This window comes from Sorangium sp. So ce131 (assembly GCF_051519095.1).
Classification (GTDB): domain Bacteria; phylum Myxococcota_A; class Polyangia; order Polyangiales; family Polyangiaceae; genus Sorangium.
Map to the genome: position 1 here is coordinate 13,972,377 of NZ_CP150455.1, position 42,774 is coordinate 14,015,150.

Below are 42,774 nucleotides of genomic sequence, written 5' to 3' on the forward strand. Positions count from 1 at the left end.
CTACCGCTCCTCGTCGCCCTGCTGATCGCCCTGGGCCTCGGCGGCCTCGTGACGCTCCGGCCGATCACCTCGCCCAGCACGGCGATGACGGGCATGCACGTCGCGTTCGGCGACCTCCCGAAGGCGCCCTCGGCCGACAGCGCGGCGCCCCCGACGACAGGCGACCCCCCGAAGGCGCCCCCGGTCGAGAGCGCGGCGCCCGCGCCGCCGACCAGCGCGGAGCGCCCCGCCCTCGTGCGCCGGGTCGAGCTGAAGATCGTCCCCAGGGACGCCTCGGTGCAGATCGACGGCTCCCCCGCGCCCGTGAAGGACGGCAAGGTCGCGCTCACCGGCCCCCTCGGGACCTCCCACGACGTGCGTGTCGCCAGCGGCAAGGCCGAGCTCACGGCGCAGGTCGTCATCACCGAGGCGGGGGCGCGCCCCCCGCAGCTGGTGCTGGCACCGCCTCGGGGGGCCAGCCCAGTGAAGAGGACTCGGTCCGCAGCAGCGGCGCCGGTGCCCGGGGCGATGCGAGGGCCCGAACCGGGGCCGGCGCCGGCGCCCGCAGGGACACCCGAGCCCGCAGCGGCGCCGTCCGCGAGCTCGGCTCCTTCCGGCGAGGTGCCCGGGACGAGCGCGAGCAACCCGCTCATGCCGCCCGGCTTCGATTAGGCGTGCCCGCGGCTCCCCCCGACGGCCAGCCCACTCGCGATCTCCGGGGTCGTCCTCGTGATCCCGGCGCCGGGCGGCCCGGCGAGGCCGGCGCGTGTTTCCCGCCCGGAGGGGCGTCTTCCGGATATCCTCGATGACCTCACGGCTGCGGCGGCGTTTTGCTCGGGCACGGGGCGACAGAACAAATGCGACGCCGGCCCGTCTGAGCGGAACACCCGTGAACGGCGGGTAGGGAGCAAGCCAATGAGCGAACGCGGAAGGATGTGGGGGAAGACGGCACTCCTCGGCAGCGCGCTGGCGCTGGGCCTCTCGGCGGGAGGGCTCGCTTGCATGGATCAGCGCGCGCCGGCGGCCATGGACTCGGCGCCGGCGTCGGCGACCGGGGCGAAGAGGGTCGAGGCGACAGCGGGCCTGGAGGCGCCGCGCGCCGGCGCAGCCGCGCCCTCGCCGGCGGCCGCGGACAACGCCCTCCGCGGCGGGATCGCGATGCCGTACGCCGCTCCCGGCTTGGCGGCGGTGGGCGAGGGCGCGGCCAAGGGCGCACCCCCCTCGGCCACGGTCGCGGCCCCGGCCGAGGCGGCCATCGACCCGAACGGCCGCTTCGCCACCACGTACCGGCCCGGGGGCGGCCACCTCGCGGCGTTCGAGTCCGCGGTCGCGCGCGGCATCATCCCGCCCGCCGAGCGGGAGCTCGTCAGCGACGTCGGCGCCCGGTACGCGCCCGCGATCGACGCCCCCAAGGGCGCGGCGCTCGCCCTGCGCACCGACCTCGAGCGCGCGAAGGTGCCGCCCGCCGGCGGCCCGGTGCACGTGCGCGTCGCGCTGCGCTCGACGGCGCAGGCGCCCGCGGCGCGGCCGCACCTGTCGGTGCACCTCGTGCTCGACGTGAGCGGCTCGATGCAGGGCGAGCCGATGGCGCGAGCGCGCGACGCGGCGCGGGCCCTCGTGGACAAGCTCGACGCGAACGACGACTTCTCGCTCGTCACCTTCTCGAGCGACGCCCAGGTCCGGATCCCCGACGGGCCCGTCGGCCCGCGGCGCGCGATGATCAAGACCACCATCGACGGGATCACCGAGGGCGGCGGCACCAACATCGGCCGCGGCCTCGAGCTCGGCTACGTGCAGGCCACCCAGCCGGGCATCCCGGAGGACGCCGTGAAGGTGGTGCTGCTGCTCTCCGACGGGCGCGCGAACGCCGGGATCACGAGCTCGGATCGGCTCTCGAGGCTCGCGCTGGACGCCTTCCAGGCCGGCATCCAGACGAGCACCTTCGGGCTCGGCGCCGACTACGACGGCGCGCTCATGAGCTCCGTCGCGAGCGACGGGGCGGGCGGGTACTACTACCTGCGCGACCCCGACCAGATCGCCCCGGCGCTCGCGACGGAGCTCGACAAGCGCCTCGATCCGGTCGCGACCGCGGTCGAGCTCCGGGTGCGGCTGAAGCCCGACGTGAAGCTGCTCCAGGTCTACGGGTCGCGGCGGCTGAGCGACGCGGAGGCGGCGCGCGTGCGGGCGATCGAGGTCGCGGCGGACGCGCACGCGCAGAAGCGCGATCGCATCGAGAAGGACCGCCAGGACGACGCCGAGGGTGGGATGCGGTTCTTCATCCCGGCGTTCGCGCGCGACGACAGCCACGCGCTGCTCTTGAAGCTCGGCCTGCCCGCCGGCGCGGACGCGCGGAGCATCGCGTCGATCGAGCTCAAGTACAAGGATCGCGTCGCCAAGAAGAACGTCGTCGACGAGGCGCCGCTCAAGGTCGCGTACGCGACCGGCGACGCCGACAGCGCCGCGACCGTGGACCCGTCGGTGGCCCGCACGATCCAGGGCTTCGCGGCCGGCGAGACGCTGGCCGAGTCGGCCCGGCAGATCGCGCTCGGCGATCGCACGCGCGCCGCGGCGCTGCTCTCCGAGCGGGAGGGCATCCTGCGCGCGGCGGCCGAGTCGCTCAACGAGCCGCTCTTCCTCAAGGACGCCGAGCGCCTCGCGCGCCTGCGCAGCCACACGGGCGCGGCGTCGGGCGTGGGGGACCCGCTCGTGCTGGCCATGCTGCTCGAGACCGCCTCGCGGGCGCACCTCCACTGACGGCGGACGGCATGGCGGGAGGCCGCTTTCGAGGGGGATCCACCGGAGGAGCCGAGGCGCGCACATGACCCAGACATTCCCCCTCCGGCGCGATCAGGCCGCCCAGCACGTCGACGTCGCGCCGGGCGGCGAGATCGTCCTCCGCGGCAAGCTCGTCTGCTCCACCGACGCCTCTGTCGTCGACGCGGCGACGACGACCTGGCCGGCCGGCGCGCCCGGGGGCGCGTCGGTGGACAGCGGCGGGCTCGTCGACCTCGATCAGGGTGGCTTTCACATGACGAGCCGCGACCCGGGGACCCACGAGGTCCACGCCATCGCGACCGGCGGGCCGGCGCCCGCGTGTGAGCTCGCGGGGGTCGCGGCGCCCTGCCTCCCGCTCCGGCTCGTGCCGCTCGCGCGGGCGCGGCTCCAGACGGTGAAGGAGCTGAACAGCTGCCTGCAGGGGGGAATCACGGTTGAGGTGCCGGACGCCGTCGTGCCTCCGGTGCCGCCGAGCGCCGCCCCGTACGTGCAGGGCGCCGCCGTCCTGCTCGGCCTCGGCGTGCTCGCCTCGGTCGGGTGGGCGGTGCAGCGCCGGCGCGCCCGCTCGCCGCTCGGCCAGCTGATGGGGATCGCGCACCGCACCCGGGCCAAGCTGAAGGCCGCCGACCCCGTCGTCGCCGCGCCGCTCCTGCCCGCCGTGGAGGCCGCGCTGGGCGCCCTGAAGCAGCGGCGCGTGGACGCCGCGTCGGCCGAGGGCAAGCGGGTCGCGGAGGTGCTCCGGCGCGTGGAGGCGCGCCTCGACGCCTCGGTCCTGGAGGCGCGCAAAGACCAGGAGCAGCAGGCCGCGGACGAGCTCGTGCGCGAGGTCGAGAGCGCGCTCGAGGCGGTCGACGAGGTGGCCGTCGCGCGCCGCGAGCGCGCGTGATCGAGCGTGGCCGCCGCCCTCGCGGCTCGGCTGAAGCGGCGCGCTGTTCTCGGGGGCGCCGCCGAACCCGTCAGCGGCGCGCTCCCTTGATCGCCGCGACGATGCCTCCGAGCTTCTCGGGGGTCCTCTCGATGACCGTCCCGGTGACCACGGCGTCGGCGCCCGCCACCACCGCCTGCGCCGCGGCGGCGTCGTCCCGTATCCCGCCCGCCACGATGAGCGGGATGTCGAGCGCGTCCCGCACCGCCCTCACCATGTCCACCGGGACAGGCCGATCTGCGCCGCTGCCGGCGTCCAGGAAGACGCACTTCATCCCGAAGTACTGCGCTGTCAGCGCGTAGCGGACCGCCGCGTCGATGCCGTCTGGCAGGATGGGATCGACCGCGCCGACCCGCTCGACGGTCGTCGGCGTCGCGCTGGTGCTGATGACGATGTACCCCGTGCCGATCGGGTTCAGGCCGAGCGCGCGGACATGAGGGGCCGCCTCGACCTGCTCTCCGATCAGGAACCGGCGGCTCTTCGAGTTCATCAGCATCATCCAGAAGACGTGGTCTGCGTGCCGCGTCAGGCACGCCGCTCCGTTCACGAAGAGGATCGTCGGCGCGGAGCAGGCCGCTTTGACCGCGGCCGCCGTCCGCTCCGTCGCTCCACCGCCGGCTGTGCTCCCGCCGATCAGGATCACATCCGAGCCCATCGCCCGCGCCATCGAGGCCATTGCCCCCGCCGCCTCCGGAGATTGTCGGTCCGGGTCGAGCAGCGTGAAATGCCGCGCTGGTCCGCTCCGGGAGATCTCGGCAGGTACCGTTCCATTCATCGTGTGCACCGCGTTCGCAGGGGGTTGACGGAACCGCCGGCGCCCGGATCCCCGCACGCCGCACCCAGCCCGCGCGGGAGGAGGCCGCCCCGCGTCGGCCGCTCGGCCGGGGAGCGGCGCCCAGGCGGTCGCAGCGGCGACCCTTCAACCATTCTGCGCACCACGCCGGCGCAGGCGCCGCAGCACCGGACCATAATACGTATCATAGATGAGGATGGGGACGAAGAAGGTGAGGACGACGGCGCGCCCGAGAGGAGGAGCCACGTAGGGCATGAAGAGCGCCATCACGCTCAGCAGGCTCGCGATGATGTGGAACATCACCGGTCCGAACATCCGGCTCGGGTTCGTGGTCCGAAGCATGATCACGTCGGCCGCGATGGCGGCCACCTGCAAGAGGGCCACGGCGGCCGAGGTGGACCAGCGGGTGGCGTCGTCGTAGGCGAGCTCGTTGACCGCGAGCGGCCAGAAGAGCAGCCCTGTGCACAGCGCCTGCAGGCCGAAGGTGTACGCCGCGAGCCGGCGAGGCAGGTGGAGGCCCCCCTCCTCGTCCGGGCGCGCTCCGAGGAGGACGGCGGTGGTCTTCATGCCAGCAGCACAGTCGCTGACCAGATCGCGCAAGCTGCCGTGGATCCCGTTCACGAGGATGATGAACACGACGATGTGCGCCGCGAGCACCCAGGTGAGGAGCGTCGGCGCGGCCTCGGCCATGGCCGCGCCATAGAAGACGAGCGCGGCCCACGCCACGCCCTGGATGGCGTCCGTCAGCGGAGGAAACGGGTTGGTTTTGCCCCACAGGTTGTACATGGCCCCGGCGACGATCGCGACCGCCAGCGCGAGGTGCGCCGCCCACGACCCCTCCATGACCAGGGTCAGCAAGAAAGCGATGGGGAGCTGGCCGAGGGCGAACCAGAGCGCGTGCCTCGGCTGGATGCTGCCCTTGACCAGAGGATACTTCGCTCTTCGAGGATGCCCGCGATCGACGGCCAGATCGACGACATCGTTGTGCACATAGATGTAGTGGTGGAACGCGAGGGCCACCGCCACGAGCCCCCATGTCCTCCCCTCCGTCAGGCGAGCCGACACGCTTCCTGCCCCCAGGAGCGGCATCATCGCCGTCAAGCCGAAGACGGACAGCCGTACGAAGCGCTGATAGGCCAGGAAGGCGTTCCAGGCCCGGGCGAAGGGGCCGTCTTGAGCCGGCGTGGCGGATGTCTCCATGGGCGATCTCCCGGTCTGCCCCGTCGCGTCAGGCATGGGCCCTGCCGTCGTCCTTGCGCCTGGTGGACGAGCCGCGAAGCACGGCATAGGGCATCGTGTAAAAGAACAAGCCGGCGAGGGCAAGGACGGCGCCGAGCCACCACAGGCCCCCGGAGGCGCGATGGGCCCCGGTCAGGAAATACCAGGACAGGAAGTAACCGTAGAAGAAGATCGGCACCGAGAGCACCGTCCAGTCCAGCCGTGGCGCGCGCTCAAGGCGAGGACGGTAGAGGAGCACGGTGGCCGCGCCCACGCCGATCAAGAGGAACAATCCGACGATCTCCGCCGGTCGCCGCCAGACATACCGGATGTAGGTGAGCAGCTCGATCGTGTCCACCACGACGCTCGCCAGCACCACCCCGACCGGCACGAGGACGACCTGCCACGCCCCCCTCCGCTCTGTGGGAAACAGCTTGTGTCCGAGGGTGGTGAACAACGAGAGGTTGAGCAGGACCACGAACCACCCGAAGTAGTTGGTGACTGGCACGCCCATCCACCAATAGGCGTCCGCCGCGGGGTTCCAGCGCCACATGGCGAGCCCCATCGGGCCCGACGCGATGGGGTCGATCACCAGATCGATCCCGATGCCCAGGAGGGCCGCCGCGAACGGCGCGAGGTACCACGGCGCCCGCTCGAGGTGTCGTGCGGCCTGCATGCCAGCGTGGATGATACACCCCCACCCGAGCGCGATGCACAGGGGCAAGGCCTGAGGGGCCCCGCGAGCGAGCACCAGGTAGAAGTCGCCATAGGTGTAATCGGGCGGGGATCGGTAGTTGAGCCCCACGTACTCGATGAGCAGGCCGTAGGCGAAGAACGTGAGGAACTGGAGGAGGGCGTGCTTGCCCCGGCGAAAGGCATGGACCGCGCAGCCAAGCCACAAGAGAGAGACGAGCACCTCGTAGAGGACGTGGGACAGGGGAGGCGGGCTCATGAGAAGTCTACCTTGAGGGAGAGGAAAAGAGAAAAGCAAATCCAAACGTCTCGGGGACGTCAAGCTCCGATCTAGCCCCGATCTGGCCCCGATCTAGCCCCGATTGCGGACCCGCTCCGGGTCGACAGAACATTCTTCTATGCGATCGGACGATGCGATCGGATACCCCCTGAGGTCCTGACCGCACTCATCGCAATGGAACCTGAGAAAGCTCCGTGCCGGCGCACGGAACTGGACACGAGAGCGGGTCAGCGGACCGGGCCGGCGAGCTCCGGGGTCGAGACGGGCGCGGCCTGCGCGGCGTCTTCGAGCGGCGCGCACCCGTCGGCCGCGAACGGGCCGATCGCCGGCTCGGACTCGACGAACGCCGCGAGGTGGCGCATCCGCTCGAGGAAGGCCGCCTCGGTCTCGGCGCGCCGCGGGTCGGCCGCGAGCGGGACGGTCCCGAGGCCCTCGCTGCGCACGGGGCAGATCTCCGCGAGCGGCGGCGCGCCCCGCCGCAGGCGCAGGCGCGCCAGCATGCCGAGCTCGACCGCGGGGCCGGTCCTCTTCACCTTCATGATGAAGTTGCCGAGGCTGTAGAAGATGGGCCGGCCGCGCCGCAGCTCGATGCCCTGGAGCACGTGCGGGTGGTGGCCGAGGACGGCGTCGGCGCCGGCGTCGATGGCGGCGCGGGCGACCGCGCGCGCCTGCGGCAGGGGCGTGTCCAGGTACTCGGTGCCGCCGTGGTAGCTCACGACGACCGCGTCCACGCCCGGCTGCTTGCGCGCGGCGCGCACCGCGGCCGCGAGCCCGTCCCGCTCCGCCGCCGCGACGAACTCGCGCGCCGGGTGCTGCCAGAGCGAGCCCTGGTTCCAGATGCCGGTGACGGCCAGCACCGCCACGCGGAACCCGCGCCGCTCGACGACGACCGGCGCGTACGCCCGGAGCCGCGTCCGGCCGGCGCCCGCGTACGCGACGCCCGCGCGCTCCAGGTGATCGAGCGTCTCGAGGAACGCGCGCTTGCCGTAGTCCCACATGTGGTTGTTCGCGAGGGACACCACGTCGACGCCGGCGCGCGCGAGCGCGGCCGCGCCGGCGGGCGGGCCCGTGAAGACCAGCGGCTGCCGCGGGTGCTGCGTCTCTCCGCCCTGATCGCTGAGCTGGTTCTCGAGGTTGACGAAGCGCACGTCCGCCGCGGCGAACAGCGCCGCGACCGGGGCGAACGGGTCGTGCGCCGGGTCGCGGAGCAGCTCCTGGCCGAGCGCCTTGCCGAGGCAGACGTCGCCGCCCGCGAGGAGGGTGATCGCGTCGGCCGGCGACGCCGGAGCGTAGGCCGGCGCGCGGGAGGCCGGCGCGCGGGAGGCCGGCGCGGCCGGGGAGGCGTCGCGCGGGGCGGCAGCGTCGCGGGGCGGGGGAGGGGAGGCGTCGCGGGGCGCGTTCGGCGCGACGGCAGGCGGCGGGGCGAGGCCGGCGCCCACGTTGGCGGGCCGCTCGCAGCCGAGCAGCGCGGCCGCGGCGCACATCGCGAAGAAGAGGTGGACGCGGCGCATCGGGAGCGGCTTCTCGGCGCGCATTATCCACGGGGGCGCGGAGGGGCCCAAGAATCCGGGCGAGGAGCCGCCCGCGCCGGGTTACCGTTTGCAACCGCGCGCAGTGAGAGATCGCAGCCCCTCCCGGACCTGGCCGCCGTGAGCCGCAGAAACCGTGCGCTCTCGCTCGCGCTTGCCTCGCTCGCGCTCGCTCCGATGGCGGAGGCCCGCGCCGGAGAGGGCGCGCCGGGCGTCGACCTCGACTGGATCGCCCCCGGCGGATGCTCGGATCGAGGGCGCGTGCTGGCCGAGATCGAGCAGCGCCTCGGGCGGTCGGTCGCAGAGGGAGGCGGCGCGCCCAGGCTGAGGGCGCGCGCGGAGGTGTCCCGGAACGAGCGCGGGTCGTGGGACCTCCACCTCACGACGACGCTCGGCGAGACGACGCGGTCGCGCGAGCTCCACGGCGAGAGCTGCGCCGAGCTCGCCGATGCGGCGGCGCTGATCATCGCGTTCGCCCTCGATCCGGACGCGGCCGCCCGCGACCCCGCGGCGCTGGATCCGGCCCTGACGGTAGGCGCGGAGCCGGGCGCCGGCTCGGGCGCGGAGCCGGGCGCCGGTTCGGGCGCGGAGCCGGGCGCCGGTTTGGGCGCGGAGCCGGGCGCCGGTTCGGGCGCGGAGCCGGGCGCCGGCTCGGGCGGGGCGCCGGACACGGCGGCCGAACCGGACGCGCGCACCGCCGCGGACCAGCCCGTGGTCGCGCCCCCGCCGGAGGGCGGCGAGCCCCCGGCCGCCTCACAGATCGAGGCGCGCCCCTCGCCGCACCTCGAGCTACGCGGCGCGCTCAGGGCCTCCGGCGTACTCGACGCCTCCTCGCTCCCCGCCGTCGCCCCGGGCGTCGGCATCTCCGCCAGCGCGCTGATCGGGTCCGTCCGCGCCGAGGTGTCCGGCCTCTACCTCGGCGCCCAGCAGGCGCTCATCGCGCCGACCCTGGGTGGCGACGTCTGGCTGCTCGCCGGCGGGCTCCGTCTCTGTTCCGCATTGCATCGCAAGGCGTTCGAGCTCGGGCCCTGCGCCGGTCTCGAAGCGGGGGCCATGGGCGCGACAGGGTTCGGCGTGGCGTCGCCCGGCTCGAACCGGGCGCTCTGGATCGCGCCGCAGCTCGGGGCGCTCGCGACCTACGCGCTCTCGGATCAGATCCGGGCGCATCTATCGGTCGACGCCCTCTTCCCGGTGACGCGAGGTCGCTTCGTGCTCGTCGGCATCGGCCCGGTCCACCGGATCCCCGCGGCCACGGCCCGCGCCTCGCTGGGGGTCGAGGTGCAGTTTCCGTGACGGATCCGGAGGGCGCCGGCCATGTCCTGCGCGTGACGAGGACGCCCCCCGCGCCGGCGCTCCCCTTCGCGGGGTCCGTCCTCGAGCCGCGCCCCGGTGTCCACGGGGCGCGCGAGCCCCTCGACTTCGACGCGGTGTACGACGAGCACGCCGATTTCGTGTGGCGAAACCTCCGCCGGCTCGGCGTGCGCGACGCGAGCCTGGACGACGCCCTCCAGGACGTCTTCCTGGTGGTCCACCGGCGCCTCGGCGAGTTCGAGCCGCGCTCGAGCGTGAAGGCGTGGCTGTTCGCGATCGTCTGCCGGGTGGCGCGTGATCACCGGCGCCTCGCCCGGCGCAAGGGAGGGGGCGAGGAGCTGCCCGCGGGCGTGGCCGACCGCGCGCCGGGTCCCGCCGAGCAGCTCGAGCAGGTCGAGGCGCTGAAGCTCGTCGACGCGCTCTTGGCGGAGCTCGACGACGACAAGCGCGCGGTGCTCGTGATGGCGGAGATCGAGGAGCTGAGCGCGCCGGAGATCGCCGCGGCGCTCGACGTGAAGCTGAACACGGTCTACTCGCGGCTGCGCGCCGCGCGCCGTGAGTTCGAGCTCGCCCTGGCGAGGCGCGGGGGCGGGCGGCCATGAGCGACCCGACCGACAGGGCGCGCGCGCTCCTGAGGGCCGCCCGCGAGGACGGGCTCGCGCCGTGCGACAAGGCGCGGCTGCGCGCGGCGCTCGCGGCGAAGCTTTCGGCCGCCGCGCCGCCCGCGTCCCCTGGGGAGGCGCCCCCCTCGCCGGCCCCGCCGCCGGCCGGCGGCGTCGGGGCGGGCGGCGGCGCGCTGTCGGGAAAGGTGGCCGGCGGCTTGCTGTCGGGGAAGGCGATCGCGGCGGGCGCGCTGATCGGCGCCGTCGCCTTCGCCGGCGGCTTCTTCACCGGCCGGGCGAGCGTCGACGCGCCGCCGTCGGTCGGCGCAGCGCCGCCGGCGGGCGCGACCGTGGCGCCGCCGCCTGCGAGCGTCGCGCCGGCGCCCGCCGCCGCCGAAGCGGCCGCCGTCGAAGCAGACCCCAAGCTCGCCTCCGCGCCCCCGGAGCCCGCGAGCGCCGCTGCGCCGGCGGCCGCGCCGGGGTCGCCGCGGCCGCCATCACCGATCGCGGAGGCCGAGCCGCGAGCGCCCGCGTCCGGCGGCACGCCTGCGTCTGGCGGCGCCGCGCGCGGGCCGGGCGCCCCGCCGGCACACGCGCGCGGCGGGCCGCCGACAGGGGCGAGCACGCTCGCCGCGGAGATGGCCTTGCTGCGGGAGGCGCAAGACGCCGTGCGGGCCGGCGACCCTTCGGCCGCGCTTGCCCGCCTCGACGACCTTGGCGTGCGATTCCCGGACGGCCAGCTCCGCGAGGAGCGCATGGCCGCGCGCGTGCTCGCCCTCTGCGCCGCCGGACGGGCGCGGGAGGCGCGCGCGGAGGCCGAGCGGCTCCTCGGCGATGCGCCGGGCTCGGTTCATGTCGAGCGCATCCGCGCCTCGTGCGCGTTCCGAGAAAAGCTCGACTGAAGAGACGGATATCCGGCGCGCCGGCCATGTACGAGTCGACCTCATGAAACGGGAGGAACAATGACTCTCTTGAATCGCGCCGCGCTCGCGTTGATCTCCATCGGAACCCTGCTCGGGAACACCGGCTGCCAGTCGCAGGTCCTGCCCATCGGCGGCGGCGAGCCGAGCCCCGGGAACGACGGCTCCAGCGCGGCCGCGCTGCTCGTCGCGCGGTGGGATGGATACGTCGAGAACTTCCAGTTCCGCTCGGGATCCGACAAGGTACGGATCGACATCGACGCGGTGGAGGGCTCGACGATCCAGGGGACGGTGCGCTTCGGGGCGGAGCCCGACGTCGCCCCGCCCACGGATCCCGACGTGGGTTATCCCCCGGACCCCTGGAAGGGGCCTTACGACGGGCCCGGTTACGACTTCGAGCTGCCCTACGAGGGGTTCGATTTCACGCTCTTCGACGCGCAGCTCACCGATCGCCGGCTGCGCTTCTACGTTGCCCCCCTGGAGCTCTGGAAGGGCTGGTGCGAGCTCCAGACGCCGCGCCCCCTGGAGCGCCCTTACTTCGTCGATCAATACTTCTGCCAGGCAAACCAGAGCACCTCGATAGGCAGCGACGGCTGCTTCCTCGGCGGGGAGCCGCTTGAGTGCGGTTACTTCTCTCTCTGCACCGCGATGATTTGCGAGTGTGACGAGTCCGCGTGCACGGTGCATGCGGAGCTCTGGCCGCAACGGGTCGACTTCGATGTCGCGTTCGACCAGCAGGACGCGGACGGCAGCATGGCGATCAAGGACGCCCTCTTCAACGTCCGGCTGACGCGCGACCCCTGAGGGGGCCGGGCGCCTCGCCCTGCCCCGCTCCTCGAAGCGAGCCGCCGCGGTGGCCGGCGCCGCGGCGCGCGCGCATGCTCCGGGCCGGGGCAACCATGAAGCAGGAGCAGGTCCGGACGGAGGTCGATCGCCAGCAGGAGGGCGGCGGGGTGGGCCGCGCGGCCGGGCTCGCGGGCGTGGTGCTGTGCGGCGGGCGGAGCTGCCGGATGGGGCGCCCCAAGGCGTGGCTGCCGTTCGGGGGCGAGGCGCTGCTCCAGCGGGTGGTGCGGCGCCTCGGCGAGGCCGCCTGGCCGATCGTGGTGGTCGCGGCGCCGGAGCAGGAGCTGCCGCCGCTGCCGGAGGGGGTGCTGATCGCGCGCGACCCGGTGGAGGGCCGCGGACCGCTGCAGGGCATCGCCGTGGGGCTCGAGGCGGTCGCGCCGCACGCCGAGCGGGCCTATGTCACCTCGACCGACGCGCCCTTCCTGGAGCCCGCCTTCGTGCGGCGCGTCGCGGACCTGCAGGCGGGCGGCTACGCCATCGCCGTGCCGCGGGCCGAGGGGCACCACCACCCGCTCGGCGCCGTCTACGCCTGCGCGGTGCGCGGCGAGGCGGCGGCGCTGCTCGCGGCGGACCGGCTGCGGCTGTCCTTGCTGTTCGAGCGGGCGCGCACGCTCGTCGCCGAGCCGGAGCTCCTGCTCGCGGATCCGCGGCTCCGCGAGGCGGATCCGGGCCTGCGCTCGCTGCGCAACCTCAACACACCCGAGGCGTACGCGGCGGCGCTGCGCGAGCTCGAGGGCGACGCGGGGGCCCGCGGGGCAGGCGCCGCGGGGTGACGCCGGGCGCGGCGTGAGGCCGTCACCGCCCCGCCGAGATCCCCGGCGCGCGCGCCTCGCGCTGGCCGGCCGCCGCGGCGCCGCGCGGAGCTCCTCTGTCGATAAGGACCCGCTGCCCACCGTGCCTCAGCAAGATCACCCGATCCGGGCCGAGGCCGCGCGCCGCCATGACGCGCCGGAGCTCGCGCGGGGCCTCTCCGAACTGATCCGTGCTGTTGATGAAGGTGTCGAAATGAATCGCCAGCATCCGTCGCGCCCCGAGATCGAGGAACGCCTGGACCGCCTCCGCCGGATCGACGTGCTTGGTCGTCATGAAGTCGCGCGGCGTGACGGGGGCGATCGGCAAGATGGCGAGATCGATCGCGGGGAAACGCGCGCGGGTCGCCTGGAACATCGCGCGGTCGTAGGCGGTGTCCCCGCCGAAATACACGGTGATCCCGTGGTACTCGACGACGTACCCGGTGAAGCTCGACGTCATCCAGTCGCGGTCGAGCCCGTAGCGGTAACCGGAGTGCCGCACCGGGACGGCCGTGATCTTCAGGTCGCCCTGCTGCCATGTCGTCCACATGGGGACCTCGACGCTATCGAACGTGTAGTTCGGCACGTACACGAGCCCGCCCTGAGGGACGAGCAGCGCGCGGACCTTCCGCTCGATGAGCGACAGCGATCCGAGCGAGAGGTGATCGAGGTGCATGTGCGAGATGAGGACCGCGTCGACGGGCGGCAGATCCTCCGGATCGAGCCCCGGCTCGACGAGCCGCTTCACGATGACGCCCACGGTCGACGTGAAGACCGGGTCGGTCAGGATGAGCTTGTCGTCGATCTGCACGAGCGTCGTCGCGTGCCCGACCCAGAGCACCGCGAGCCGCGCCTCGGGGCGGTAGGGCGCGTGCACCTTGTCGGGCACGGGCGCCGGCGTGTCGAACAGCGTCGCCACGTTGCCCCCGAGGATGCGCGCGGGCACACACGACAGGCCCGCGAGCGCGAGCGCGAGCGCGAGCAGCGCCGCGGCGAGCAGGAGCGAGGTCGAGGGCGACCGGGAGGGGCGCGGGGCCATGCGCGGCGTCAGAAGTAACGAATGCTGAGCGTGACCGTCGTCGATCGCAAGGCGGCCGTCGGCGTGTAGGTCACCTGAGCGCCGACGGAGCCGAACAGGGTGTAGAAGCCCGCCTCGTACGAGGCCGCCACCTGCCCGCGAAAGTAGAGCGCCGAGCCGCCGAGCGAGCACGACATCGTGTCGCCCCGGTCGAGGAGCGGGAAGTACGAGCGGACGCCGCCGCGGAACATCCAGCTCCTCGAGAACACGTCCAGCGCCGGGATGTACTCGGGCGAGCCGAACAGCTCGATCGAGCCCGAGTGCCGCGTGAGCGGCTCGACGATGAAGGCGCGCCACGGCGAGAGCTTGCGGTTGATCCCGAACGAGTAGAGCACCGGCGTCACCTGCCAGCGGAGCCCGAAGTACGTGCCGCGCGGGCCGCTCCACAGCTCGGGGCTCGGCACGAGCTGGGCGAGGAGCCAGGGCGCGGTGAGGCGGATGCCCGGCTCGGTGGCGGCCTCGCTGGCGGCCGCGCGCGCCGGCGCCGCGCCGGTGGCGGCCGCGAGCGCCGGCGCCGCGCGGGGCGGCTCCTCCGGCGCGGCGCCGGCGCCGAGCGACCAGGCGAAGGAGGCGGCGCAGGCGGCCGCCGCGGGCGTGCGGGCTCTCGGGAGGCGCCTCGTGCGGGCCATGTCGCGGCTACGGCGCGGCGCCGTGCACCCTGCCGAGGTGTTTGTACAGGAACCGCGCCGCGTGCTCGCCGTAGGGCGTCCGCGCCGCGTACACGTCGGGCGAGGCGATCGGCGCGTGCGCCGCCAGCGGGCCCGGCCGTGCGATCCGGCTGAGATCGTCGCTGAGCACCTCCATCGACGCATAGCGGTTCTCCGGGCGCTTGCGCAGGCACTTCATGATCACGGCCTCGAGCGCCGCGGCGGCCGGGCTCGCGCCCAGGTTGGGCGGCGGAGGCGGCGTGATGAGCTGGCTCGCCAGCACCATGGCCTCGTCGACCACGGGCGACAGCGCGGGGGAGGAGCCCCGCGTGATGCTGAACGGGAGCCTGCCCGAGAACACCCGGTACATGAGCATGCCGAACCCGTAGACGTCCGTGCGCGCGTCCGGAGGATCGCTGATGGTCTGCTCGGGCGCCATGTACTCCAGCGTGCCCACCGTCACGCCGGCCTGGGTGAGGCCGGAGTGCTCGTACAGCTTGGCGAACCCGAAGTCGACGACCTTGGCCGCCCACGCGTCCCCCTTCTCGCCCACGAGGAACACGTTGGCCGGCTTCACGTCCCGGTGGACGATCCCCGCGCGGTGCGCCGCGCCGAGCCCCGCCGCGGCCTGCAGGAGCAGGGGGACGCCCGCCTCCGGAGACAGCCGCTTCTCGCGCAGGAGCAGCGAGCTCATCGACTCTCCGAAGAGGAACTCCATGACGAGGTAAGGCGACCCTTCGTGAAGGCCGATATCGAGGACCTCGACCAGGTTCGGGTGCACGACCGTGGCCGCGGCCTTGGCCTCGAGGAGGAACCGCGCCTTCAGCTTGGGCTCGCGGCGGAACGTCGGCGCGAGCAGCTTCAGCGCGACCGGCGCGCCGCCCCGCGTGTCCTCCGCCAGGAACACCTGCGCCATCGCCCCGCTGCCGATCAGGCCGCGGACCCGGTACCGCTCGGCGATGACGTTGCCCACCTGATCCGTCGGCTGGGAGCGGATCCGCCGGATGTCCAGGGCCTGGACCAGCTTCTCGCCGTCGTGCGGGCAGAAGCGGTGATCGTCCGCGTACCGCCGGTGGCAACGAGGGCACAACATGGGGATCCCTCCTCCGGGGATAGCCCGCCCGAAGCCCCCTTTGCAAGGCCCACCGCCGCGACGGCGGGGCGCCGCGGGCACACGCGCGCCACGCCCACGCCCACGTCCACGCCGCGCGCGCCGCGTCAGGACGCGCGCGGCGCCTCCGACGGGAGGCGCGGGGGCGCGTTGCTCCGGATCGTCTCGACGCGGGAGAAGTCGTCCTCGTCGTGCGTGCTGCCCGACACACGCCAGCCCCGGCTCCGCCTGGGCAGCCCGTCGAAGCGGTCGACGAAGGAGCTCGCCCACGCCTCGATGTCGCGCGGGCGCGCGTCGGGCGCGGCCGCGAGCGCCTCTGCGAAGGCGGCGTCGATCTCCGGCGGCGTGTCCGGGAGCAGCGACGAGACCGGCGGCGGGGCCGCGCGCGAGAGGCTCGACAGGATCGTCGAGAGATCCTCGCCGGCCGCGACGCGCCGCCCGGTGAGCGCCTGGTACGCGACGGCCGCGAAGGAGTAGATGTCGCTGCGCGCGTCCACCGGCCTGCCGCTGGCCTGCTCAGGGGCCATGTACAGCGGCGTCCCCAGGAATATCCCCGTGGAGGTCATGCTGACGTCGGCGGAGATCTCCTTGGCGATGCCGAAGTCGAGGATCTTCACGCGGAAGCCGACCGCGGACGTCGACGGGACGAGGAAGATGTTCTCCGGCTTGATGTCGCGATGCACGAGCCCCGCCGCGTGCGCGGCCCCGAGCGCCGAGGCGCCCTCGCGCACGAGCGCCGCGACCTGGGCGGGCGTCCCAGGGCCGTTGTTCTTCATGGCGCAGGCCAGATTGCAGCCGTCCAGCCACTCCATCACGATGTAGAGCGAGCCGTCCTCCAGCTCGCCGGAGTCGTACACCTCGACGACCGACGGGTGCTGGATCCGCGCGACGAGGCGCGCCTCCCGCTCGAAGCGCGCGCGCACGTCGTCGTTGTTGAAGAGCTCTGTCCTGATGGCCTTGACCGCGACCTCGCGCCCGAGCCGCTCGTCATGGGCCTTGAACACCCTGCCCATGCCGCCCTCCGCGACGACGCGGACCAGGCGATAACGCCCCGCGACGCGGTAAGGGAACGGCCGAGGCCTGCTCAGGAGCGCGCGGTCGTCGATGCACTCCTGCGTGCTCTGGTCGTAACAGCGGTGGCAGATCGGGCAGATCTGCAGGAAGTCGATCCCGCGGCTCACCATGTCGTCGAACGTGGCTTTCCGGCGCTCCGCCGCGCTCGCGAGCTCCTTGCGCAGGCGCGACAGCTCGAGCGCGCTGCCGAGGTGGTGGGCGAAGGAGTCGACGAGCCGCCGCGTCGTGTCGCTCCAGACGACGCTGCTGCCGACGATCACCAGCGCGCCGTGGACCTCGCCCGACATGCCGACGACGGGGATCACGACGTCCGACGACCGGGGCACGGGCCGCTTCGAGATCGCGGCGTCGCGCAGCACGTCCGCCATCGGCGCCTCGGTGGTGGTCCCGCTGAGGTTGACCATCTCCTGCTCCTCGGCCTTCCACACCGCGATCTCGGCGGCCCCGATCGCCTCCGCGACCTGCGCCGCCGCGCTGGCCGACCACCGCGCCACGTCGTCGAGCGCCTGCGCCGAGGAGGAGACGAGCTCCGCGAGCTTCTCCTGCTCCTCGGCGAGCTGGCGCGAGAAATACTGCACGGCGGCGTAGGCGATGCCCGACACCGTGAGGATGTTCATCGCGAAGAAGCAGGCGATGAGCCACGCGGGCGCCGCCGGCGCGCGCGCCGCGAGGGCTGGGTCGACGGCGCCGGCCACGAGCACGAGGAGCGCGTAAGCGGCGAACCAGGGGACGGACGCCCGCGACCCGTGGAACAGCAAGAAGGTCAGCGGCGCGAGCAGCGCCCACAGGACGACGCCGCTCGACGCGACGAACCCTCCCCGGCTCGCGTGCATGAGGAACGGCAGCACGAAGATGAGCAGCGCCTGGCGGAAGCGGAACCCGGCAAAGCCCTTCGTCCTGGCGAAGTGGGCGAGGCTCGCGACGGTGCAGGCCACATAACCGAGCGGGATCGCCGCCGAGCGAGGATCCCCGCTCGCCGCATAGGCGATCACCCAGACGGGGCACGCGGACGCCTTGAGCGCGGCCGTCACCGTGAGGATCCGCTTGTGTTGCCGCAGCCCCGGATCGTCGCCGGGCTTGAGCCCGATCCGAGCGACGGCCTCGAGAAACTTCATCCAGGAACGAGTGTACGCCTCGGTACAGTGGCCCTCAAGCTTTGAGCCCTCGATGGGCGCGCGCGGGTCATCCGATGCCGACACAATCGTCCCCAGGCCGTCGCGCAGACCGTCCTCGGCTGAACATGCCGGCTTATCTTAGCGCCCTTTCCCCTGGCGGCGCCCTCCGCGCGTCTCGAGGTGTCAGGACGCCCCGAGGTCGATCTCGGCGAGCCGTCCCACGAGCGGATCCTCGCTCCCGAGCTGCTGGAACGTGACGGGATCGCTCTTTTCGAGCGCCCCGAGGAGCTGGTTCAGCCCGCGCCGCGAACCGTAGTAATTCGACAGCTCGTGGTCCTCGGCGGTGATGCAGGCGCGCACCGCGCTGCGGGAGATCTCCGGGAGTCGCAGCGCCTTGAGCGCCATCGACCAGAGGCCGTCGATGAAGTTCTGGTCTGCGGGGAACTCCAGGAGACCGGCCATCGTGAGGAGCATGGCGCAGCGCTGGCCTCGCGGCGTGGACAGCGCCTCTTCGGCGGCGAGGTACCCGAGATCGAACGCGCGGCGCATGGCGTCGGCCGCGCAGAGCAGGCGCTTCAGCTCCTGGGCCGCGTGGCTCAGGTAGCTGTGGAACATGACCTCGACGGTGAAGCCGCCGACCGCGTCCTGGCTCTTCACGTAGCGGCAGACCGCGGGCAGCCGCCCGAGATCCTGCCGGACGGCGTCGCCCGTGGGCACGTCCTGGGGCGGCTCGCGGTGGCTGAAGAAGCCCCCCGAGTGGAAGGCATAATAGAGCTCGCTCTGGCCCGGGAGCGCGGCCCAGAGCTCCGAGTACTGCGCGACGCGGTTGAGGCTGCCCGCGGCCCAGTTGAGGCCCGCCGCGGCCTGGCCGCTGATCTGCGACGCGCTCACCCCCGGGTCGCGCGGCGTCATCGAGGCCTGCATGTCCTCGGCGATCTCCGTCAGCTGGAAGTCGAGGAATCCGTCGTAGTAGTCCGCGCGCCCGTCCCGGTTCACGTCGGAGTAACGCGCGACGACGAGCGGGTGCGAGGGCCCGACGAACTGCGAGAACCCGGGGACCTGCGCCTGGGCGTGGTGCCACTGGGCCTTCCGGATGCGCGCGTCGAGCTCGTCGTGCGGCGCGCGCTCGCTCATGCCGCGCAGCGCGGCGACGAAGCAGTCGACGCCCTCGGAGGCGCTGACCGCGCCGTCCGGTCCGGTCCGGAAATAGGTCGAGTCCCAGGAGGAGTAGATGTCCGCGTCAGGGAACATCTGGGAGATGGCGAAGCGCGTGGTGAGCCCGGCGCACTGCGCGTTCATCATCAGCTTGTACCCCTCCTGGCGCACCTTGACCGCGGCGGCGCGGAGGTCGAAGGCGCCGAGCTGCGCGTGCCGGTTGATGAGCAATCCGGCGAAGAACGGCATCCCCATCTCGAGGTTCTCGTCCCGCGGGCTGGCCGAGCGGGCGAAGATGCGGATAGGCTCGCCCGCGGGCGTCTTGAAGGGGGCCTCGAAGGCGCGGTAGGGGCTCCAGCTGCTCGGCGACGGCGGCGTGCCTTCCGGCAGGGGGATCTCCTTGAAGCCGTGGGTCGCCATCAGGATGCGGCACTCGCCCTCGTGGAACTCCGAGGCGCCGCACATGGCGAAGCTCCAGGGGCCCTTGAGCTCGTCGTACGGCGGCGCCTCGCGGAGCAGCCCGCGGACGAGCGCCCGCGCGCGCTCCTGCTGGGCCGGCGTGAGCCCGGGCGCGCGCAGCTGGAGCAGGTGGATCGCGTGGGCGCGCAGCGCCGGCCGGGCTGCCTCGTGGTCCGCCTCCTTGTCGATGAGCGCGAAGATCTCCTCGGCGGCGCGCTCGGCGACGGGCGCGAAGGACCGGTCCTCCAGCGAGGTCGCGACGAGGTGCGACAGGATGGTGAGCCCCGCCGAGCGCAGGGTCGCGGCCCCCGTCGGATCGCGCTTCGCCTCCTCGCCGCCGACCGCCGCGAGCGCGAGCGCCGCGCGCACCTGGTCCAGCATCAACGTGGCCCGGCCGGCGGAGAGCCGCTCCTTGCGCACCGGCTCCTCGGGGTGGAACGCGCTCGGCGGAAAGAGCTGCGTGAAGGTGCTCGTCCGCCGCGAGGAGATCCACCGGGCGGCGGTGACGAGGGTGTCGCGGACCGCGACGACCTCCTCGGGGGGCAGGTTCGGGTTCGTGCTGAAGACCCCCGTGGGCAGGAGCCAGAGCGGCGCGGCCCCTTCGCGCCCGGCGGTCAGGTCGAGGGGCGCCGCCTGCGACGCCACGCCCTGATCCGGGACCACCTCGACCGAGGACATCGCGAGCGAGCGCAGGCGCCGGCGCACCGGCGTGTGCCCGGGGAACAGGACGAGCACGGCCTTGCCCTCGCGCTCCCGGAGCGCCGCGAGGTGGTCCCCCGGCGCCGGCGATTGGAGCGAGATGGCATAATCGTTGTCGCCGGCGGTGAGCAGGTGAATGCCCGGTGTGGACTTGCGCTCTTGGAATGATTGCGCTGCCGTCGGCCCGACGGCGTCCACCGTCCCTGGCAGGTCGACGATCCCGCGGGGGGAACGGATCCGGACAATGACTTCGGTGGGCATGGCTCCTCCTGAGGCGCGCGAGCGTCGCCTCGTTCAAGAGCGCGGCGCAACAGGAATCCGAACCCGCGCGATGCGGTTTCGCGCGCAATGAAGGTTCAACGAGCTCAACGAACGCAACGAGCTCAAGAGTACGTCTCGAGCCGCTACGGGCCGTTTGGAGCCGACGTCGGCGCCTCGGCGCTCGGCGGATCCACTGCGCCGCCTGGCGCCGTGGTCCCTGGCGCAATGAGGAGCATGTCCGGCGCGCTCGGCGCCGCGGCGGCTGAGCAGCGAAGCTGCGATAGGCCGGCTCCGGCGACGAAGAGCACGCCGGCGGCGACGAGCGTCAGCCCTGCGCTCCGGGGGCCGCGTGCGCTCGCCACGGCGCGTGCGCTCGCCACGGCGCGTGTGCTCGCCACGGCGCGTGCGCTCGCCGTCAGGGCGGCCGCTGTCAGCGCCGGGAGCGCGCCGGCGCCGTCCATCGAGTCCGGCGCGCGCGGCGCGGCGCTGGGCGCGCGCGACGCGCTGCCGGGCGGCGCCTCCGGCGCGGGATCTCCGGCGCGCGGCGCGGCCGACGGGGTGCTCGGCGGGGGCGCGGGCAAGAGGCTCCCCGCGCGCAACGTCGTGGTCGCGGCCTCCCCGTCCAGATCGGCCGCGACGGCCGGGAGCCCCTCGGCGATCCGGGCGCCGAGGTCGAGCGTGTCGCTCTCCGGGGCCCGCGGCTCCGCGGGGGGGCCGAAGGGGCGGAACGCGGCGGCCGCGTACCGTCCGAGCACGCCGCCGACCTCCCGGAGATCCGCAGGGCGCTGCGCCCGATCCGCGCTGAGCATGCGGTCGATCATCCCCGAAACGTCGGCGGGCAAGGCGGGCGCGAGCTCGCGGATCGGCTGGATCGATCCGGTCAGGATGCGCTTCAGCACCTTGCCCATGCTCTCGGCCTCGGTCGGCCGCACCGAGGTGATGCACTCGTAGAGGATGACGCCGAGCGACCAGATGTCGGTGCGGTGATCCACGTCGTGCTCGCCGAGGATCTGCTCGGGCGACATGTAATAAGGGGTCCCGAGGAGCTCGCCGGTCTCGGTGCGGCCCGAGGTCCAGCCGGCCTCGCCGTACGCCGCAGTGAGCTTGGCGATGCCGAAATCGAGCACCCTGACCCGGGTCTCCTCGCCCTGCTCGGACCCCGCCGCGTCGGGCGCGAGCAGGAAGATGTTGTCGGGCTTGAGATCGCGATGGACGATGCCGATCGCGTGCGCGGTGCCGACCGCCGAGACGACCGGCAGCAGGATGCGCGACAGCTCGGCGAGCGGGATCCGCCCCTCCCGCAGCAGCTTGTCGCGCAGCGACTCCCCCTCGAGGAGGTCCATGACGAGGATCGGCGTCCCGTTGTCGAGCTCCACCACGCCGCGGATGGTCGGGACGTTCGGGTGCTCGACCGCGGCCGCGGCGCGGGCTTCCCGGAAGAGGCGCCGGCGGGTCGACGGTTCCTCCGGCGCGTCGGGGCGGATCATCTTGAGCGCTACACGTTCGCCGGTCGCGAGGTGCGTGGCGGCCCAGATGACCCCCATGCCTCCCTCGGCCAGCTGGCGCTCGACCCGGTAGCGGCTCCCTACCAGTGCGCCCTGGACCAGGTTGTTGGTCAAGCAGTGGCAGGATATCACGAGCGCTCGGCCAGGCCGCCCGGTGGCCGCCGCGAACCGCTTGGGAGCGCGGTTGCCGTGCGGCGTCAGAGACCCACGCAGGATCTCTGACGCGCGGCGCAAGGAGCGGGATGTCTGACGCGCGGAGCTAGACGGCGGGCCACACCGAGCCCGCGCGGCGGCGCTCGGCGTAGGCCTCGGCCGAGAGCGCATACCGCAGGAGCTCGTTGGTCACCGGGTGCTGAAGGAGCAGGCGCGGCTCCTCGGTGGAGCGGGCGATGTCTCGGTCGTACCGGCGGAGGTAATCGATCGCGGCGAGCGCGTCGCCCGAGAGCAGGTAGCCGATGCGCTGCTCGCTCCGGCGCAGGCCCATGACCATGGCGCGCGCGTCGTACGACGCGGCGACGGTCGGCGCGACCTCCTCGAGCAGCTTGCGCTGGCGGCGCCCGATCGCCCGCTGCACGCCGGGGAGCATCTGCTGGACGGCGTGCTCGCGCGCGGGCGAGACCGCGCCCGACCCGAAGCCGGGATCGACGGTGCGGAGCGCCGCGAGCAGCAGGCCGTCGGTGGCCTCCGCCGGGATCTCGTCGATGAAGGTGAAGCCGACCGCCATCCGCGCGAACAGCCGCGCGAGGGCGAAGGTCTGCTCCAGCTCCGGGAGCTCGACGAACGCCGTCGGCGCGACGATCGCCGGCGGATCGCCCGGGAAGACGCGGGCGGCGCCCTGCCACGAGGGGACGAGGTAGAGCTCGAACGCCTCGATGCCGAGCGCGCGGCCGACGCGCTCCGCGAGCTGCCGCGTCGGGTGGTTGTCGCGCGGGCCGATCCGCTCGCGCGAGCTGACGCCGAGGTTGCCGAGCTCGAACCGGATCGCCTTCGCGGCGACCGGCGCGAGCGCGAGCGCCACGTCGATCCAGGGGCCCCGGGCCTCCGGCACGAGCAGCCGGCCGATCTCGGGGCCGGCGAACGCGCCCGCGTACGGGGCCTCGGAGGGGACGCGCCGGCTCCTCAGGCGGGCCATGCGCTCGGGCGCCACCTCGCCCAGGCAGGCGCGGACCTCCTCGACCGTGACCCGCTCCTCGGCGCGCCCGTCCTTGGCGAGGCTCGCCTCGAGCGCGGCGAGCGCCGGGCCGATGTCCGGGAGGCGCGAGAACACCTCCGGGTCGGTCGTGAGCACCTCCCGCAGCACCTGGACCGCCTCGGCGTTGCGCCCCGCGGCCTCGAGCCCGCGGCCGAGCGCGGTGCGCGACTCCGGCGGCGCGCCCGGGAGCGCGGCGGCCTGCTGGAGGTGCGCGAGCCCCTCGCGCGGCCGGATGAGCAGGGTCGCCTCGAGCAGGCCGAGCGTCGTCAGCCAGCGCGGATCGAGCGGGACGCGGCGGGACGTGGCGAGCTCGATGAGCTGCCCGAGCGCCTTCGCGTACGCCGCGGCCCCCTCGCTCGTGTCGACGCGGTAGAGCCGAGCGAGCGCCGTCCACGCGCGCGACTCGCCGGGCGCGCTCACGATCGCGTCGCAGAGCGTGCGCACCATGCCCGCCGTGTCGCCGGCGTCGCGGTAGGCGTCGGCGAGGCGCAGGTCGGCCTCGACGCGGGAGGCCGCGTCGGGCGCGAGCTCGACCAGGCGCCCGAGCGAGCGCAGCGCGAGCGCGTGATCGCCGCGCGTGACGCCGAGCTTGTGCAGCCGCTCCAGCGCGGGCCGGTTCTGCGCGTCGATCGACAGGATCGCCTGGAGCGCGTCCTGCGCGAGCGACGCGTTCGAGAGCGGCCCCTCGTAGAGATCGGCGATCAGGAAGTACGCCGCGATCTTGGTCTCCGCGTCCGCCGCCGCGGCGACGACCCGCTTCAGGGCGTCCCGCGCCTCGAGCCAGACGCGCTGCGCGGTGAGCAGCCGGGCGAGCAGCAGCAGCGCCGCCGGGTCGTTCGGGAGCGCCTCGATGACGCGCCGGACGGCCGCGATGCCCACGCCCGCGTCGATCGCGCCGGGGCGCCCCTGGTGCTGCAGCACCGCCCGCGCGATCTCCGTGCCGAGCAGCGAGATCGCCTCGCGGCTCGCGGCCTTGCCGAGCGCCTCGCCGAGGCGATCGGCGAGCCGGTACGGGTCGCCCGCGAGCGCCTGGGCGAGCGCGCGCGCCGCGGCGACGCAGTCCGGATCGGCGCGGAGCGCGCTCTCGTACAGATCGAGCGCGCGCGCCCTGGCCTCGGGCGTCGCCTCCTCGGCGGTGAGCTCGGCGGCGCGCACGCGGTGCATCGCGCGCGCGGGCTCGCCTTGGGCGAGCTCGGCGAGCGCGAGCTGGGCGGCGACCATGCTCGGCCGGTCGTCGAGGCGCTGCGCCACGCGATCGAGCCCGCGCGCCGCGAGCAGGCTCTCCGGCCACAGCGCGAGGGCGTCGCGGAAGCCGGCGAGCGCGGCGCGGGCGGCGGCGGGCTTCACGTCGGCCTGGACCTCGGCGAGCAGCGCCTCCTCGATGTGGTAGAGCGCGCGCGCGACGGGGTCGGTCGTGAGCTCCCGGCTGCCGCGGATGGCGCTCGCGAAGAGGACCTGCCCCGACGCGTCGAGCGGCGCGACGGCGGCCGCCTTGGTGGCGACGCGGAGGATCGCCGACAGCGCGGCCGCGTCCCCGGGCGCGTCCTTGGAGATGCGCGAGAGCGCGTCGAGCGCGGCGTTCGGCCCGAGCTGCTCCTCGAGCGAGGCGATCTCCCACAGGGCGCCGCCGCGCGCGACGGTCGACGTGAACACGTCGGCCTCGGCGCGCAGCACGGTCGCGAGCGACGTCGGCGCGTCGAGGTGCCGGTAGAGCTGCTCCAGCATGCGGAGCGCCGGGACGTGGTTCGGCACGACGGCGATGAGCCCCTCCAGGATCTCGACCGCCTGGCGCGGGCTGTTCTCCGCGAGGACCAGGGCGAGGGCGATCCGGAGCGCGTGGTCGAGCAGCGCCGGCGGCTTGCGCTCGAGCCAGCGCGCGTACAGGCCCGCGAGCTCGCTCGCGATCATGGAGTGGGACATCCCCGGAAGCCCGGACGCCGCGCGCGCGCCGGCCCCCGCCCGCTGCGGGGCGGGCGCGCCGAGGCCCACGCCGGCGCCCGCGCCCCCGGCGCGGACGTAGATCCGCTCCATCGCCTCGAGGATCGCCGGATCGTAGGTGCTCGAGGCGACCGCGGCGTCGGCGCGGGCGAGGATGCGGAGCGCGTCCTGGTCGTGCCCGAGCGCGAGCTCCTGCACCTCGGCCGCCTGGAAGAGCAGGCGGGCGTTGTCGTCGGGGCGCTTCGCCTCGTCGGCGAGCGAGCTCAGGACCTCGACGAGCTTCTCGTAGTTGCCGGTCTCGCGCAGCAGGCGCGCGATCTCGACCCGCGGGAGCGGGTGGGTGGGCCTCCTCCGCGCCGCTTCCCGGTACGACTCCACGGCGCTGTGCGGCCGCTTGAGGCGCCGCTCGTCGAGCGCGGCGACCTCGAGCCAGAGCGAGAACGACGCCTCGCCGGCGGGCTCCCGCTCGATGAGCTTGACCAGGGCGCGGCGCGCCTGCTCGTACCGGCCGGCCCGCTCGTCGAGCCGGAAGCGCGCGCGCAGCGCGTCCGGATCCCCCGGATCGATCGCGAGCGCGCGGTCGACCAGGGCCGAGGCCCGGTCGCGATCGCCGAGCCGGATCTCGGTGATCTCGGCGGCCCGGAGGAGGAGCCTGCGCTCCTCGCGCGGATCGCCGGCGAGCTCGGCCTCGGCGCAGAGCGCGCTCGCGAGCCGCGGCGCGTCGCCGGCCCGCGCGGCGTTGCGCTGCATCGCGAGGATGGCGGCGCGCCGCTGCGGGTCGATCGCGAGGATCTTCTCGAGCTCCTCCACGGCGCGGGCGGGCTGGCCGAGCTCGTCCTCCCAGATGGAGACGAGCTTCTCGAGCAGGCCGATCTTGCGCGCGGGAACCTGCGTCGCGCTGGCGGCCTGCGTGTAGAGGTCGATCCGCTCCCGCACGCCGCGGGGGTCCTCCTCGTCGGTGGGCACCGGCGCCGGGGCGAGCAGCGCCGAGAGCGCGTCGAAGACGGTGCCGTTGCCGGGGTCGATCGACCACGCGGCGCGCAGGGTCGCGATCGCCTCGTCGCGCCGGCGCAGGTGGTGCTCGCTGATGTCCGCGGCGCGCAGGAGCGCCGCGACGCGGACCTCCCGCGGCCGCTCTCCGTTGGCGACCGCGGTCCACACGGCGACGCGCTGCTCGTGCTTGCCGAGGCGCTGGAGGGCGCGGTCGAGCCGCTCGCGCGTCGAGCTGTCCTCGGGATCGAGCTCCAGCGCGCGCGACGCGTGGGAGGCCGCCTGCTCGGCGTTCCCGAGGGTGTCGTAGAGCTCCGCGAGGCGGACGTGCTCGTAGGTGATGGCCTCGTTGTCGGTGAGGAGCGCGAGCTCCTTCTGGCGCACGCTGGCGGCCTGCTCGAGCTGACCGGTCGCCTCGAGGAGCCGGATCAGCTCGCCGACCACGCGCCGCGCCGTCGGCGTGCCGACCGGCGCGCGCGTCGACGCGCGCGCGAGGAGGGCCACCGCGTCGGCCGGGGCGCGGAGCTTGTCGATGAGCAGCCGCGCCGCCATGTAGAGCAGCCGGGACGCGCGGTCGTCGTCGCGCTCGTGCTCGGCCTCGAGGGAGAGCGCGCTGACGAGGCCGACGATGCCGTCGTGGAGCACGAGGTGGCGGCGGAGCGCGTCGCGCACGGGCCCTGGGGTCGGATCGAAGGTGATCGCGTTCTCGAGGGAGGCGAGGGCGAGCTCCGGCTTGCCGAGCTTCCGGTCGAGCACGGCGGCGCGCTCGACGTGGATCCAGGCGGTGAGCTGGCCGTCTCCGTCCGGCCGCCCGCGCTCCGGCGCGTAGGCCGTCGCGAGCCGCTCGAGGTGGGCCGCGAGCTCCTTGCCGGCCTGCTCGCCGCTGCGGGCGCTCTCGCGGCGGAGGACGATCTCGAGCCCGCGCAGCGAGGCGGCGTGCAGCGGGACGAGCCGCAGCGCCTCGCCGAACGCCTCGCTGCTCTCCGCCGTGCGGCCGAGCGCCTGCAGCAGGCGCGCCCGCTCGGCGAGGAGGTCGGCCCGGAGGGGCTCGGCCTCGGCGACGCGGAGCTTGTCCTCGACGACCTCGAGGGCGAGCGCGAGCTCGGTGCGCGCGTCGAGGAGGCGGTGGAGCCGCGAGAGCGCCGGCTCGAGCGTGCGGGAGAGCTGCCTCGCGCGCTCGTAGGAGCGTCGCGCGGCGGCCTGGTCCCCGACCCCGCGCTCCTCGTGGATGCCGAGCTCCACGAGCGTGCGCGCCGCGCCGACCGGATCGCGGCCCCGGAGCCGCTCGGCGCGCTGCTGGAGCTCCGTGGCGAGGTCGGGCGCCGCGATGTGCGGGGTCCTCGGCGCCGGTGCGGGCGCCGCCGCGGGGGCCGGCGCCGCCGCGGGTGCCGGCACCGCCGCGGGTGCCGGCTCGTTCACGCGGGAGCGCGGCGTCGCCGGAGGGGGCTGCGCGGGCGAGAGGGGCGTCGCGCCCACCGGGACGGGGAGGGGCGTCGCGCCCGACCGGACCGGGAGCGGCGTCGTGGTCGCCCGACCCGGGAGGGACGTCGCGCCCGGCTTGGCAGCGAGGGGCGTTGCGCCCGCGCGGGCCGGGGGCGCGGCGATCTCTCCGGGGCCGACGGAGATGGGCGCGGCGGCGTCGATCGGCTCGGCGGAGATGGGCGCGGCGGCCTCGGTCGGCTCGACCGAGATGGGCGCGGCGGCCTCGGTCGGCTCGACCGAGATGGGCAGCGGCGTCGCGGTTGGCTCGACCGAGATGGGCATCGGCGTCGCGCTGGCGTCGAAGGCGACCGTCGCCGGCGAAGCCTGGGTGGGCACGCCCGGCTGGGAGCTCGGCGCGGGCCGTCCCGCGTGCGGCGCGGCGCGGTTCGGGAGCGGGGGGCGCGCGGACACGGCGCGCGGCGCGCGGGGCGGCGGCGGCACGTCGTCCCTCGCCGCGGGCGCCGGGGCGCCGGCCTGGCTGGGCTCGGGCGCCGGGGCGGGCGGCCTCGTCGCGCTGCCCGGCGGCAGCGGCGGCGGCGGCCTCGACGGCGCCATCGGCGGCGGCAGCGGGCTGCTCGCGACGCCGTCCTTGCGGCGGATCAGCGGGGGCGGCCGGCTCGGGATCGGCGGGGGCGGCCGGCTCGGGGCCGGCACGCTCGGGGGAAACGGCGCTTCACCGGCCGGCGAGCTCGCCCCAGGCGGGGGGAGCGCGCCGGGCGGGGGAAGCACGCTCGGCGGGGGAAGTACACTCGGCGGAGGGAGCGCGCCGGGCGGCGGCAGTGCGCCGGGCGGCGGCAGCGCACCGGACGGCGAGCTCGCCGCAGGCGGCGGCAGCGCGCCTGGCGGCGGCAGCGCGCCTGGCGGCGGCAGCGCGCCTGGCGGCGGCAGCGCGCCTGGCGGCGAGCTCGCCGCAGGCGGCGGCAGCGCGCCTGGCGGCGGCAGCGCACCTGGCGGCGGCAGCGCGCCTGGCGGCGGCAGCACGTCCGGCGGCGGCAGCACGTCCGGCGGCGGCAGCACGTCCGGCGAGGCGCCGGGCTTCGGCGTGCCTGTGCTGCCGACGAGCAGCGTCTTCGCGCCGGCATGAGGTTGCGCGCTGACGCGCGCCGGTTGAGCGTTGTCGGCGTTGGTTTCCCAGCTAGCTTCGCTCGGCAAACCAGGCCGGCGCGACGCTCCTTCTTGCGGATCGTCCCCGTGGGCCACTGCCGCGGGATGCTACACATCCGCGCGCTTCCAATCCAACAATCCCAGCGCCCGCTTCACCGGATCCGGCGCGCTTTCTCCAAGGCGAGGCGATTATTTCGATGCCGGCGTTGCCAGCGTGCAGCGCAGCACGCCGAGCTTCATCGCCTTGCCGGCCGGCTGCGCCACCAGCAGCGCCTCTGCCTGGGCCGCGATGGGCTCGCCGCGCCCGATCGCGGGCTCCGCGTGCAGCCCGCCTTCGAGCTCGCCTCGCGCGGTGAGCGCCGCGAGCTGCGTCGGGCCCGACGCGTTCGCGATCGAGAGCCACGCGGCCGCGTGCGCGCCCGCGGCGTCGGGCTGCCCTCCCGGACCTCGCCCCCGCGTGCCTGGAAGGAGCGCGGGCACGCCGGCGCCGAGGCCCAGGGCGGCCTCGGGGGGCGCGTCCTGCTCCCGATCTGCGCCGGCGATCACGCGCGGCTCGGCGGCGCCGCCGAGCCGCACCAGCACGGTGCCGATGCGCCCCCCGCTCGAGCCGCTCGGCGTGTCGTCGTCGCGGAAGGCCAGCATCAGGCCGTCGTCCTCGCCGAGCGTCACGTCGTAGGCCAGCACGTGCCCGTCTTTCGGCGTGACCGCGCGCGGCGTGTTGGTGAGCGCGCCCGTCTCGTCCATGGGCACCACCTCCACCCATTGGTGGGTGATCGTCTCCCCTGCCGCGGCCGTGTCCTCGTCGTCGTCGCCTCGCTTCGTCGAGGCCCGCCGCGCCGGCTCCTCCGCGCGCGCGATGTACGCGAGCCAGTAGCCGCCCGGCCGCGCGAGCACGCGCGGCGTCTCGGCGTCGGTGCTCGGCTGGGACACGGGGCGGGGCGAGGTGACCGAGCGCAGCGAGCCCACGTCGGCGGAGGCCAGCATGATCCGCGATCGCTTGCCGTCGCGGGTCACGTCGTCCCAGACGACGACCGCCCGCTCGCCGGACGCGGCGATGTCGAGCGCGAGCGACTCGTCCCGTCCCTCGGCGAGCTCGGCCCCCCACGTGACGTGCTCCCCGTCGATCTTGGCGATCTTGATGGCGCGCCCGCCGGCGTTCGGCTCGAGCATGGCGGCGAGGATCGCGCCGCCGGCGCCCGCGACGACCGGCGGGTCCATGTCCCCCCGCGACCGCGCGAGCCGCACGAGCTTCCCCTGGGCGCCGTCCGCCGAGAGGGTGGCCACCATGGCGACGGTCCCGCCTTCCGCCTCGCGCTGGGCCCCGACGGCGAACCCGCCGGAGAACGTCGTACCGCGGCCGATCTCGACGGCGAACGGCGCGAGGTCCTCGGGGCCTGTCGGCTCGCCGCCGCCGGCGCCTTGCTCGGGCCCGCGCGCCGCCGGCGGGGCGTCGCCGATCACGAACGGCGCCGGGCCGGCGGCCGCGCAGCGCGGGGGCGACGGCGCCGCCGGCGCGGCGGGATCTGCGGGATCACCCGCGCCGGGCGCCGCGGAGGCCGCGCCGGGCGCCTGGGGGGCGCTGCTCCTGCCTGCTCCGCCTTCCGGCGTGGAGCAGGCGCGCCAGACCACGAGGGCTCCGACGACGAGGGCGACGCCGAGGGCGCCTTTCCAGGCGAACCCTTCGGGCTCTTCCTCCGGCGGCGGCGGGCGTCGATCCGCGGGCGCGCTCCCCTGGGGTGCGCGTTGGCTGGGCTCCATGGGCCGGGGGTGTTAGCGCTGATCGCGCCGAGAGGGCAGGGGGTGGCGTCGCGAGAACTTTCCCTCCGGCGCTGACGGGGGTATCGGCCACGGGAGCGACGCGGGGGACCGTCGCCGTGGCCCTCCAGCGCGGGCCGCCGCGGCGGTGCTGAACGCGCGACGACCGTCGTCATGGCCTGCCGTACCTTCCTCACCACCCTCCTGCTCGGGCTCGCCGCGCTCTGCTGCGCGGCGTGCGTCGGCTCCTCTCCAACGCCGCTCGCCCCTGCGCTCCGCGGCTCGATCGGCGTCCCGCACCACGGCGTCATCACCGATGCCGTCGAGCTGCCGAGGCAGGGCGAGGGCTACCGGCTGCTCCGCAGCAACGGCGTCCGGTGGGGGACGGCGGGGCTCGTCGCCGCCGTCCAGCGCGCGGCGGCGGAGGTCGCGCGGGCGCGGCCGGGCGGCGCGCCGCTCCTCGTCGGCGATCTCTCCGCGCGGTTCGGCGGGGAGACCCGCGGGCACCGCTCTCACCGCACCGGCCGCGACGCGGATCTCCTGCTCTACGCGCTGACGCCGGACGGGCGCCCGGTGCGCTCGCCGGGGTTCGTGGAGTTCGGCCCCGACGGCCTCGCCCGGCTCCCCGACGGCAGCGCGGAGCGCCCGTCCTCGCCCTCGGACGGGGACGAGTACGTCCGCTTCGACGTCGAGCGGCAGTGGCTGCTCGTGAGGTCGCTCCTCCGTTCGCCCGACGCGCCCGTCCAGTGGCTCTTCCTGGCGCGCTGGCTCGAGGCGCTCGTCGTCGAGTACGCCCGGGCGCGCGGCGAGGATCCGGAGCTCGTCTGGTACGCCGAGAGCGTGCTGCTCCAGCCGGGCGACAGCACGGCGCACGCCGATCACATCCACCTCCGCGTCGCGTGCACGCCGGACGGGTTCCTCTCCGGCTGCCTCGGCGGCGGTCCCTACTGGCCCTGGCTCCCGGCGACGCCGCAGCTCGTCCCGCCCGCGGACGACGATCTCGCCGCCGCGCTCCTCGACGACCTCCTGCCCGGAGCCGCCGCCGCGAGCCCTCGCACGGCGGCGCCCGACAGCGCGCTGTGAGCCACCTCGTCGCGCTGGGGGACGCGGCCGACGTCTGCGTGGCGCTCCCTCCCGAGGTGCGCTTCGACCTCGTCTACCTCGACCCTCCCTTCGGGGTCGGCACGACGATGACCGCGCGCGCGGCGCCCGGCCAGGCGCGCGGCCGGCGGAAGCCCGAGAGCGGCCCCGACGCGTACGACGATCGCGCGAGCGCCGACGTGCTCGTCGCGATGCTCGCCCCGCGCCTCGCGGCCGTCCGCGATCGCATGGCCGAGGGCGCGACGCTCTACCTGCACCTCGATCACCGCGCGGTGCACGAGGCGAAGGTCGCGTGTGATCGCCTCTTCGGCCGCGGCGCCTTCCTCGGCGAGATCATCTGGGCGCCGGGCAACGGCGGCCGCGGCGCGCGGGGCTTCTCCGTCACGCACCAGACGATCCTCCTCTACGCCCGCGCGGCCGCCGACCGCGGCCGGGTCGTCTACAACGCCGCGGATCCGATGCTCCGCGAGCCCTACGCCGAGACGAGCCTCGCGATGCATTTCAAGCACCGCGACGACGACGGCCGCCTGTATCGCGAGCGGATCCTCGGCGGCAAGGTGTACCGGTACTACGCCGACGAGGGCCGCCGGCTCGGGAGCGTGTGGACCGACATCCCGGGGATGGTCGCCAACACCCCGTTGCGCCGCGAGGGCACCGGCTACCCGACGCAGAAGCCCGAGAAGCTTCTCGACCGGATCGTCCGCGCCTCGTCCGCGCCCGGCGCGACCGTCGCGGATCTCATGTGCGGCAGCGGCACCACGCTCGTCGCAGCCGCGCGGCTCGGCCGTCGCTTCGTGGGCGGCGACCGGAGCCCGCTCGCCTTCGCGACCGCGCGGGAGCGGCTCGACCGGGAGGGGATCGCGTACAGGGTGATCGAGGTGCCTGGCGCGTGCGCTCGAACCGATCACGCTGGTTGAGCGCGAGGGGTCGTGACGTGGTCGCGATCGGCGCTGCTGCCGTCCCGTCGCGCGATCGGCGCTCCAGACAGCGCCGCCGCCGGATGTCTCTCTTGATACGCCGCTCTGGAGCCCGCAGAGGCCGGCCTCAACGTTTGAAACGCCCCGCTCGGTCCCCGAGCGGCCCGTCTCAACGCCTGCAGCGCCCCACGTGGCCCCCCAGCCGTCCGTTTCAAGGCTTGGGATGGCTCACTCGGGTGCCGAGTCGCCGGTTCCAACGCTTGAAACGCCCCGCTCGGTCCCCGGGAAGGCCGTTTCACCGTTTGCATCAACGCTTGCAACGACGGGCGCGTCGACCTCGGTGCGCCCGGCCTGGCGCTCCATCACTCTCCGGCCCGCTCGGCCTGGCTCAGACCAGATCGTCGATGGGCCCAGCGCCCTCGCGGACGACCTGCACGTCGCCCTGGCTCAGGTCGATCACGGTCGTCGGCACGCCCCCGCCCGTCCCCGCGTCGAGGACGAGCGCCAGCCCCGGAAATCGATCATCGATCTCCCCCGGATCGATGATCGGATCCTCCCCCGGCGGCGCCGCCGTCGTGCTGATGAGCGGCCGTCCGAGCGCGCGGACCAGCGCGATCGCGACCGGGTGGTTCGGCACCCGGATGCCGACCGTCTTCTGCTTGAGGTGCACGTACTTCGGCACCTCCCGTGTGGCGGGCAGGATGAACGTGTACGGCCCCGGCAGGAAGCGCTTGAGGAGGCGGTACGCCTGGTTCTCGACGATCGCGTAGCGCGCGATATCGCTCAGATCCGGGCAGATGAACGCGAGCCTCTTCTCCCCCCGCATCCCCTTGATCTGGTAGATGCGCTCGATCGCCGCCTTGTTCATCAGGTCGCACCCGAGCCCGTACACGGTATCGGTCGGGTACCCGATGACCTCGCCTTTCTGCAGCAGGTCCACAGCGCGTGCGATCTTGCGCGGTTCCGGGTGGTCGGGATTGATGGGCTGGAGCATCGCTTCGTCTTCCGCTTCTGCTTGGTCCGCCCGCCATCCAGCGTGAGCGCCGGCGGGGGGCTGTGCGCGGCAGCGTGCGGGGGGCGCGCCGAGCACCGACCGAGGTGCCATCCGCTGTCAGGTAGCTCCACGTCCCAGGCGCGCCCTGTGGGGCGCGCAACGAAACGTCTCAGGCATCAAGGCCCGAAGGGAGCCATGCCGGGTGGTGTTCTCGGCTTCAGCTCCCTCGCCCCGGTCTTGCCGGATGGCCAGCGCCCCCCGCACGCTGCCGCGCACAGCCCCCCGCCGGCGCGTGCCACCCGGATCCCCCGCTCCCGGGCCCTACTCCTTGAGCGCCTCGCTGCCGCCGATGATCTCCATGAGCTCCTTGGTGATCGCCGCCTGCCGCGCCTTGTTGTATGCGAGCGTCAGGGTATCGATCATCTCCTTGGCGTTCTTGTTCGCGGCGTCCATCGCCGTGAGCTTGGCGCCGAGCTCGCTCGCCATGGACTCGTAGAGCGCGCGCAGGATCGAGATGTCCACGTACATCGGAACGAGCCGCTCCAGGAGCGCCCCCCGGTCCGGCTCATACAGGAAATCCGACGTCCGCCCGCCCTGCGCCCCGTGGTCGCCGCCCTCTCCCGGCTCCTGCGCCGGCCCGCCCGCAGGCAGGAGCCGCTCGACCACGACGGTCTGCGAGATCGCGCTCTTGAACTCGTTGTAGACGAGGTAGATCGCGTCGACCTCGTTCTTGTTCAGCGGCGCGAGGAGCTTGGCGCCCACGGCCTGGGCCGTCTCGAGCCCGAGCTTGTCCCAGACCCCCGGGATGTACTCCAGGATGGGCGCATTGCGGCGCGCGAAGTAGTCGCGCCCCTTGCGGCCGATGATCGCGAGCTGGACCTCCTGGCCGGCCTCGACCCGGCTGGCCCACTCGCGCTCGGCGCGCTTGTTGATGTTCGTGTTGAAGGCGCCGCAGAGCCCGCGGTCGCTCGTGAGCACGAGGAGCAGCACGCGCCGCTCCGGGCGGCTCACGAGCAGCGGGTGCGTCAGCTTCTCACCCCCGGTGAGCGCCGCCGCGTGCCCGTCCGCCCCGATCCCCTCCGCCGCCGGCGCCTCGCCCGCGGGCGCAGCGGCCGCGTCGCGCGTGATCTCCCAGAGCACCTCCTGCACCTTGACGGCGTAGGGCCGGAGCTCGGTGATGCGCTGCTGCGCCTTGTTGAGCTTGGCGCCCGCGACCATCTTCATGGCGCGGGTGATCTTCTGCGTCGACCTGACGCTCGAGATCCGCTTGCGAATGGCTTTGAGGCTCGGCACGGCTGCTTACTTTTCCTTCGCCTTCGAGGCGCTCTTCCCGCTCTTCGCCTTCGCCTTGGGCGCCTCGTCCTCGTCGCCCGCGTCGTCCGCCTCATCGGCGGCCGTGGGGCCCGCGGACGCGCCGCCCTCGCTCACCACGAAACGCTTCTTGTAGGCCTCGATCGCGCTCTTCATCCGGCCCTTGAGGTCGTCGTCGAGGACCTTCTTCTCCCGGATGTCCGTGAAGATCTGCGCGTGCTTGGACTCCACGAACTTGTAGAGCTCGTCCTCGAAGCGCGCGAGCGAGGCCACGGGCAGGTCGTCGAGCAGGCCCTGCGTGCCGGCGAAGATGATGAGGACCTGCTTCTCGACCGAGAGCGGCACGTACTGGCCCTGCTTCAGGATCTCGGTGAGGCGCGCGCCGCGCTCGAGCTGCGCGCGGGTCTTCGCGTCGAGGTCCGAGGCGAACTGGGCGAACGCCGCCATCGCGCGGTACTGCGCGAGGTCGAGGCGGAGCGTGCCGGAGATCGACTTCATCGCCTTGATCTGCGCGTTGCCGCCGACCCGGCTGACCGAGATGCCGACGTTGATGGCCGGCCGGACGCCGGAGTAAAAGAGGTCGGCCTCGAGGAAGATCTGCCCGTCCGTGATGCTGATGACGTTCGTCGGGATGTACGCCGACACGTCGCCGGCCTGCGTCTCGATGACCGGCAGCGCCGTCAGCGAGCCGCCCGACCGGGGATCGCGGACGATCTCGTAGTCGCTCGCCTTCGCCTTGTCCGAGAGCTGCTGCTCGAGCTTCTTGATCTCGTCCTTCTTCTCGTCCTTGCGCGCCTGCTCGAGCTTCTCGAAGAGGGCCCCGTCGATGGTCTTCCAGAGCGAGTCCTTCGCCGAGTGCATCCCGTGCGCGCCCACGTGCGACTTGCCGTCGATGCCGCGGAACGACGCGTCGAGCCCGTCGACCTTCGTCCCCTTGTTCACGACGTAGAAGACGTCGGCCATCTTCGCCGCGCGCTCGAGGAGCCGGGAGTGGAGGTAGAAGACGTCGCCCGGGTACGCCTCGCGGCCCGGCGGGCGGCGGAGCAGGAGCGAGAGCTGGCGGTACGCGACCGCCTGCTTCGAGAGATCGTCGTAGACGCACAGCGCGTGGCGCCCGCTGTCGCGGAAGTACTCGCCGATCGTCACGCCGGTGTACGGCGCGATGAACTGGAGCGGCGCGGTCTCGCTCGCGGTCGCGGCGACCACGATCGTGTACTCCATCGCGCCGTGCGCCTCGAGCTTGTCCACGACCTGGCGCACCGTCGACAGCTTCTGGCCGATCGCGACGTAGACGCAGATGACGCCCTTGCCCTTCTGGTTGATGATCGCGTCGACCGCGACGGCCGTCTTGCCCACCTGCCGGTCGCCGATGATGAGCTCGCGCTGGCCGCGGCCGACCGGGATCATCGCGTCGATCGCCTTGATGCCGGTCTGCATCGGCTCGGTCACCGGCTGACGCTGGATGATGCCGGGCGCCTTCACCTCGACGCGCCGGCGCTCCTTCGAGTCGATCGGCCCCTTGCCGTCGATCGGCATGCCGAGCGCGTTGACGACGCGCCCGAGGGTCGCCTCGCCGACGGGCACCTCCATGATGCGCCCCGTCCGCTTTACGGCGTCACCCTCCTTGATGAGGCTCGTATCGCCGAAGATCGCGGCGCCCACGTTGTCCTGCTCGAGGTTCAGCACGAGCCCCATCAGGCTGCCGCCCTCCGAGCCGCTGAACTCAACGAGCTCGCCGGCCATGGCGCGGCTCAGGCCGTGCACGCGGGCGATGCCGTCACCCACCGTGAGCACCGTGCCCGTCTCGGTGACCTGAGCGGCCTTGTCGATGTTCTGGATTTGCTTCTTGATGATCTGGGAGATCTCTTCGGCGCGGAGCTGCATGCGGAGTCCTCTGTGGGGAGACGCTTGGGCTTCGGAATCAACGTCGTCAAGGTCGAGGGGCCAGCGAACGCCGCGGGCCCCGACCTATCGTGAGACAGGGGAGCGGGATCGCTCCCCTTCAGGTTCGGAGCAGGTTGTCACGGAAGCTCGAGAGCCGGGTGCGGAGGCTGCCGTCGATCACCTGATCTCCGATCTGGGTGACCACCCCGGCGATGAGCGAGGGGTCCTGCTTGTGGGTGATGGAGATCTTCCTGCCGGTCGCCCTCTCGAGCTCGGCCCGGAGCCGGTCGAGGTACCCGTCGCTCAGCGGGCCCGCGCTCGTGACGACGGCCCGGGCGAGGTTCTGGTCCTGATCGACGAGGATCGCGAGCTGCCGGGCGATCTCGGGCAGCGCCGCCAGCCTCCGGCGCCGCGCGAGCAGCCGCAGCGTGTTCTGCGTCAGCTCCGAGAAGGCGGCGCGCGCGCCGACCTCGCGGAGCAGCTCCTCGCGCGTGGTCTCCGGGAGGAGCGGGTTGTCGAGCACCGCGCGGAGCTCCTCGCTCGCGTTGTACATCGCGCTCGCGTCCTGGATCTCCCGGGCGAGGGCCGAGAGGGTGCCGGTCTCCTTGCCGATCTCGAAGATCGCGCGCCCGTAGCGCCGGGCGACTGCCTCGTAGCTCATCGCGCTGCTCCGATCGTCTGGGCTCCGCGGGCGGCGCCGGCGGAGACGGCCACGGGGATCGCCTTCAGGTACTCCTCGGCCGCGCGGTCGTGGTCCTCCCTGCCGACGCGCTGCCGGAGCAGCTCCTCGGCGGCGACGACGGCGCCCTGCACCGCCTCCTGGAGGAGGATGACGCGCGCCTCCTTGAGCTCCTGGCTGATGCGGAACTCGGCGTCCCGCCGCATGCGGGCGCGCCGCTGCTCCGCCTCGGCGAGCACGTGGGCCTTCTCGAGCTCGGCCTGGGCCGCGTGCTCGGCCTTGAGCGCCGCGAGCGTCTCCTCGAGCCGCGTGAGCTTGTCCTCGTACTGCTCGAGCCGCTTCTCGGCGTCCTGCTTGAGCCGGGCCGCGTTGTCGAGCTCGTGCATGATCGTCTCCTTGCGCTTCCTCAGCGCGTCGGCGATCGGCTTCCTCCCGAAGCGGACGACGATGAACGCGAGCAGCCCGAAGTTCAGGACCGAGGCGAGGAACGGCGGCGGCTCGTTCTTCGGGTCGCAGGGGTTCTTCTCGTCGTGGTAGCGCCAGAGCAGCGCGTTGATGCCGCCCTTCTGGGCGGCCTCGTTGTTCACGCCGATGAGCCCGTGCCACCAGTTGACGTGCGGCGGCGGATCCGTCGGGCCGTGGCCGGGGCAGTGCTCCTCCGCGCCGTGACCGGCCTCGGCGTGCTCCGCCGGCGGCGGCGTGGGGCGCGCGCGGCCGCCGGGCGGGGTGCCCGGCGGGCGGAGCCCGTGCCCGGGCTGGAGCGGCCGTCCGCCCGGGCCGAGCGGCCGGCCGGGCTGGGCGTCCCGCGGGCGCGGGACCATCGGCTGCGCGCCCGGCTGGGCCGCGCCGGGGGCCGCGGCCGGCGGCTGGACGGGCGGGTGCCCCGGGGGCAGCGCCTGCGGCTCCTGCGCGAGCGCGGAGCCGGCCGAGAGCGCTGCGGCGAGGCCGAGCGCGAGCGACGTGCGGCGGAGCGGCTTCACTGGCGCACCTCGCGGCCGAGCATGCTCGCGGCGATCTCCGCGGCGAGCGCGGGCTGGGCGGCGGCGAGCTCCGCGCGCATGCGGGCGACCTCGGCCGCGATCTTCGCCTTGCCGTCCTCGAGGATGCGCGCGGTCTCGTTCCGCGCCTCGGCCATGATCTGGGCCTCGATCTTGGCGGTCTCGGCGCGGAGCCGCTCCCGCTCGACGCCGGCCTCGCGCCGGACCTTCTCGATCTCGGCCTCGTAGCGGGTGAGGAGCTCGCCGGCCCGCTCGTCCATCTCGCGCGCTTCCCGCTTGGCGCCGTCGGTGCGCCGCTCGCGCTCTTCGAAGACGCGGAGCAGCGGGTCGAGCAGCAGCGGCTTGAGCACGACGATGAACGTCGAGAACAGGGCGATCTGCGCGATGAACGTCAGATCGAAGTCGACGGCGATGGCGCCGGACGCGAAGAGGGGGTGGATGGCGTTCGGATTCACGGGTGCTTGCTCGGCGACAAGGGGCGGCGCGGCGGGAGGCGCGCGCTGCTCCGGGGCCCGGGGGGCGTTGCCGCGCGCCGGACTAGCACGTGTTGGCCAAAGCTGGAAGGGATCTCGGCAGGTCGGTCGCGCCGCGTTCGTCGACGCAAAGTTCGCGCGTTTGGACGATGGCGGCGGCGCGCGCCGGCCCCTACAGGCCTGCGAGCGAGCGCGTCATTTCGTCGACGCACTTCTCTAGATCCGCGGCGCTCGGGCGCACCGGCGCGGGCGGCGCGTGGTCCTCGTCGCGCAGGGCCTCGGCCGCGCGCGGATTGCGGAACCAGTCCTCGTCGAAGCGCTGGATCAGATCGCGCCGATCGCGCGCGCTTAGGAGCGCCCCGACGAGCCGCGCGGCCGCGTCCGGCTCGAGCGCCGGGACGACGCCGGCGAGCGCGCCCGGGATCGGCGCGCCGAGCGCGCGCGCGGTCGCCTCCTGGAAGAGGTCGCTCCGGTCGCGCGCGGCCCGGAGCAGCACGTGCCCGCCGGCGTGGAACACGAGGCCGACCCGCGCGGCGTCGAGCCGGAGCGAGAGGAGGAGGCTCCGCGCGGTCGCGCGCGCCTGATCGAGCGCGCGGCCCCGGCCGAGCCCGAGCGCGCGCGCGCAGAAGACCGGGTCGGCGACGAGGCCGCCAAACAGCGCGGCGCGGCGCGCCTGCCGGAGATCGAACGGCCGCCGCGCGAGCGCGAAGGGACCGCGCGTGGACGCGAGCGAGAGCGCCGCGCCGAAGCGGGCGAGCGCGCGGGCGAAGGAGGCGGCACCGAGCGGGCGCGGCAAGGGCCCGAGATCGATCGCGAGCCCCTCGGTGAGCTTCGTCGCGCGGAACAGCTCCTCGATCCAGCGGGGGCCGAGGCGCGCCGGCCACCCCGAGGAGGCGTCCCTGCCGACCGCGCGCCCGAGCGCGTCGTGCCAGGTCGACGCGCGCTCGAGCATCGCCTCGGTCCGGCGCAGCAGCACGTCCGCGGCGCCGATCGCGGCCTCGGGGGGATCCGTCGGGAGCTCGATCGCGCGCAGGCCCTCCTCTGCGAGCAACCGCGACGCCTCCTGCTTGCGCTCGACGAGGATGCGGGCCGCGTCCGCGACCGCGCCGGAGCCGCGGGTGAGCACGTCGGCGAGGGTCTGCCGCCCGGCGTCCGTGGGCTCGGCGAGCAGCCTGATGCGCGCTTCGTAGGGTGACAGCCGCACCGGCTCGGGCAGATCGACGGTGATCGACGGCGCGTGCCACGCGGCGGCGAGCCGGAGGCGATCGGCCCAGAGGACCCGCTCCAGCGTGAGCGTGTAGACCCAGTCGGCGAGCGGCGCGGCGAGGCCGGTCGGATCGGGCGCGACGGTGGACGGCGCGGCGCTCGCGATCCCGAGCTCCGCGCCGAGGCTGGGCGTCTTTCCGGTGAGCTCGAGGTAGGTCGTCCGCGAGCTGGCGCGGCGGAAGGCGTCGAGCGGGTTCTCGAGCCGGGCCCTCGCCTCGGCGGCGCTCGGGCCGTCCTGGTCCTCGGCGGCGGGCGCGGGGCCGCGCCGGACGACGTCGCCGAGCGCCGCGCGCCACGCGCGCGCCGCCCGGGCGACTTCGCGATCGAGGCGGATCAGATCGAGGTCCATGGTCACCTACCCGTGCACGGCGGGCGCCGTCCCGAGGCGCCCGGCGATCTCGCCCTCGGCGCGCGCGAGCTCGGCCAGCCGGGCTCGCGCGGCGCCCTCGTCGCCCGCGACCTCGACGGCGAGGTCGACGAGCGTCCGGTAGTGCCGCGCCTCGGACGCGAAGAGCTCCTCGTAGAGCGGCGCGAGCTCGTGCTCGCGCGCCGCGAGCCCGTCGGCGAGCAGCCGGAAGCGCTCGCAGGAGCGGGCCTCGATGATCGCGCCGACGAGCAGCCGATCGATGAGCGCGGCCTTCGCGTTGCGCGCGCAGGTGCTGGAGGCCGCCTTGCGCAGCTCGCTCGCGTACACGTCGGTCTCGGGCTTGCCGAGCGCGAGCCCGCGCCGCTCGATCACGTCGAGCAGCGCGCGGAAGTGGCGGATCTCCTCCTCGGCGAGGTCGACGAGCGCGCGCGCGAGCCGCGGGATCGAGGGCCAGCGCGCGGCGAGCGACAGCGCGTTCGACGCGGCCTTCATCTCGCAGTGCGCGTGGTCGGTCAGCAGCGCCGGCAGGTCGGCGAGCGCCAGGTCAGCCCAGCGGGGATCGGTCGGTAGGGTCAGGCACAGCACGCCCCGCGGACCTAAAGCAGGCGCGGCGCGGCGAGAAGGGGAGAAGGCGAGGCGAGGGGCGGCTAGGGCTCGTCGGAGGTCGCGCGGGTCAGGCCGCTCGACTCGAGGTGGTACGCGAGCCCGGCCACGATCGTGGTGGGGCCGTCCGCGGCGAGCGCCCGCCGCACGCTGGCCTCGATGGAGAACTGGGTGCCCACGTACCCCACGCCGATCGAGAGCGCGTGTTGCCCGGCGCCCTGGTCGTAGCGGTAGCCGGCGCGGAGCGGGAAGTGGTCGGCGGCGAGGTACTCGCCGCCCGCCATGATGCGGAAGGTCGCGTCGCTGTAGGAGTGGAGGTCGGCGAGCCCGTCGACCTCGATCGAGAAGTCCTCGGTCCCGACCCCGACGCCCCCGCCGAGGGTGGTGGGGAGCAGCCCGTGGTTCGGGAACGTGAGGTTCTGCCCGACGACCGCGATGTACAGGGTGTCGGTGGGCTTGGCGGTGAGCGAGGCGTCGAACGTGAACTCGTCGACCAGGGAGTGCCGTCCGGTGGGGACGGCGACCTGCTCGCCGGCCTGGTTCGTCTTCACCTCGACGTCGTCGCTGTCGCGCAGGCCGCCGGAGACCGGGCCGTCGTCGAGCCACCTCCCGCCGAGCGTCCCGTCCTGCGAGATCTTGGCGTAGCGGCCGGCGACCCCGATGAAGAGGCGCTCGGTGATGGGGTAGGCGAGGCCGACCCGCACGTCGAGGAAGGAGCGCCTGAGCCCGCCGCCTTCCCCCATGTCGATCCAGCCGCCGGTGAAGGCGATCGCCCCCGCGAGCCTCCCGGTGACCGAGTCGACGACGACGGCGCCGGGGACCAGCCGCTCCGCGTCCGGGCTCCACTGCAAGAGCCCCTGGAGGTGGTAGACGCGGGTCTCCACCATGGCGGACGGGTTCGTGAAGATGGCCGACGTCCCGTTCCCGAGGGCGCGCAGCGCGCCGCCGAAGGCCGCGGCGCGGGGCGTCTCGCTCTCGCCGTAGGCGTAGGACAGCTGCGGCGGGAGCGAGGACGCGTCGGCCGCCGCGGTCCCCGCGGACGCCGTCAGCGCGAGCGCGCCCGAGAGCGCCAGGATCCTGGCCTGCGCGGAGGCCGGCGCCCGGCGCGACGAGCGCGCGAGACCTGCCCCCTTTGTCAACCGGATCCCGAGCGGCATCACCTCGCCATACCTCAGACCCGGACCCCGGGGCCAAATTCTCGGACCCGAAAAATTGCTCGACCCCGGTCGCTCTGTGCTGGACGACCTCCGCGTTTTTCAAAAAGCTGGAAATCCAGCCAGCATTAACCCCTTGACGGCGAGATGAGCGGGTTTTGCTATGGCATCGGGGGCGCATCGCCGAAATCACCGCCCCGCGTCGGGAGTTTTGGCGTCCGGTGTCCGAGGGGCTGAGCTTGACCGACGCGAAGCGGGTTTCGCAGTGCGGCGCGCCGTGAATTTACCTGAGCGATCCTGGATAGTTAGCCCAGGTTTCGCAGTTGGGGATAGACGCCCGGACGCACCCGGTGCTACCTCGGATTCGTCCTCGGGGCGGTCCTATGCCGCACCGGGTCCTCCAAAGGGTGGCCCCGAAAGGGGCGCTGCGGGCTACCGAGCTCTGTGAGGCGGTATGGGGGACGGTTGTGCCGATCTGTCTTCCAATGCAAGAGACCTCGACGCAACGGTTGCACCCCACCTCGCACGGCGCGCTCGGCTGGAGCCGAGCCGAGCGCCGGCGCAGGGGGCCGCGGGGAGACCTGTACTCCATGGATGCACGTGGACGTTCTCCGAGGGCGAAGAAGGCCGTGGGCGGACTGTTGAAAAGTCGACGAGCCCTTCGGATACATTCAAAATAACGTAGGGATCTCCGAAAGTTAGAGGCGAGTCCTCGCTGAGAGACCTGTGGAAAAGTTGGGGGCGGCAGATCGTTGGGCCGCCCCCCAGACCTATTTCGTGGAGCGGACTTCAGAGCAGCG

General features: G+C 74.0%; 32 protein-coding genes (1 of these 32 cut by a window edge). 11 read left to right on the forward strand and 21 right to left on the reverse strand.

Annotation, left to right across the window (positions count from 1 at the left end):
• The 3 genes from WMF43_RS50830 to WMF43_RS50840 form a co-directional block, all read left to right on the forward strand.
• On the forward strand, positions 1-651 hold the end of the coding sequence (locus WMF43_RS50830; RefSeq protein WP_437676359.1) for a protein kinase domain-containing protein. The gene continues 1,104 nt to the left of window position 1, outside the view; the window shows 651 of its 1,755 coding nt (coding positions 1,105-1,755); its start codon lies off the left edge, out of view; the stop codon is at positions 649-651.
• A gap of 243 nt (positions 652-894) precedes the next feature.
• Positions 895-2,733 carry a vWA domain-containing protein gene (locus WMF43_RS50835; protein ID WP_437676361.1) on the forward strand — a complete coding sequence of 613 codons (1,839 nt, stop codon included), beginning with the start codon at positions 895-897 and terminating at the stop codon, positions 2,731-2,733.
• Positions 2,734-2,797: 64 nt separating this feature from the next.
• Positions 2,798-3,640 (forward strand): hypothetical protein, encoded by an 843-nt coding sequence (locus WMF43_RS50840; RefSeq protein WP_437676362.1) that lies wholly within the window; start codon positions 2,798-2,800, stop codon positions 3,638-3,640.
• A gap of 70 nt (positions 3,641-3,710) precedes the next feature.
• On the opposite strand, the gene WMF43_RS50845 is transcribed toward WMF43_RS50840, so the two are convergent.
• From WMF43_RS50845 to WMF43_RS50860, 4 genes are all read right to left on the reverse strand, one after another.
• Positions 3,711-4,454 carry a geranylgeranylglyceryl/heptaprenylglyceryl phosphate synthase gene (locus tag WMF43_RS50845; protein WP_437676364.1) on the reverse strand — a complete coding sequence of 248 codons (744 nt, stop codon included), beginning with the start codon at positions 4,452-4,454 and terminating at the stop codon, positions 3,711-3,713.
• A gap of 144 nt (positions 4,455-4,598) precedes the next feature.
• Positions 4,599-5,672 carry a UbiA prenyltransferase family protein gene (locus WMF43_RS50850; protein ID WP_437676365.1) on the reverse strand — a complete coding sequence of 358 codons (1,074 nt, stop codon included), beginning with the start codon at positions 5,670-5,672 and terminating at the stop codon, positions 4,599-4,601.
• Positions 5,673-5,700: 28 nt separating this feature from the next.
• The gene (locus WMF43_RS50855) at positions 5,701-6,642 is read right to left on the reverse strand and encodes a hypothetical protein (RefSeq protein ID WP_437676366.1); all 942 of its coding nucleotides are present in this window, start codon (positions 6,640-6,642) and stop codon (positions 5,701-5,703) included.
• Between the two features lie 248 nt (positions 6,643-6,890).
• Positions 6,891-8,174, reverse strand: a complete 1,284-nt coding sequence (locus WMF43_RS50860) for a CapA family protein (RefSeq protein ID WP_437676368.1) — start codon at positions 8,172-8,174, stop codon at positions 6,891-6,893.
• A gap of 138 nt (positions 8,175-8,312) precedes the next feature.
• Between WMF43_RS50860 and WMF43_RS50865 the strand changes: the two genes are divergently transcribed.
• The 5 genes from WMF43_RS50865 (at position 8,313) to mobA (ending at position 12,644) form a co-directional block, all read left to right on the forward strand.
• The gene (locus WMF43_RS50865; protein WP_437676370.1) at positions 8,313-9,485 is read left to right on the forward strand and encodes a hypothetical protein; all 1,173 of its coding nucleotides are present in this window, start codon (positions 8,313-8,315) and stop codon (positions 9,483-9,485) included.
• Positions 9,482-10,105 (forward strand): RNA polymerase sigma factor, encoded by a 624-nt coding sequence (locus WMF43_RS50870; RefSeq protein ID WP_437676372.1) that lies wholly within the window; start codon positions 9,482-9,484, stop codon positions 10,103-10,105. Before WMF43_RS50865 ends, WMF43_RS50870 begins: the two co-directional genes overlap by 4 nt.
• Complete coding sequence (locus WMF43_RS50875; protein WP_437676374.1) at positions 10,102-11,007, forward strand: hypothetical protein; 906 nt, start codon at positions 10,102-10,104, stop codon at positions 11,005-11,007. The genes WMF43_RS50870 and WMF43_RS50875 overlap by 4 nt, the downstream gene beginning before the upstream one ends.
• Before the next feature lie 60 nt (positions 11,008-11,067).
• Positions 11,068-11,829: a hypothetical protein gene (locus WMF43_RS50880; RefSeq protein WP_437676376.1), complete on the forward strand. Its 762-nt coding sequence runs from the start codon at positions 11,068-11,070 to the stop codon at positions 11,827-11,829.
• Positions 11,830-11,924: 95 nt separating this feature from the next.
• Positions 11,925-12,644 carry a molybdenum cofactor guanylyltransferase gene (gene mobA / locus WMF43_RS50885; protein ID WP_437676377.1) on the forward strand — a complete coding sequence of 240 codons (720 nt, stop codon included), beginning with the start codon at positions 11,925-11,927 and terminating at the stop codon, positions 12,642-12,644.
• 22 nt (positions 12,645-12,666) lie between these two features.
• On the opposite strand, the gene WMF43_RS50890 is transcribed toward mobA, so the two are convergent.
• The 7 genes from WMF43_RS50890 to WMF43_RS50920 all read right to left on the reverse strand — a co-directional run bounded on the left by WMF43_RS50890 (position 12,667) and on the right by WMF43_RS50920 (position 27,650).
• Positions 12,667-13,701: an MBL fold metallo-hydrolase gene (locus tag WMF43_RS50890; protein ID WP_437676379.1), complete on the reverse strand. Its 1,035-nt coding sequence runs from the start codon at positions 13,699-13,701 to the stop codon at positions 12,667-12,669.
• A gap of 8 nt (positions 13,702-13,709) precedes the next feature.
• Positions 13,710-14,369 (reverse strand): hypothetical protein, encoded by a 660-nt coding sequence (locus WMF43_RS50895; RefSeq protein ID WP_437676381.1) that lies wholly within the window; start codon positions 14,367-14,369, stop codon positions 13,710-13,712.
• Between the two features lie 7 nt (positions 14,370-14,376).
• Positions 14,377-15,480 (reverse strand): serine/threonine-protein kinase, encoded by a 1,104-nt coding sequence (locus tag WMF43_RS50900; RefSeq protein WP_437676382.1) that lies wholly within the window; start codon positions 15,478-15,480, stop codon positions 14,377-14,379.
• Between the two features lie 125 nt (positions 15,481-15,605).
• Positions 15,606-17,687: a serine/threonine-protein kinase gene (locus WMF43_RS50905; RefSeq protein WP_437676383.1), complete on the reverse strand. Its 2,082-nt coding sequence runs from the start codon at positions 17,685-17,687 to the stop codon at positions 15,606-15,608.
• 183 nt (positions 17,688-17,870) lie between these two features.
• Positions 17,871-20,261, reverse strand: a complete 2,391-nt coding sequence (locus WMF43_RS50910; RefSeq protein ID WP_437676385.1) for a hypothetical protein — start codon at positions 20,259-20,261, stop codon at positions 17,871-17,873.
• A 143-nt stretch (positions 20,262-20,404) separates the two neighbouring features.
• On the reverse strand, positions 20,405-21,880 hold the full coding sequence (locus WMF43_RS50915) for a serine/threonine-protein kinase (RefSeq protein ID WP_437676387.1): 1,476 nt from the start codon (positions 21,878-21,880) through the stop codon (positions 20,405-20,407).
• Between the two features lie 145 nt (positions 21,881-22,025).
• Positions 22,026-27,650, reverse strand: a complete 5,625-nt coding sequence (locus WMF43_RS50920; RefSeq protein WP_437676389.1) for a tetratricopeptide repeat protein — start codon at positions 27,648-27,650, stop codon at positions 22,026-22,028.
• On the opposite strand from WMF43_RS50920, the gene WMF43_RS50925 reads away from it, so the two are divergent.
• Entirely contained in the window at positions 27,643-28,452 is an 810-nt protein-coding gene (locus tag WMF43_RS50925; protein ID WP_437676391.1) for a hypothetical protein, read from the forward strand. The two genes, WMF43_RS50920 and WMF43_RS50925, sit on opposite strands and share 8 nt — an antisense overlap.
• Before the next feature lie 209 nt (positions 28,453-28,661).
• On the opposite strand, the gene WMF43_RS50930 is transcribed toward WMF43_RS50925, so the two are convergent.
• The gene (locus tag WMF43_RS50930) at positions 28,662-30,230 is read right to left on the reverse strand and encodes a hypothetical protein (RefSeq protein ID WP_437676393.1); all 1,569 of its coding nucleotides are present in this window, start codon (positions 30,228-30,230) and stop codon (positions 28,662-28,664) included.
• A 171-nt stretch (positions 30,231-30,401) separates the two neighbouring features.
• On the opposite strand from WMF43_RS50930, the gene WMF43_RS50935 reads away from it, so the two are divergent.
• Entirely contained in the window at positions 30,402-31,310 is a 909-nt protein-coding gene (locus WMF43_RS50935) for a penicillin-insensitive murein endopeptidase (RefSeq protein ID WP_437676395.1), read from the forward strand.
• Positions 31,307-32,245: a DNA-methyltransferase gene (locus tag WMF43_RS50940; RefSeq protein WP_437676397.1), complete on the forward strand. Its 939-nt coding sequence runs from the start codon at positions 31,307-31,309 to the stop codon at positions 32,243-32,245. Before WMF43_RS50935 ends, WMF43_RS50940 begins: the two co-directional genes overlap by 4 nt.
• Before the next feature lie 388 nt (positions 32,246-32,633).
• On the opposite strand, the gene WMF43_RS50945 is transcribed toward WMF43_RS50940, so the two are convergent.
• The 9 genes from WMF43_RS50945 to WMF43_RS50985 all read right to left on the reverse strand — a co-directional run bounded on the left by WMF43_RS50945 (position 32,634) and on the right by WMF43_RS50985 (position 41,977).
• Positions 32,634-33,239: an L-threonylcarbamoyladenylate synthase gene (locus tag WMF43_RS50945; RefSeq protein WP_437676398.1), complete on the reverse strand. Its 606-nt coding sequence runs from the start codon at positions 33,237-33,239 to the stop codon at positions 32,634-32,636.
• A 321-nt stretch (positions 33,240-33,560) separates the two neighbouring features.
• The gene (gene atpG / locus WMF43_RS50950) at positions 33,561-34,532 is read right to left on the reverse strand and encodes an ATP synthase F1 subunit gamma (protein WP_437676400.1); all 972 of its coding nucleotides are present in this window, start codon (positions 34,530-34,532) and stop codon (positions 33,561-33,563) included.
• 6 nt (positions 34,533-34,538) lie between these two features.
• Positions 34,539-36,434 carry a F0F1 ATP synthase subunit alpha gene (atpA, locus tag WMF43_RS50955; protein WP_437676402.1) on the reverse strand — a complete coding sequence of 632 codons (1,896 nt, stop codon included), beginning with the start codon at positions 36,432-36,434 and terminating at the stop codon, positions 34,539-34,541.
• A gap of 118 nt (positions 36,435-36,552) precedes the next feature.
• Positions 36,553-37,095 carry an ATP synthase F1 subunit delta gene (atpH, locus tag WMF43_RS50960; RefSeq protein WP_437676403.1) on the reverse strand — a complete coding sequence of 181 codons (543 nt, stop codon included), beginning with the start codon at positions 37,093-37,095 and terminating at the stop codon, positions 36,553-36,555.
• The gene (locus tag WMF43_RS50965; protein WP_437676404.1) at positions 37,092-38,093 is read right to left on the reverse strand and encodes a F0F1 ATP synthase subunit B family protein; all 1,002 of its coding nucleotides are present in this window, start codon (positions 38,091-38,093) and stop codon (positions 37,092-37,094) included. Before WMF43_RS50965 ends, atpH begins: the two co-directional genes overlap by 4 nt.
• Positions 38,090-38,566: an ATP synthase F0 subunit B gene (locus WMF43_RS50970; protein WP_437676406.1), complete on the reverse strand. Its 477-nt coding sequence runs from the start codon at positions 38,564-38,566 to the stop codon at positions 38,090-38,092. The genes WMF43_RS50965 and WMF43_RS50970 overlap by 4 nt, the downstream gene beginning before the upstream one ends.
• A 190-nt stretch (positions 38,567-38,756) precedes the next feature.
• Complete coding sequence (locus tag WMF43_RS50975; RefSeq protein WP_437676408.1) at positions 38,757-40,199, reverse strand: hypothetical protein; 1,443 nt, start codon at positions 40,197-40,199, stop codon at positions 38,757-38,759.
• Between the two features lie 6 nt (positions 40,200-40,205).
• On the reverse strand, positions 40,206-40,802 hold the full coding sequence (gene miaE / locus WMF43_RS50980; protein WP_437676410.1) for a tRNA isopentenyl-2-thiomethyl-A-37 hydroxylase MiaE: 597 nt from the start codon (positions 40,800-40,802) through the stop codon (positions 40,206-40,208).
• A gap of 62 nt (positions 40,803-40,864) precedes the next feature.
• Positions 40,865-41,977: a hypothetical protein gene (locus WMF43_RS50985; protein WP_437676412.1), complete on the reverse strand. Its 1,113-nt coding sequence runs from the start codon at positions 41,975-41,977 to the stop codon at positions 40,865-40,867.
• Between the last annotated feature and the right edge of the window lie 797 nt (positions 41,978-42,774).

Bases quoted from the DNA above. Each gene is read 5' to 3' on its own strand.
- WMF43_RS50905 (WP_437676383.1), bottom strand. From the start codon at position 17,687: ATGAAGTTTCTCGAGGCCGTCGCTCGGATCGGGCTCAAGCCCGGCGAC.
- WMF43_RS50855 (WP_437676366.1), bottom strand. From the start codon at position 6,642: ATGAGCCCGCCTCCCCTGTCCCACGTCCTCTACGAGGTGCTCGTCTCT.
- WMF43_RS50895 (WP_437676381.1), bottom strand. From the start codon at position 14,369: ATGGCCCGCACGAGGCGCCTCCCGAGAGCCCGCACGCCCGCGGCGGCC.
- atpH (WP_437676403.1), bottom strand. From the start codon at position 37,095: ATGAGCTACGAGGCAGTCGCCCGGCGCTACGGGCGCGCGATCTTCGAG.
- WMF43_RS50875 (WP_437676374.1), top strand. From the start codon at position 10,102: ATGAGCGACCCGACCGACAGGGCGCGCGCGCTCCTGAGGGCCGCCCGC.
- WMF43_RS50860 (WP_437676368.1), bottom strand. From the start codon at position 8,174: ATGCGCCGCGTCCACCTCTTCTTCGCGATGTGCGCCGCGGCCGCGCTG.
- WMF43_RS50910 (WP_437676385.1), bottom strand. From the start codon at position 20,261: ATGCCCACCGAAGTCATTGTCCGGATCCGTTCCCCCCGCGGGATCGTC.
- WMF43_RS50840 (WP_437676362.1), top strand. From the start codon at position 2,798: ATGACCCAGACATTCCCCCTCCGGCGCGATCAGGCCGCCCAGCACGTC.
- atpA (WP_437676402.1), bottom strand. From the start codon at position 36,434: ATGCAGCTCCGCGCCGAAGAGATCTCCCAGATCATCAAGAAGCAAATC.
- WMF43_RS50945 (WP_437676398.1), bottom strand. From the start codon at position 33,239: ATGCTCCAGCCCATCAATCCCGACCACCCGGAACCGCGCAAGATCGCA.
- WMF43_RS50985 (WP_437676412.1), bottom strand. From the start codon at position 41,977: ATGCCGCTCGGGATCCGGTTGACAAAGGGGGCAGGTCTCGCGCGCTCG.
- WMF43_RS50890 (WP_437676379.1), bottom strand. From the start codon at position 13,701: ATGGCCCCGCGCCCCTCCCGGTCGCCCTCGACCTCGCTCCTGCTCGCC.
- WMF43_RS50835 (WP_437676361.1), top strand. From the start codon at position 895: ATGAGCGAACGCGGAAGGATGTGGGGGAAGACGGCACTCCTCGGCAGC.
- WMF43_RS50975 (WP_437676408.1), bottom strand. From the start codon at position 40,199: ATGGACCTCGATCTGATCCGCCTCGATCGCGAAGTCGCCCGGGCGGCG.
- WMF43_RS50920 (WP_437676389.1), bottom strand. From the start codon at position 27,650: ATGCCCATCTCGGTCGAGCCAACCGCGACGCCGCTGCCCATCTCGGTC.
- WMF43_RS50900 (WP_437676382.1), bottom strand. From the start codon at position 15,480: ATGTTGTGCCCTCGTTGCCACCGGCGGTACGCGGACGATCACCGCTTC.
- WMF43_RS50850 (WP_437676365.1), bottom strand. From the start codon at position 5,672: ATGGAGACATCCGCCACGCCGGCTCAAGACGGCCCCTTCGCCCGGGCC.
- WMF43_RS50935 (WP_437676395.1), top strand. From the start codon at position 30,402: ATGGCCTGCCGTACCTTCCTCACCACCCTCCTGCTCGGGCTCGCCGCG.
- WMF43_RS50845 (WP_437676364.1), bottom strand. From the start codon at position 4,454: ATGAATGGAACGGTACCTGCCGAGATCTCCCGGAGCGGACCAGCGCGG.
- WMF43_RS50925 (WP_437676391.1), top strand. From the start codon at position 27,643: ATGGGCATCGGCGTCGCGCTGGCGTCGAAGGCGACCGTCGCCGGCGAA.
- WMF43_RS50930 (WP_437676393.1), bottom strand. From the start codon at position 30,230: ATGGAGCCCAGCCAACGCGCACCCCAGGGGAGCGCGCCCGCGGATCGA.
- mobA (WP_437676377.1), top strand. From the start codon at position 11,925: ATGAAGCAGGAGCAGGTCCGGACGGAGGTCGATCGCCAGCAGGAGGGC.
- WMF43_RS50880 (WP_437676376.1), top strand. From the start codon at position 11,068: ATGACTCTCTTGAATCGCGCCGCGCTCGCGTTGATCTCCATCGGAACC.